The sequence below is a fragment of the Pedobacter sp. 05T44 genome (genome assembly GCF_056395985.1).
On the sequence record NZ_JBFTKO010000017.1, the window covers coordinates 1 to 57,671 of the forward strand.

The 57,671-nt window shown below is 37.5% G+C and carries 59 protein-coding genes (1 of these 59 running past the window's edge); 33 read left to right on the forward strand and 26 right to left on the reverse strand.

Going from position 1 to position 57,671, the window contains the following annotated elements:
* Window positions 1-327 precede the first annotated feature (327 nt).
* A complete protein-coding gene (locus AC1DDK_RS21170; RefSeq protein WP_337714818.1) occupies window positions 328-1,455 on the forward strand; it encodes a S1/P1 nuclease in 1,128 nt (375 codons plus the stop codon).
* A gap of 43 nt (window positions 1,456-1,498) precedes the next feature.
* Here the strand turns inward: AC1DDK_RS21170 and AC1DDK_RS21175 are convergent, their stop codons facing one another.
* A complete protein-coding gene (locus tag AC1DDK_RS21175; protein ID WP_172663134.1) occupies window positions 1,499-1,813 on the reverse strand; it encodes a hypothetical protein in 315 nt (104 codons plus the stop codon).
* Between the two features lie 377 nt (window positions 1,814-2,190).
* Between AC1DDK_RS21175 and chrA (AC1DDK_RS21180) the strand changes: the two genes are divergently transcribed.
* Window positions 2,191-3,531 (forward strand): chromate efflux transporter, encoded by a 1,341-nt coding sequence (gene chrA, locus AC1DDK_RS21180; protein WP_246269716.1) that lies wholly within the window; start codon window positions 2,191-2,193, stop codon window positions 3,529-3,531.
* 32 nt (window positions 3,532-3,563) lie between these two features.
* Window positions 3,564-4,052 carry a DinB family protein gene (locus tag AC1DDK_RS21185; RefSeq protein ID WP_172663135.1) on the forward strand — a complete coding sequence of 163 codons (489 nt, stop codon included), beginning with the start codon at window positions 3,564-3,566 and terminating at the stop codon, window positions 4,050-4,052.
* Here AC1DDK_RS21185 and AC1DDK_RS21190 read toward each other — a convergent pair.
* A complete protein-coding gene (locus AC1DDK_RS21190) occupies window positions 4,049-4,699 on the reverse strand; it encodes a family 16 glycoside hydrolase (protein ID WP_288879485.1) in 651 nt (216 codons plus the stop codon). The genes AC1DDK_RS21185 and AC1DDK_RS21190 overlap by 4 nt on opposite strands.
* A 200-nt stretch (window positions 4,700-4,899) precedes the next feature.
* Between AC1DDK_RS21190 and AC1DDK_RS21195 the strand changes: the two genes are divergently transcribed.
* From AC1DDK_RS21195 to AC1DDK_RS21205, 3 genes are all read left to right on the forward strand, one after another.
* Window positions 4,900-5,514: a Crp/Fnr family transcriptional regulator gene (locus AC1DDK_RS21195; RefSeq protein WP_172663137.1), complete on the forward strand. Its 615-nt coding sequence runs from the start codon at window positions 4,900-4,902 to the stop codon at window positions 5,512-5,514.
* Between the two features lie 90 nt (window positions 5,515-5,604).
* Complete coding sequence (locus AC1DDK_RS21200; RefSeq protein ID WP_477634032.1) at window positions 5,605-6,540, forward strand: NAD-dependent epimerase/dehydratase family protein; 936 nt, start codon at window positions 5,605-5,607, stop codon at window positions 6,538-6,540.
* 120 nt (window positions 6,541-6,660) lie between these two features.
* On the forward strand, window positions 6,661-8,271 hold the full coding sequence (locus AC1DDK_RS21205) for a coiled-coil domain-containing protein (RefSeq protein WP_288879489.1): 1,611 nt from the start codon (window positions 6,661-6,663) through the stop codon (window positions 8,269-8,271).
* Between the two features lie 76 nt (window positions 8,272-8,347).
* Here the strand turns inward: AC1DDK_RS21205 and AC1DDK_RS21210 are convergent, their stop codons facing one another.
* Window positions 8,348-9,190, reverse strand: a complete 843-nt coding sequence (locus tag AC1DDK_RS21210) for a VOC family protein (RefSeq protein ID WP_288879490.1) — start codon at window positions 9,188-9,190, stop codon at window positions 8,348-8,350.
* An 88-nt stretch (window positions 9,191-9,278) separates the two neighbouring features.
* The gene (locus AC1DDK_RS21215) at window positions 9,279-10,214 is read right to left on the reverse strand and encodes a D-2-hydroxyacid dehydrogenase family protein (RefSeq protein WP_288879491.1); all 936 of its coding nucleotides are present in this window, start codon (window positions 10,212-10,214) and stop codon (window positions 9,279-9,281) included.
* Window positions 10,215-10,490: 276 nt separating this feature from the next.
* On the opposite strand from AC1DDK_RS21215, the gene AC1DDK_RS21220 reads away from it, so the two are divergent.
* Window positions 10,491-13,664, forward strand: a complete 3,174-nt coding sequence (locus tag AC1DDK_RS21220; RefSeq protein WP_288879492.1) for a PVC-type heme-binding CxxCH protein — start codon at window positions 10,491-10,493, stop codon at window positions 13,662-13,664.
* Between the two features lie 131 nt (window positions 13,665-13,795).
* On the opposite strand, the gene AC1DDK_RS21225 is transcribed toward AC1DDK_RS21220, so the two are convergent.
* From AC1DDK_RS21225 to AC1DDK_RS21245, 5 genes are read right to left on the reverse strand one after another with little or no spacing between them, the layout of a single operon-like run.
* The gene (locus AC1DDK_RS21225; RefSeq protein ID WP_288879494.1) at window positions 13,796-14,755 is read right to left on the reverse strand and encodes a 2-hydroxyacid dehydrogenase; all 960 of its coding nucleotides are present in this window, start codon (window positions 14,753-14,755) and stop codon (window positions 13,796-13,798) included.
* A 3-nt stretch (window positions 14,756-14,758) separates the two neighbouring features.
* Window positions 14,759-15,244, reverse strand: a complete 486-nt coding sequence (locus tag AC1DDK_RS21230) for a VOC family protein (RefSeq protein ID WP_477634033.1) — start codon at window positions 15,242-15,244, stop codon at window positions 14,759-14,761.
* A gap of 35 nt (window positions 15,245-15,279) precedes the next feature.
* Window positions 15,280-16,446 (reverse strand): mandelate racemase/muconate lactonizing enzyme family protein, encoded by a 1,167-nt coding sequence (locus AC1DDK_RS21235; RefSeq protein ID WP_288879497.1) that lies wholly within the window; start codon window positions 16,444-16,446, stop codon window positions 15,280-15,282.
* A 6-nt stretch (window positions 16,447-16,452) separates the two neighbouring features.
* Entirely contained in the window at window positions 16,453-17,349 is an 897-nt protein-coding gene (locus AC1DDK_RS21240; RefSeq protein ID WP_288879498.1) for a sugar phosphate isomerase/epimerase family protein, read from the reverse strand.
* Between the two features lie 52 nt (window positions 17,350-17,401).
* Entirely contained in the window at window positions 17,402-18,271 is an 870-nt protein-coding gene (locus AC1DDK_RS21245) for a ThuA domain-containing protein (protein ID WP_337714820.1), read from the reverse strand.
* A gap of 253 nt (window positions 18,272-18,524) precedes the next feature.
* On the opposite strand from AC1DDK_RS21245, the gene AC1DDK_RS21250 reads away from it, so the two are divergent.
* Window positions 18,525-19,409, forward strand: coding sequence for a hypothetical protein (locus AC1DDK_RS21250; protein ID WP_288879501.1), 885 nt, complete (start codon window positions 18,525-18,527; stop codon window positions 19,407-19,409).
* Window positions 19,410-19,462: 53 nt separating this feature from the next.
* On the opposite strand, the gene AC1DDK_RS21255 is transcribed toward AC1DDK_RS21250, so the two are convergent.
* The 4 genes from AC1DDK_RS21255 to folE all read right to left on the reverse strand — a co-directional run bounded on the left by AC1DDK_RS21255 (window position 19,463) and on the right by folE (window position 22,425).
* Window positions 19,463-19,849, reverse strand: a complete 387-nt coding sequence (locus AC1DDK_RS21255) for a group III truncated hemoglobin (RefSeq protein WP_288879503.1) — start codon at window positions 19,847-19,849, stop codon at window positions 19,463-19,465.
* 60 nt (window positions 19,850-19,909) lie between these two features.
* Window positions 19,910-21,121: an NO-inducible flavohemoprotein gene (gene hmpA / locus AC1DDK_RS21260; RefSeq protein WP_288879504.1), complete on the reverse strand. Its 1,212-nt coding sequence runs from the start codon at window positions 21,119-21,121 to the stop codon at window positions 19,910-19,912.
* Between the two features lie 46 nt (window positions 21,122-21,167).
* Window positions 21,168-21,605, reverse strand: coding sequence for an RrF2 family transcriptional regulator (locus AC1DDK_RS21265; RefSeq protein ID WP_477634034.1), 438 nt, complete (start codon window positions 21,603-21,605; stop codon window positions 21,168-21,170).
* A 118-nt stretch (window positions 21,606-21,723) separates the two neighbouring features.
* Window positions 21,724-22,425 (reverse strand): GTP cyclohydrolase I FolE, encoded by a 702-nt coding sequence (gene folE, locus AC1DDK_RS21270; protein ID WP_337714822.1) that lies wholly within the window; start codon window positions 22,423-22,425, stop codon window positions 21,724-21,726.
* 189 nt (window positions 22,426-22,614) lie between these two features.
* Here folE and AC1DDK_RS21275 point away from each other — a divergent pair, with 189 nt between their 5' ends.
* Genes AC1DDK_RS21275 through AC1DDK_RS21285 form a run of 3 tightly spaced genes read left to right on the forward strand, consistent with a single transcriptional unit; the run spans window position 22,615 to window position 24,725 of the window.
* Window positions 22,615-23,220, forward strand: a complete 606-nt coding sequence (locus tag AC1DDK_RS21275; protein ID WP_288879508.1) for a GrpB family protein — start codon at window positions 22,615-22,617, stop codon at window positions 23,218-23,220.
* On the forward strand, window positions 23,220-24,080 hold the full coding sequence (locus tag AC1DDK_RS21280) for a helix-turn-helix domain-containing protein (RefSeq protein ID WP_288879510.1): 861 nt from the start codon (window positions 23,220-23,222) through the stop codon (window positions 24,078-24,080). The genes AC1DDK_RS21275 and AC1DDK_RS21280 overlap by 1 nt, the downstream gene beginning before the upstream one ends.
* A gap of 60 nt (window positions 24,081-24,140) precedes the next feature.
* Entirely contained in the window at window positions 24,141-24,725 is a 585-nt protein-coding gene (locus AC1DDK_RS21285; RefSeq protein ID WP_172663153.1) for a DUF417 family protein, read from the forward strand.
* Here the strand turns inward: AC1DDK_RS21285 and AC1DDK_RS21290 are convergent.
* Complete coding sequence (locus tag AC1DDK_RS21290) at window positions 24,709-25,263, reverse strand: phosphatase PAP2 family protein (RefSeq protein WP_172663154.1); 555 nt, start codon at window positions 25,261-25,263, stop codon at window positions 24,709-24,711. The two genes, AC1DDK_RS21285 and AC1DDK_RS21290, sit on opposite strands and share 17 nt — an antisense overlap.
* 154 nt (window positions 25,264-25,417) lie before the next feature.
* The gene (locus tag AC1DDK_RS21295) at window positions 25,418-26,350 is read right to left on the reverse strand and encodes a LysR family transcriptional regulator (RefSeq protein ID WP_477634035.1); all 933 of its coding nucleotides are present in this window, start codon (window positions 26,348-26,350) and stop codon (window positions 25,418-25,420) included.
* A 111-nt stretch (window positions 26,351-26,461) separates the two neighbouring features.
* On the opposite strand from AC1DDK_RS21295, the gene AC1DDK_RS21300 reads away from it, so the two are divergent.
* The 3 genes from AC1DDK_RS21300 to AC1DDK_RS21310 are packed head-to-tail and all read left to right on the forward strand — an operon-like array spanning window position 26,462 to window position 28,384.
* Entirely contained in the window at window positions 26,462-27,115 is a 654-nt protein-coding gene (locus AC1DDK_RS21300) for an NAD(P)H-dependent oxidoreductase (RefSeq protein WP_288879512.1), read from the forward strand.
* On the forward strand, window positions 27,066-27,356 hold the full coding sequence (locus tag AC1DDK_RS21305) for a putative quinol monooxygenase (RefSeq protein ID WP_172663157.1): 291 nt from the start codon (window positions 27,066-27,068) through the stop codon (window positions 27,354-27,356). The genes AC1DDK_RS21300 and AC1DDK_RS21305 overlap by 50 nt, the downstream gene beginning before the upstream one ends.
* A gap of 44 nt (window positions 27,357-27,400) precedes the next feature.
* Window positions 27,401-28,384 (forward strand): aldo/keto reductase, encoded by a 984-nt coding sequence (locus AC1DDK_RS21310; RefSeq protein WP_172663158.1) that lies wholly within the window; start codon window positions 27,401-27,403, stop codon window positions 28,382-28,384.
* 39 nt (window positions 28,385-28,423) lie between these two features.
* Here AC1DDK_RS21310 and AC1DDK_RS21315 read toward each other — a convergent pair whose 3' ends face one another.
* On the reverse strand, window positions 28,424-28,879 hold the full coding sequence (locus tag AC1DDK_RS21315) for a low affinity iron permease family protein (RefSeq protein ID WP_172663159.1): 456 nt from the start codon (window positions 28,877-28,879) through the stop codon (window positions 28,424-28,426).
* A 181-nt stretch (window positions 28,880-29,060) separates the two neighbouring features.
* Here AC1DDK_RS21315 and AC1DDK_RS21320 point away from each other — a divergent pair, with 181 nt between their 5' ends.
* Window positions 29,061-31,424: a GAF domain-containing protein gene (locus AC1DDK_RS21320; RefSeq protein WP_477634036.1), complete on the forward strand. Its 2,364-nt coding sequence runs from the start codon at window positions 29,061-29,063 to the stop codon at window positions 31,422-31,424.
* A gap of 87 nt (window positions 31,425-31,511) precedes the next feature.
* Window positions 31,512-31,691: a hypothetical protein gene (locus tag AC1DDK_RS21325; protein ID WP_172663161.1), complete on the forward strand. Its 180-nt coding sequence runs from the start codon at window positions 31,512-31,514 to the stop codon at window positions 31,689-31,691.
* Between the two features lie 14 nt (window positions 31,692-31,705).
* On the opposite strand, the gene AC1DDK_RS21330 is transcribed toward AC1DDK_RS21325, so the two are convergent.
* The 3 genes from AC1DDK_RS21330 to AC1DDK_RS21340 all read right to left on the reverse strand — a co-directional run bounded on the left by AC1DDK_RS21330 (window position 31,706) and on the right by AC1DDK_RS21340 (window position 33,599).
* Window positions 31,706-32,359, reverse strand: a complete 654-nt coding sequence (locus AC1DDK_RS21330; protein ID WP_172663162.1) for a YceH family protein — start codon at window positions 32,357-32,359, stop codon at window positions 31,706-31,708.
* Between the two features lie 6 nt (window positions 32,360-32,365).
* Entirely contained in the window at window positions 32,366-33,361 is a 996-nt protein-coding gene (gene mgrA / locus AC1DDK_RS21335; protein ID WP_288883337.1) for an L-glyceraldehyde 3-phosphate reductase, read from the reverse strand.
* A gap of 61 nt (window positions 33,362-33,422) precedes the next feature.
* Window positions 33,423-33,599, reverse strand: coding sequence for a hypothetical protein (locus AC1DDK_RS21340; protein ID WP_048905246.1), 177 nt, complete (start codon window positions 33,597-33,599; stop codon window positions 33,423-33,425).
* A gap of 161 nt (window positions 33,600-33,760) precedes the next feature.
* Here AC1DDK_RS21340 and AC1DDK_RS21345 point away from each other — a divergent pair, with 161 nt between their 5' ends.
* The 4 genes from AC1DDK_RS21345 (at window position 33,761) to AC1DDK_RS21360 (ending at window position 36,062) form a co-directional block, all read left to right on the forward strand.
* Complete coding sequence (locus AC1DDK_RS21345) at window positions 33,761-34,168, forward strand: response regulator transcription factor (protein WP_337714824.1); 408 nt, start codon at window positions 33,761-33,763, stop codon at window positions 34,166-34,168.
* A gap of 42 nt (window positions 34,169-34,210) precedes the next feature.
* Window positions 34,211-34,675, forward strand: coding sequence for a type II RES/Xre toxin-antitoxin system antitoxin (gene parS, locus AC1DDK_RS21350; RefSeq protein WP_172663165.1), 465 nt, complete (start codon window positions 34,211-34,213; stop codon window positions 34,673-34,675).
* 2 nt (window positions 34,676-34,677) lie between these two features.
* The gene (locus AC1DDK_RS21355) at window positions 34,678-35,127 is read left to right on the forward strand and encodes an RES family NAD+ phosphorylase (RefSeq protein ID WP_172663166.1); all 450 of its coding nucleotides are present in this window, start codon (window positions 34,678-34,680) and stop codon (window positions 35,125-35,127) included.
* Between the two features lie 557 nt (window positions 35,128-35,684).
* On the forward strand, window positions 35,685-36,062 hold the full coding sequence (locus tag AC1DDK_RS21360; protein ID WP_172663167.1) for a GreA/GreB family elongation factor: 378 nt from the start codon (window positions 35,685-35,687) through the stop codon (window positions 36,060-36,062).
* Between the two features lie 5 nt (window positions 36,063-36,067).
* On the opposite strand, the gene AC1DDK_RS21365 is transcribed toward AC1DDK_RS21360, so the two are convergent.
* Window positions 36,068-36,838, reverse strand: coding sequence for a queuosine precursor transporter (locus AC1DDK_RS21365; RefSeq protein WP_172663168.1), 771 nt, complete (start codon window positions 36,836-36,838; stop codon window positions 36,068-36,070).
* 67 nt (window positions 36,839-36,905) lie between these two features.
* Between AC1DDK_RS21365 and AC1DDK_RS21370 the strand changes: the two genes are divergently transcribed.
* The 6 genes from AC1DDK_RS21370 to AC1DDK_RS21395 all read left to right on the forward strand — a co-directional run bounded on the left by AC1DDK_RS21370 (window position 36,906) and on the right by AC1DDK_RS21395 (window position 43,501).
* Entirely contained in the window at window positions 36,906-38,051 is a 1,146-nt protein-coding gene (locus AC1DDK_RS21370; protein WP_288883333.1) for a methionine aminotransferase, read from the forward strand.
* 24 nt (window positions 38,052-38,075) lie between these two features.
* Window positions 38,076-38,879, forward strand: coding sequence for a nitrilase family protein (locus AC1DDK_RS21375; protein WP_172663170.1), 804 nt, complete (start codon window positions 38,076-38,078; stop codon window positions 38,877-38,879).
* Between the two features lie 16 nt (window positions 38,880-38,895).
* Window positions 38,896-39,930: a glycosylasparaginase gene (locus AC1DDK_RS21380; protein WP_172663171.1), complete on the forward strand. Its 1,035-nt coding sequence runs from the start codon at window positions 38,896-38,898 to the stop codon at window positions 39,928-39,930.
* An 11-nt stretch (window positions 39,931-39,941) separates the two neighbouring features.
* Complete coding sequence (locus tag AC1DDK_RS21385; protein ID WP_172663172.1) at window positions 39,942-40,682, forward strand: copper homeostasis protein CutC; 741 nt, start codon at window positions 39,942-39,944, stop codon at window positions 40,680-40,682.
* Window positions 40,683-40,715: 33 nt separating this feature from the next.
* Window positions 40,716-42,503, forward strand: a complete 1,788-nt coding sequence (gene lepA, locus AC1DDK_RS21390; RefSeq protein WP_048905142.1) for a translation elongation factor 4 — start codon at window positions 40,716-40,718, stop codon at window positions 42,501-42,503.
* A 116-nt stretch (window positions 42,504-42,619) separates the two neighbouring features.
* Window positions 42,620-43,501 (forward strand): bifunctional 5,10-methylenetetrahydrofolate dehydrogenase/5,10-methenyltetrahydrofolate cyclohydrolase, encoded by an 882-nt coding sequence (locus AC1DDK_RS21395; protein WP_288883330.1) that lies wholly within the window; start codon window positions 42,620-42,622, stop codon window positions 43,499-43,501.
* Between the two features lie 113 nt (window positions 43,502-43,614).
* Here the strand turns inward: AC1DDK_RS21395 and AC1DDK_RS21400 are convergent, their stop codons facing one another.
* Entirely contained in the window at window positions 43,615-43,947 is a 333-nt protein-coding gene (locus AC1DDK_RS21400; RefSeq protein ID WP_216854490.1) for a Rieske (2Fe-2S) protein, read from the reverse strand.
* Between the two features lie 116 nt (window positions 43,948-44,063).
* On the opposite strand from AC1DDK_RS21400, the gene AC1DDK_RS21405 reads away from it, so the two are divergent.
* Together AC1DDK_RS21405 and AC1DDK_RS21410 are read left to right on the forward strand one after the other, a co-directional pair.
* Window positions 44,064-44,687 carry a 7-carboxy-7-deazaguanine synthase QueE gene (locus tag AC1DDK_RS21405; RefSeq protein ID WP_172663174.1) on the forward strand — a complete coding sequence of 208 codons (624 nt, stop codon included), beginning with the start codon at window positions 44,064-44,066 and terminating at the stop codon, window positions 44,685-44,687.
* Window positions 44,688-44,737: 50 nt separating this feature from the next.
* Window positions 44,738-46,636 (forward strand): OmpA family protein, encoded by a 1,899-nt coding sequence (locus AC1DDK_RS21410; protein WP_337714826.1) that lies wholly within the window; start codon window positions 44,738-44,740, stop codon window positions 46,634-46,636.
* 13 nt (window positions 46,637-46,649) lie between these two features.
* Here AC1DDK_RS21410 and kdsA read toward each other — a convergent pair whose 3' ends face one another.
* Complete coding sequence (gene kdsA, locus AC1DDK_RS21415) at window positions 46,650-47,465, reverse strand: 3-deoxy-8-phosphooctulonate synthase (protein WP_288883327.1); 816 nt, start codon at window positions 47,463-47,465, stop codon at window positions 46,650-46,652.
* A gap of 15 nt (window positions 47,466-47,480) precedes the next feature.
* On the reverse strand, window positions 47,481-49,670 hold the full coding sequence (gene recQ, locus AC1DDK_RS21420; protein WP_172663177.1) for a DNA helicase RecQ: 2,190 nt from the start codon (window positions 49,668-49,670) through the stop codon (window positions 47,481-47,483).
* Window positions 49,671-49,759: 89 nt separating this feature from the next.
* Between recQ and AC1DDK_RS21425 the strand changes: the two genes are divergently transcribed.
* From AC1DDK_RS21425 to AC1DDK_RS21435, 3 genes are all read left to right on the forward strand, one after another.
* Entirely contained in the window at window positions 49,760-50,725 is a 966-nt protein-coding gene (locus tag AC1DDK_RS21425) for a KpsF/GutQ family sugar-phosphate isomerase (RefSeq protein ID WP_172663178.1), read from the forward strand.
* A 19-nt stretch (window positions 50,726-50,744) separates the two neighbouring features.
* A complete protein-coding gene (locus AC1DDK_RS21430) occupies window positions 50,745-51,836 on the forward strand; it encodes a mannose-1-phosphate guanylyltransferase (protein ID WP_172663179.1) in 1,092 nt (363 codons plus the stop codon).
* An 89-nt stretch (window positions 51,837-51,925) separates the two neighbouring features.
* On the forward strand, window positions 51,926-53,194 hold the full coding sequence (locus AC1DDK_RS21435; protein ID WP_477634037.1) for an Hsp70 family protein: 1,269 nt from the start codon (window positions 51,926-51,928) through the stop codon (window positions 53,192-53,194).
* Window positions 53,195-53,219: 25 nt separating this feature from the next.
* On the opposite strand, the gene rlmB is transcribed toward AC1DDK_RS21435, so the two are convergent.
* Complete coding sequence (gene rlmB, locus AC1DDK_RS21440; RefSeq protein ID WP_172663181.1) at window positions 53,220-53,984, reverse strand: 23S rRNA (guanosine(2251)-2'-O)-methyltransferase RlmB; 765 nt, start codon at window positions 53,982-53,984, stop codon at window positions 53,220-53,222.
* Between the two features lie 206 nt (window positions 53,985-54,190).
* Here rlmB and dnaB point away from each other — a divergent pair, with 206 nt between their 5' ends.
* On the forward strand, window positions 54,191-55,765 hold the full coding sequence (gene dnaB / locus AC1DDK_RS21445; protein ID WP_172663182.1) for a replicative DNA helicase: 1,575 nt from the start codon (window positions 54,191-54,193) through the stop codon (window positions 55,763-55,765).
* Window positions 55,766-55,778: 13 nt separating this feature from the next.
* On the opposite strand, the gene chrA (AC1DDK_RS21450) is transcribed toward dnaB, so the two are convergent.
* Window positions 55,779-56,942, reverse strand: coding sequence for a chromate efflux transporter (chrA, locus tag AC1DDK_RS21450; protein WP_477634048.1), 1,164 nt, complete (start codon window positions 56,940-56,942; stop codon window positions 55,779-55,781).
* 50 nt (window positions 56,943-56,992) lie between these two features.
* Window positions 56,993-57,328 carry a tetratricopeptide repeat protein gene (locus AC1DDK_RS21455; RefSeq protein ID WP_172663183.1) on the reverse strand — a complete coding sequence of 112 codons (336 nt, stop codon included), beginning with the start codon at window positions 57,326-57,328 and terminating at the stop codon, window positions 56,993-56,995.
* Window positions 57,329-57,414: 86 nt separating this feature from the next.
* Between AC1DDK_RS21455 and AC1DDK_RS21460 the strand changes: the two genes are divergently transcribed.
* Window positions 57,415-57,671 carry the 5' end (the start) of an electron transfer flavoprotein subunit beta/FixA family protein gene (locus AC1DDK_RS21460; RefSeq protein ID WP_477634038.1) on the forward strand. Its footprint extends 481 nt past the window's final position, so 257 of the gene's 738 nt are visible here — the first part of the coding sequence; the start codon lies at window positions 57,415-57,417; the stop codon falls past the right edge of the window.

A 57,671-nucleotide genomic window follows, 5' to 3' on the forward strand; every position in this document is an offset into this window, starting at 1 on the left:
AGCCCTAATTTCTATTTGAGTTCCTGATGAAAGGGATGCAGAAGTCTAAATCGAGATATGAGTCTAAACTCTGAGGAACGAATAGTTTACTTCTGCTTCCTTCTCATTCTAAATTATCAAAAACAAATCTAAAGGACGATAGGAGAGATCTCTTGTTTATGCTAATTTGCTGTGTAGCTACTTCATGGTCAAGAGATCTCTCCTATCGTCGAGATGGCGAGAAAGAAATATGTTGTGACGAATACCTAACACAAAAGATACAAGTAAGAAAACAAAATGTTGGCAACTAAAATTCCGAATTCTTTTGCGCCTGATTAACTTTGGGCCATGAGACAATATACCCTAAGCGCATCCCTAATTATATTGACCATAGCCCTGGTATCCTGGGGCCAGAAAGGTCATAAAGCCATTGCCACTATTGCAGAAAAACACTTAGCTCCAAACACAAAAACCATAGTAAGCACCTATCTGAAAGGTGAAACCATGAGCGAGGCAAGTACTTGGGCTGATGAGATTAGTGATGATCCTCAATATAAAAAAACTGCATCCTGGCATTACATCAACCTTCCAATGGGATTAACCAAAGAGCAGTTTACAGATTACGTTATTAAACAAGACAAAGACAATGTTTATACTGCAATTTTAAAAGCAGAGGCAAACCTTAAAGATAAAACACTTAGTTTGGCACAAAAAAATCAGGCATTAAAATTCCTGATTCATCTTGTTGGTGATGCACACCAACCCATGCATGTTAGCCGTGCCGAAGATAAGGGCGGCAATGATGTACAGGTAAGATTTAATGGAAATGGAACTAATTTGCATGCCTTATGGGATGGAAAACTTATAGACCATGAAGGATTCAATTATGCTGAAATGGCAAAAAAATACGATTGGGCCAACCCGGAACAAGTGAAGAAATGGCAGGCCGATAGCCCTATGCAATGGCTATGGGAAAGTTACCAGGTAAGCACTCAGATCTACGACGACACTCAGCCAGGTAGTAACATTGATGAAGCTAGCTACAAAAGATCAATCGCAATTGTCCACCTGCGCATTGCTCAAGCTGGTATACGATTGGCTGGAGAATTAAACAAACTATTTAACGAACAACAACAGACTCGCCCTATAGAAAAACCGATAGTACCTATCGCTGTAGTTCCGTCCAAACCTTTGGCTAAAGCAATCACGGTAAAATTAACTGACCTAAAGAGCTCTGTTGGCAAGAATGTAATAGTAACAGGCAAGGTATTTAGCCTGAAAGACATTAAAAGTATGGTATTAGTTAATGTTGGAGCAGCGCATCCCAATCAACTCCTTACCCTAGCGCTAAAAGGGAAAGCGAAAGTATTGGCAGATAAGATTAACGGAAAAACCATCACTATTCAAGGCACAGTGAGCTTATTTAAAAATAAACCAGAGATGGTAGTGACTGACCCTAGCCTGATCAAGTTTTAAGTACCAATAATGAGATGAATGACTACAGCATTTCTAGCTGTAGTCATTCTCTTGATTTGAAATTATAGATCTCGCTACCCTTCCATATAATAAACCCAAGTTTAGCACATTGCCTGGCAACTTCAGATTCAACGGCAGAAGGAACGTCATTTACAATCTTCCACCGAACAGCATACTTGCTATTATAGTTGATGTAAATAACCAGATCTTCGCAGTTCCGGTTTTCGATAAGTTCTTTTGTTAATGAATCCTGCAGCTCAGCTGCAAAGCGGGAGAGTCTTTCATGCATCACCTTTGACAATGGAGGTGCGGGTTTAAGGTCTGGTTCAATTATAGCAAGTACAGTAACGGTAGTCATAAGTAATCCTCAAGTGCCGCTAATATTACCAAAAAGATGCAGAGCCACAAATTATGCAACTGAATTTAACATAATTTAAAGTTTAGTACCTGATTAACAAGAGAAAAAAAATCTTTCATCTGCGTTTAAACAGCCCTTAAAGAAAAGCAACATAATTCAAAATCGATTTCTCATTTTAAAGCTCTCTTACATCTTAATACCCCACACACAACAAAGGGATTATACAAGCACAATAAAATCAATCCTGAAGCCCAAAAATAACCTTAATTAATCACAAAAAACACTCAACCATATCTTTGCTTAAGGACGTTAATTTGCTTATTTTTGCATAGTTCCTGATTTTTCCTTTTACCATTATAGAAACCTAATTGACTACGTTGAAAAATAGAGATAGAAATGTTATGCCCCAAGGTAAGCCCTCATTTAAAGAAGCTTTAAAATTTTGGTTTAAATTGGGTTGGATAAGTTTTGGAGGCACGGCAGGCCATATCAATATTATGCATGAGGAATTGGTAGGTCAAAAAAAATGGATTAGCAACAGCAGATTTTTCCACGCATTAAGCCTTTGCATGCTTTTGCCCGGTCCAGAAGCCCAGCAATTAGCCATTTATATTGGCTGGCAGCTACATGGTAAAAAGGGCGGACTAATAGCCGGCATTTTATTTGTACTTCCCTCCATGTTTATTTTGCTATTACTAAGCATACTGTACGTTTCTTATGGAAATCAGCCATGGATGTTTGCTATGTTCAATGGATTTAAGCCTGCTGTTATCTCCATCATAATAGTAGCGCTGTTAGGTATAGGCAAAAAAGCACTCCATACCAGGCTTCATATTTTAATGTGCGCTTTAGCCTTTATCTGTATTTTCTTCTTTAACATCTCGATGTTCCTGATCATAATAGGAACGATTTTACTCGCTGTTCTAATCCAACGATTGTGGCCTGCGCTATCTGCTAATAGAATTTCGGAGAATAACCTAACCTCTTCTAATGAAGAAACTTTCTATTTTAATAAAAACTCTGTGGCACGTGGCACAAACACACCCAATAGCAAGTCTTTACGGCAAACGGCTATTTTTGCGCTGATCTGGCTAATTCCTTTACTTTTGTTGTACTTTCTTTCTGTTGATTTTCAATTTTGGAAAGACCTAAGCCTCTTCTTTACCCAAACTGCATTATTTACAATAGGAGGATCTTATACTGTTTTACCATATGTTGCACAGTTTAGTGTTTCGAAGCTGAACTGGCTAAGTAAGATGCAAATGATTGATGGTTTTGCCCTTGCTGAAACAACTCCCGGCCCATTAATTATTGTGGTGTGTTACGTAGGATTTATGGCAGCCTTTAATCATTTTTCAGGTTCTATCCTTATGGGCACAATTGGGCTTTTAATTACAACCTTCAATACCTTTTTACCTTCATTCTTATTCATATTTGTTGGCGGACCGATTATTGAAAAAACACATGGAAATAAAACAATTGGCAATGTTCTGGGATTTGTAACAGCTGCAGTTGTGGGAGTGATTTTAAACCTCACCTTATTTCTGGGAAAGGATATTATTTTCCCCGGTGGAGTATCTTTTAAATATATTGATTTTTACTCATTGGCCTGGATTATTATCACCCTGGTGTTAATGAAAAAATTTAAAGTTAACGTCCTCTATATTATTGGACTGAGCTTATTTTTCGGCCTCGCCCATTTTTATATTTTCAGATAAAATTATAATTTAACTGTTTAATATTAAATAGCATGAATTTACCAGCGCAATTAGCAAAGCACTTAAAAGATGTTCATTTTGGCGGGAACTGGACATCATCAAACCTTAAAGACAATTTGACGGATGTAAACTGGCAACAAGCAACAATGCAGGTTCATTCTTTTAATACCATCGCTACCTTAGTTTATCATGTGAATTACTACATAAGTGCAGTGCTAAAGGTATTACAAGGAGAACCACTTGAGGCTAGCGACAAATATAGTTTTGACCTTCCTCCAATCGAGTCACAAAGAGACTGGGATAATTTGCTGGACAAAACCTTTGCCGATGCAGAAACCTTCACTTTACTGATTGAGCAGTTGCCAGAGCATAAACTTTGGGAAAACTTTACAGATGAGAAATACGGAACCTACTACAGAAATATCCAAGGGATTATTGAACACACTCATTACCATTTAGGACAGATTGCGCTGATAAAAAAAATACTCTTACAAGCAGCTGAAAACCAAAGCAAAGGTTAGTTTTCTGTGATTTTTAAGTTTCTGAAATCTCCTGCAGATTCGCTGCCGGTCCAGAAAGCTATCTTCCCGGAATTTAGATTGCTTAAAGGAACCACTTCCAAGCATGGCTTAGGGTTTTCATTTACATAGACACTGATCATTTTTGCTTCCACTTTAATCCGAACCTTAAACCATTCTGCCGGATTAACATCCTCTCCGATCGGTTGCTCATACTTTAATGGAGAAGCTTCTCTAAGCTTTGGCCAGTCATTACCGGGAAGAGAAATATATTGGACAGCATGTTTTTTACGCAGCTCGTTATCAGATCTAAAATTAAATGGCCTAAAATAGATTGCCTCATAAGTAGAATCGTTTTGTATGTGGAAAGCAAATCCAACAAAGCTTTTCTGGAAAATATCTTCACCCTTCACCTCAAACGTTATCTCACCGTTTTTAAAATCGCGGTGTTTTATTACAGCAAAGCCTGCATCATACTTTGAATTTATATGTAAAGTGGGCTTTTGAGATGAACCACTCATATTTATGGTTCGATTTACGGTATGTGTAACCTTTGTAATGTCTACAGTTACTGTTTTCTGAGCCGATACTTTTACACTAACCGAAAAAATGAGTGTCAAAAGTATAAGTAAGGATTTTGGACTTTTCATATTGTTAATTTTCCTTTACAGTTCAAGAGCTATGCCAATGAATTTACCTACCTTAATAAGGCTTTTGACTACCCATGCTGTTCAAAATTGAACATCTACCGTTCGGATAAGAACAGTATCCATCCTTGAAATGATTAGTAAAAAGAAATAAAACCTTATTTTTACTTTTAGAATCGTCTATATCATATAATTCATTCCTTATGATCAGTTCCAACATTTCAAATGAAGCTTTAGATATATTTCGTAAAGGATTAGCGCATTTCATCACTTTTGATGACACTGAATGGACTGAATTCATATCGCACCTTAACTATAAGGTTATTAAAAAGAGGGATCATTTTTCAGTTAAGGATAAAGTTTGTAATGATATTGGATTTATTGTAAATGGTTCAGTTCGCTATTACCATGTTAAGGATGGCATAGAAATAACTGGGTATTTCAGTTTTGAAAATGAATTTGTAAGCTCTTACAAAAGCTTTCTTACGCAGCACCCCTGCACTGGATACATACAAGCGCTTGAACAAACGGGACTGATACTTATTTCCCGTAAAAACATGGACCTGATGCTTAATCATCCATTATTGGGCTACAAGATGGAACGTTTCGGCCGATTGGTTGCAGAACATTACATCTGCTGTTACGAAGACAGGATCACATCTTTTATTACTGAAACTCCTGAAGAACGTTATCTTAAAATGCTCGAAACAACGCCTGAAATTATGCAACGTGTACCACAACATTATGTTGCCAATTTTTTGGGCATTACACCTGTGTCACTTTCGCGGATAAGAAAAAGGACTTTAATATACGCCTAACTCCAGGCACCCATAATTAATTTCTTATCTTTTGTTAACGTTTTGGTTTACAGACCTCAGCTATATTTGTATCATACAAATCGAAAAGACATGCATACTATATTAGGTGCCGGCGGGCCAACAGCAAACGCGCTTACAAAAGAATTATTAAACCATAATCCTAATGAAACTATTCGCCTGGTAAGTCGCAGGCCACTTAAAGTTACAGGTACCAACGTTACMTGGCAAAAAGCTKATCTGTTAAACTATGCAGAGGTATTGGCTGCTGTAAAAGGTTCTGCTGTAGTTTACATGTGCGCAGGTCTGATTTATGATAAAACCATATGGCAGCAACAATGGCCAGTAATTATGCAGAACCTGATTAACGCATCAAAAGAAACGCAGGCGAGGTTAATATTTTTCGACAATGTGTATATGTACGGGCTGGTTAAAGGTCCCATGCTTGAGACAACACCATACAACCCAATTAGTGTGAAAGGTGAAGTTAGGGCGCGTATAGCTACACAACTGATGGAGGAGGTTAAAGCAGGAAACATACAAGCTACAATTGCCCGGGCTGCAGATTTTTATGGTACAGATTCTATGAATAGTTTTCTGGATATGATGGTATTAGATAAGTATGCAAAAAAAACATCTGCACAATGGATTGGCGACCCGAAAGTGTTACACAATTTCACTTACATACCTGATACTGGCAAAGCAATGTATCTTTTAGGGCAAACACCAGATTCTGATAATCAGATATGGCATTTGCCTACTGCTGCACCAATAACAGGAAAGGAATTTATAACATTGGCTGCCGAAATTTATGGGGTAAAGCCTGCTCACACTACTATTAATAAATTTATGCTTCAGCTGGTTGGTTTATTTAAAAAAATTGTAGCCGGAACTGTAGAGATGTATTATCAATATGATCATGACTACAATTTCAATTCTTCAAAATTTGAAAATACATTTAAGATAAAACCCACCAGTTATAAAGAAGGAATAAAGCACATGTCAGAGACTTTATACCGGGCAAAATAAAAATCCACATTGTTAATATTCTCACAAATACATTAAGGAACGATAGTTTAAGTCGATTAAAATATTTTCATTATTAAGCTATTTTATTGAATAAATATATATTTTTACGGAAAAAAACATATGCTCTCAAAATCTTATAAAATTATTGCCTTTTTATTTCTTGCAACAAGCTTATCGCTATTAATTTCGTGCAAAAAAAATGATGAAGATCTTAAAAGGCAGATCGCTGAATTAGAGTCTAGAGTTTCTGGTATCGAAAATCAAATTGGCAATATCAATTCTAATCTTACCATTTTGCAACAACAAGGTAAACTAAACTCCGATGAGATTAATTCCTTAAAAGCTCTAACATCTGACCTATCGACCCTTACTAATGAAATAAAAAATGGCGGAGTTACCAATTCTGTTGACATAGCTAACTTAAAAACATCGCTTCAACAAGCAGCTACTATTATACAACTAGAGTCTTTAAAAACTACAATCACTCAATTAGGTGAAACGATAAATAAAATTGATACCGAACAAAAAGCCACTGCGACAGCTACAAGTGAATTACAATCGGCAATAACAAAGATGGCCGCCGATTTAGAAGAATTGAAAAATGGAGAGAGCACACAAGAAATAAATGGAAAAATTGAAAAGGGCGGATTCTTAAAAGGTTCAATTTTATATCTATTCGAGATGGACTCAACATTAACTCAAACAGGCAGAAGTTTTAATAGTACAATTACCGATAATTATGGATCATTTAGTCTGAGGGTTAAAAATCTTAAGGGCAAAAATGTTAGAGTTGTTTCTTCTGGCTTCTATTTCAACGAAGTATCAGGTAAGAACTCCTCCTCTCAAATATCATTATCCGGTCTTGTAAAGATCAATACGTCTGAAGCAGTCAATGTCAACATTCTTACTGCTCTGGAAGAACCAAGGGTAAAATACTTAATTGATCAGGGAAAGTCCTTTAATGATGCAAAAATTCAATCAGTAAATGAAGTTTTGAGTGTTTTTGGTATTCAAAACCCTGGGATTAAAAGAGCAGAAAAGGTAAATCTAATTGGATCCTCAAGTAGAAGTAATATTTTGCTCTCGTTATCCACAATGCTAGTTGGGTTTAGATCAGACGGTGAGCTGACTGAAATTCTAAACGATATTGCAGAAGATTTAAAAACTGATGGTCTGCTGAACGATGTTTCTTTGGGTAATAGTATCATGACTCACCTATATTATTTAGATACGACCAAGGTAATCAATCAGGTAAAAGCTAAATACACTGCACTATATCCGGATTCTATACTTAATAAAATAAATCTTAGCTATTTGGATCAATTTAAAAAATCAACTTCTTACATCAAATCCTTTGATTTAATCGAATATCCAGCACTGGGTTCAACGATATACAAAGGTAAAAACATCCTGAATTCGACTACTACTACGCTTAACAATAATATATTTGAAATATCCGCTAATTTAGTTGAGAGCGCTCTAAAATTCAGAGTGGAAGTAACAGCTGATGCTGGTGAGTTATCAGAGCTATTAGGTACAAATAAAAATTGGGCTATATCTTATCCGACAAAAAACAAGGCAATTTTAGAGACCTCTACGGTTGGATTAAATACAATTACTTTTACTACTGGAACTCTTCCTTCAAAGACGGCAACTTTAACCGTCAAATTTTATGAAAACGGTCTATCAGTTCCCACTATAACTAAAACAATACCTGTAAACTTAAATTAATAAATTGAACTGAATCTGGTTAAAAAAATAATCGTAGAAGAAAACCTCTGATTTTCTTCTACGATTATATATATTGTTACGCATTTTCTAAATCTGCAATTATCAGTTTTTTCATTTTCATTAATGCCCCCATTACCCTCTGGCCACGAACAGGATCGCTAACCAATTTACTTAATGCTTTAGGTATAATTTGCCAGCTTATCCCAAACGGGTCAGTTAACCAGCCACAGGCCACTTCTTTACCTCCATTGGCCGTTAACTGACCCCAGTATTTATCAATTTCTTCCTGATTTTCACATTCCACAACCAAAGATATTACATCAGTAAAACCAAAACCATGATTGGCTGAACTATCCATCGCCATAGCTACAAAATCCTTGATCTTAAATTGGGCATGCTTTACAAATTCTTCATTATCATCATCTTCCTTACTATATTTTAGCACGCCCTGGATATTGGATTGAGGAAACAGGTCCGTGTAAAAATGAACTGCTTTTTCTGCTTTACCAGCGTTATCACCTGTAAACATTAATGTAGGACAAAACTTTTGAGGAGTCTGACTTTTATCTCCGGTGTACACCTGCCAAGATACACCATATTTATCTTGTACCCAGCCATATTTAGGGCTCCAATCGTAGCTATCAAGCGCCATTAAGGCACTGCCACCTTCCATCAATTTATTCCAGTATCTTTCTGTTTCTTCTTCGCTTTCGCAGATGACCATGAATGAAATGGATGGGTTAGGTGATGAAGTTGGCCCATCATTAAGCAACATAAACTTTTGTCCGCTTAATTCAATTTGTATCACGAATGGAGAGGTTTGACTGATTTTTCCTTCTCCAAAAGTCTGGATATAAAAATCTGATGCTTCTGCAATCTTACCTCTGATGGTTAAACAAGGATAAATTAAATTTTTCATAGTCTAAAGGTTTAAATATTTACTTATACTAAGATACTATACTTAAACAGATTCTATGATGGGCATAACCGACAATAAAAGGGGTAAATTATGACAACCATTCTTCTAGTCTACTAATGGTATCCTCATAAAAGATCTTGTAAGTATCCTTTGTTACATAACCAATATGAGGTGTAGCCAACACATTATCTAGCCTACGAAAAGGATGCTCAGCTGGCAGTGGTTCAGTATCGTAAACATCTAAAGCCGCTCCTGCAATTTTATTGTTTACCAATACATTAATCAAGTCAGCCTCATTTACAAGGGGGCCTCTCGATGTATTGATAAGGTAAGCAGTTGATTTCATTAAATTAAGTTCTGATGAAGTTACAATGTTTCTGGAGCGCGAGCTTAATACTAAATGTAGGGTCACAAAGTCGGCCGTTTTAAATAGTTCTTCTTTACTAACCAGTCTTACGCCATGTTCATTTGCCTTCTCTAAAGTAAGGTTTTCACTCCAGGCAATCACCTCCATCTCAAAAGCCTTTGCATAACGAGCTATTGTACTTCCAATATTGCCTAAACCAATAACCCCAATAATTTTCCCTTTTAAATCCACCCCCACTTCTCTTTGCCAGTTACCCTCTCTTAAAGCTGTCGATTCTGCAACAACATTTCTTGCCATTGCCAGCAATAGTGCCCAGGTTATTTCCGGCGCGCCACTAGCATGATATCCGGTAATTGAAATGGCAATCCCCAATTCTTCTGCAGCTTTTGCATCTATGGAGGCATTACGTCTGCCTGTTGAAACAATAAGCTTCAAATTAGGTAAACTAGATAAGATTTCTCTTGACAAAGGTGTCCTTTCGCGCATTACACAGATGGCCTGAAATGGCTGCAAGGTCCGTATAACTTCTTCTTGCGAAGCCATATGGTGATTGAATACGGTAATGTCGGCCTTTTTATGAACGTTGGTCCAATCGCCAAATGAAAAAGCTACATTTTGATAATCATCCAATATGGCGATTTGGGGAAGTGTTTTCATTGTTGTAATTTTTTATGAAGTGTAAGTCTGTGATTAAAATTAGGAATAAATAGTTCTACTGTCAGAGAGACATCACGAAGAAGTTACAAATGATTCAAATAAAACCGATAAGCAAGCAAATATGATCTTTTAGATCAAAGAACTAATTAGAATTTCAATTCAGACTGATAGTATTGATAGTTATAACAACTCAATTCTTGAATTTATTAAGACACTGTTAAATTGTATAGCATAAAAAGTTATATTTAGTACTTGTTAGGTACTATATAATATCAGATGATCAGATTCGCAAAAAAGAGAACCAAGGTTACTCTTACAATTTTGGCGGGTGTTGTAATTGCGCTCTTTACCCTGCAATTCACACCAACAAGCACTACTCCGCTCCAATTAAAGAAAGGGACTCACATTGTCCTTATAGGAAACAATTTGGGATCAAGAATGATGAACTATGGACATTTCGAAACAGAAATGCATTTGCGATATCCAGAGCTCAACTTGTATATAAGAAATATGTGTGATGGAGGGAATACTCCTGGTTTCCGGCCACATGCCAGCAGAGTGTCGCCATGGGCCTTTCCTGGAGCAGAAAAATTCCAAACAGAGCTTGCCAACAATTCAGATAGCGAGGGTCATTTTGAAACCGAAGATCAATGGCTTACCAGACTAAAAGCCGATGTAGTTATTGCGTTCTTTGGATACAATGAATCTTTTGAAGGGCCAAAGGGCCTTGAAAATTACAAGGCCGAACTTGATGCCTTTATTAAACATACTTTAAAACAGCAGTACAACGGTGTTTCTACTCCTCAATTGGCCATCGTTTCGCCAATTGCATTCGAGGATCTTTCTAAACAGTTTGATTTGCCCAATGGAAAACAGGAAAACATTAATCTTTCCTTGTATGCAGAGGCTATGAAAGAGATTGCGGCGAACAATAATGTACGCTTTGTTGATGTTTATTCGCCTACAAAAAAATGGTTTGAAACTACCGAAAAATACCTGACTATAGATGGATCACAACTTAGTGACACCGCCTATGCACGTTTCGCTCCTTTATTAGCTAATCAGATTTTTGGTGAAATGGCAGCAAAAGCTGAAGAAAACAGGGCCCTTGTTCATGCAGCTGTATTAGAGAAAAACTGGACATGGCACAATGATTTTAAAATTCCAAATGGCGTACATGCGTATGGGCGCAGATACGATCCTTTTGGGCCTGATAATTATCCTGCAGAGATTAAAAGACTCCGCGAAATGACAGCAATAAGGGATACAGCAATTTGGAAAGCCGTAAAGGGTGAAAAAATGGATCTGGTTGCTGCGGATAAGAATACAACCCCTCCTCCTGTAGTAAAAACAAATTATAATGCTGAAAGAAATGGGAGCTTGAAGTACTTATCTGGTGAGGAAGCGTTAGCAAAACTAAAAGTGGCTCCAGGTTTTAAAATAGAACTGTTTGCCTCAGAAAAAGAATTTCCGGATTTGGCTAAACCTTGCCAGATCACTTTTGATAATAAAGGCAGATTATGGGTGGCAACCATGCCTAGTTACCCGCATTACAAACCTGGGGATGCTAAGCCTAATGATAAGTTGATTATTTTAGAAGATACAAATAATGATGGAAAAGCCGATAAACAGACCGTTTTTGCGGATGGACTACATCTTCCGTTAGGTTTTGAAATCACTGCCGAAGGGGTTTACCTTTCGCAAGGAACAAACTTTGTGCTTTTAAAAGATACTGATGGCGACGGCAAAGCAGACAAAAAAGAAATTCTGTTGAGCGGTTTTGATGATCATGATACCCATCACAATATACACGCCTTTACTACCGACCCTTCAGGAGCTATATATATGGGCGAGGGTGTGTTTTTGCACACAAACGTAGAAACATCTTACGGGCCTGTTAGAGCTACCAATGGTGGCTTCTATCGCTACAGTCCGCAATTGCATAAGTTAGAACGCACTGCCCAACCATATGTACCTAATCCCTGGGGTATTGCCTTTGATCAATGGGGACAGAATTTTTATGCAGAAACATCGAGCCCAGACGTATGCTGGATGTTGCCAGTTTCGGTAAAACCAAGATATGGAGTGTTTACTGAGAAATCCAGAGATTTATTACAACCGGAACATCGTGTTCGTCCTACCTCTGGTTTGGAGTTTGTTTCAAGTCGGCACTTCCCTGATGAACTGCAAGGAGATTTTTTAATAAATAATACGATCGGTTTCTTAGGTACTAAAGAACATACTCTTGTTGACGATGGAACGGGATATAAAAGCAGACACAGACAGGATTTACTAATAGCAGAAGACAAAAATTTTAGGCCGGTAGATATGGAGTTTGCGCCTGATGGTTCTTTATACGTTGCCGATTGGCACAACATCTTAATCGGACACATGCAACACAATGCCCGGGATCCGTTAAGAGACCATGTACATGGTCGAATTTACAGAATCACCTACCCTTCTCGTCCGCTAGTAAAACCAGTAAAAATTGCAGATGCAAGCATTCCGGAGCTTTTGGAGAACCTGAAGTTACCAGAAGACAGAACACGATCACGTACACGATCTGAGTTGCGCGGACGTAAAGTTTCTGACGTGCTTATTGAGGTGAAAACATGGGTGGCTAAATTGGATAAAAATGATCCTAGATATGAGCACAACCTTTTGGAGGCACTTTGGGTAACCTGGGGGTTAAATAAAGTAGACGATCAGTTACTTAGACAGTTGCTAAAAGCAAAGGATTTCCATGCAAGGGCAGCTGCGGTAAGAGTGTTAAGATACACAGGACATCAGATAGCTGATCAGCCGGAATTGTTAATGCAGTCTGCGGCCGATGAAAACGGCAGGGTTCGACTTGAAGTGATTGCTGCCGCATCTTGGTTACCTAAAGATAAAGCATTACCTATAGAGCTGGAAGTTAGCAAAAAACCCCTTGATGATTGGATGAGAGCACCTTATGAAACTGCTATAGCTCACTTAAACGGAAGATCTGTAACAGAGAAAAAAGGAGAAAAGCTGACCACAGCTTTGAGTGGCGAAGAGCGCAAGCTCTTTGTAAAAGGACGAGCAATATTTGCTAAAGAAGGTTTTTGCATTACCTGCCATCAGGGAGATGGTAAAGGTTTGCCATCATCTGGATTTCCTCCAATTACAGGATCAAAATGGGTTACGGGAAATCAGGACCGCTTAATTAAGCTGGTACTAAAAGGCTTACAGGGACCAATTGAAATTAAAGGTAAAAAATATAGTGGACAAGTACCAATGACTCCTTTTGGAGGTATGCTAAAAGATGAAGAGGTAGCTGCGGTACTTACTTATGTGAGAAACTCATTCGGTAATCAGGCATCAGCTATTTCTCCTGCAAAAGTTAAGCAGGTGCGCAATGCAACGAAAGCTAAAACAGGTTTTTATTCTCCGGCTGAGCTGTTAAAACAACATCCATTGGAGAAATAGCCCCAGTAAATTAAACACTCGTTAATGCTCTCGTCATCTCGACGATAGGAGAGATCTCTCCTATCGTCGAGATGACGGTGTGCGATTTAAGTTTCAGAATGACGTAAACAGTAACAGAATGAAGATTACTTTCAAACGCGATCATTAAGCGCGCTAAAATTGAATATGCTTTTGGCATCTGCTTTTTCGCCTGTAAGTACTGCTACCACATTTTTCACGGTAAGCACACACATTTGCCTATATGTTGAAGCCGTAAGGCTTCCAGAATGTGGCGTAACAAGTGCACGGGAATGATGCAATATCGGGAAACCCGGAACAGGAGGTTCTTCAGGTAACACGTCAGCTGCAAACCCTGAAATCCTTTGCTTATTAAGTGCATTTAAAAGAGCTTCATGATCAATTAACGCGCCCCTGGCAGTGTTAATCAATAAAGAATCAGGTTTCATTAAAGCCAATTGTTCTGCTCCTATTATTGTACCTGTTTCCTTAGTAAATGGTAAATGAAGACTAAGTACATCCGATTGTGCTAACACCTCATCCATTGACAAATAGGTATATGGAAGATCCTGCTTTGATCTGCTCCAATACAGAACTTTCATTCCAAATGCCTCGCCAAGTTTAGCTACACGTTTGCCTATATTCCCCATTCCCAAAACACCAAGTGTTTTTCCATTTAACTCATCACCAGCGTATTGATTGCGCCAATTCCAGTTATCTTGTTTAACCTGAGCAACAGATTCGTACATGTTGCGCATCAGCATCAACATTAACGATAAAGTATGCTCGGCAATAGTTGCTGCATTTGAACCAGGTGCATTTATCACCATGATATTTCTGGCAGTAGCCTCCTGCACATCAACATTATCTAAACCAACCCCACACCTTGCAGCAACCTGCAAGGCTGGAATGGCTTCCATTAATGATTTATTTATTTGACCCTTACCACGGGTAATTACGGCATGAATCTCTTGATTTTTTAAAACAGCTGTTAAAGAAGCATCATCATATCCGGTAAATACGTTTACATGATCCTGAAGGATTTTTAATGCATCATCATCAATAGTTTCAAGCAATAAAACGCTCTTTTTCATTAGCTATTTATGATATAAGGTGGCATCATCAGATCTGAATCCTCTAAAATCATTTCTGTTTGAAACATACAAACCCTCTTCATAAAACTCATCCTTAAATATCAATGGATCTACTTCACCTCCCGGTGTCGAGGAAATTTCTACCAGGTTGCCTGCAGGATCGCGTACAAACATTTGCATGGCGCCATCAGGCAGTTGCCTAACCTTACCCCAAGGCTTAACGTCAATAACATTAAGTTCTTTCATGCKGAAGAAAATGCTGTTAAAGTCATCAACCTGTACGCAGATATGTCCACGGAAGGAAGTGGTATCTTCCCATTCGGAAAGATGTAATTGCTGTTCATCATTAAATTTAAAAAACATTACAGGGTAGTCGAACCTAAATGCTGCAAGTGGTTCTAAACCTAGTTCATTTTGATAGAATTCTCCTGCTTTCTCCAGGTTGTCTACAATTAGTGTAACGTGATTAATTTTTAGTGCACGTGCCATATGTAAAAATTTATAAATACAATTTAATTACCTCTTTAAACTTTCTGTTTGAATTCCTTTACGAAATCCCAGTTAGGTGTTAATCCTAAGCCAGGAGCTGTTGGAGCGCCAATTACGCCATCTTTAACTTCAATCTGTTCTTTTACCAACTCATACATCATTGGGTTTCCTCCTAAAGAAAACTCAATTATTGTTGCCGCCTGAGATGCGAATGCTACATTTAAGCCTGCCATAAAAGAAAAAGCCGATCCCCAGCAATGCGGAGCCAGTTCTAGCTGATTAACGCTTGCCAGATGCCCAACACGCATAGTTTCTGAAATACCGCCTATGATAGCAGCATCAGGCTGAATCACATCGAGCGCTCTTACTTCAAGCAGATCACGAATATCAAAGCTGGTGTATTCACTTTCTCCTGCTGCTATCGGAATAGCTGTCGAAGCTCTTACCTCTGCAGTTCCATGTCTGTTATCAGGACTAATAGGTTCTTCGAACCAGTACAGATTACAATCTTCTACTCCTCTGCAAAACTGTTTAGCCTCTGGCACACTAAAGGTTCCATGTGCATCAGCCATAAGTTTAATGTTTGGTCCTAAGGCTTTTCTGGCAGCTTTTACCCTATCGATACTATTCTGAACAGTTTGGTCCATAATACCAACACGCATTTTTACTGCATTAAATCCTTTAGCTACATAACCGTTTAATTGTGCGCCAATGTTTTCGGCATCTGCCCAGCCACCGCTTGCGTAAGCAGGCATCTGATCGCGACAAGCACCACCTAGTAAATCCATTACCGGAACACCGAGTGCCTTACCTTTCAAATCCCACAAAGCAGTATCTATACCACTCATTGCCGACACGGTAAGTCCTCTTCGTCCAAGAATTGGAAATCTGCGGCCTCTTGTAAGTGCATAATGATCACGTGTACCATTATACATTTCTTCCCAGATACGGTTTATATTTTTTGCGTCTTTCCCTATCAAAATAGGTTTAAGCTCATTTTCTATGCAACTTACAATTGAGGCGCATACGCCCGAGGATCCTACTGCTGCTTTAGCTTCTCCAAAACCCTGAAGGCCATCTTCTGTTGTTATCACAACAAGGGTCATATCAAAATTGGTTAGCAAGCCATAATCAGAAAAGTGTTGCTTTTCTTTCGGAATGGGACAGCGTAACCAAAACGCTTCTACATTTGTTATTTTCATTTAGGTTTATTTTGTGTGATTAATAAGGTTAGATAAGGTATCAAAAGATTTGCGTGTAAGCATGGTATAAAATTCTTCAGAAACTGAAGTACTGCCATGGTCTTCCAAAAATTTCTTTTGCTCTGGAGATAGATCTATTGGATTTTCATCAATAGAATTCGGATAAGGGTTGGCTGGAGTACGATCTAACGGAGCGCAAAATTCTACCGAAAGTACTTCATTATATCCTACCTCATGAAGTGTGTCAATTATTTTGCTCCAGTTCAAATTACCCATTCCGGGTGCCATTCTGTTGTTATCAGCAACGTGAAAGCCGATCAGTTTGCCTTTTGCTCTTCTGATGGTTTCGAACATATCAATCTCTTCAATATTCATATGAAAGGTATCCAGACAAACCCCACAGTTAGGCCCAACAGCTTGAGCCAATGCCAAGGCTTGATCTCCCCTGTTAATGAAATATGTTTCGAATCTGTTAATGGGTTCTATTCCAATTAATATACCCGATTGTTCTGTATACTCATAGACTTCTTTTAGAGAATCAACGGCCCATTGCCACTCTTCCTCTGGCCTGCCATCGGGAACTATTTTTCCGACAGTGCCAGGTACTACAGAAACCATATGTCCATCAAGCTCTTTTACCATTCGGACAACATCTTTTACATATTGCACCGACTTTGCCCTTTGGGCTTCATCTTTAGCAAGCAGATTACGATCCTCAAGCATTAAGGTAACAGACCCCCAGCAGGTTAAACCGTATTCTTTTAATAATTTACGTACCTGATTGGTATCATAATGTTCAGGACTCCCTGCAATTTCAAGTTTGTTGTAGCCTAGACTAGATGCTCTGCGAATGGTTGTTTCTATCGTTTCGGATCGCATCCAGTTATGTATCGAAAGTTCCATAAAGTATTAGGTAATGTAATGTTTGGTTAAAAAGTAGATTAAAATCGTGTTATTATTCTCTGTATGGCACATTCATTTCGATTTTTCCCGCCCATTTTTTTGGAACAGGTTTATCTAATGTCCAGTGAACAGCATTTATGACAAGTCTTTGGAAACCTTCTTCATTAAAATCTGCAGGATGGCCAAGTGTGGTCATAAAAGTGTTACCTCCTGCAGCTGTTTTCCAGGTCCAGGCAACAGGGTTGTCTACTGCCGCTTTGTCCGGATTTACAGATTTACCCATTAATAACCATGTTGATCCTTTTACCGGATAATGCGGCAAAACATGGTATAGCCACGAGGCAACATGGAAATTATTTGGCACACCCGTTAAAATAGGGTGTTTTGCCTGTGCAGGAATAACCGAAACATCCGTGGTAGATTTGTGTCCGTAATGTGTATGTCCGCCTTTACCCCATCCCGGAGGCGCACCCAATGCAAATTCGCCAAAAGCATTCCACTTCTCAAGAGGGTGCCCTGCCGGATAATTGAATGCATGTGTGGTTGTTCTGAAGCCCATTACTGGCTTGCCCGATTTTAAATAATCGTCAATGTATTTTACCTGATCTTCAGGCAACCGTCTCCATCGTAGATAGAACACGGCCAGATCAGCGTCTTTTAATGCTTCCAGGCCGGGAATGTTTTCTTCTGATTTATAATCAGGTGAGGATTTAAGAACGATCGTACGCATTCCGTAATTCTTTTCCAGTTCTGCCGCTATAAGTGGCATAGTGGCTTCACTACTGTATTCATGATCACCGGTTACAAATACAACCAAAGGCTTTTTTGATTTCTGTTTTTTGGTTTGACCAAAAGAATGGAGTGAATTGAATAGCAATATGCTTGTCGCAATTAAACATATAATGCCCCTAAGATTTTTCATTGTGGTTCTACTTTTATTTGGTCAGCTAGATGAATTAAAAAAATAAAGCTCCGAAGAGCAATTTATTTAAGAGTTAATCAAAAATATGATTATTAAAATAAAAACCAAGTTAAAAGGCACGAATAGTCTGTCACAACTTCGTGCCCAATCAGTCTATTTACGTCGGCTTTTTTAAATAAGAGATAAAAATATCAGAATTATTTTATTTTCATATTTTTACGAAAAATTAATAGCCCTTAAAATTATTATCTACATGCGCAAAACGACCTTATTATTTATTCCACTATTACTTATTTTATCTTGTAAAAAAACACAAACACCAGAAAAGCCAGAAATTGAAGTTGAAGTTGATATGTCAAATCCACTTGAAAACGTGATTCAGTTGGAATATCAAAAGTCAAGTAATGCCCTTATGTATGACCAACCAGACATTGCATTTTTAGGCTTCTTAACAGATACAATGAGTGTAAGAGATAAACAGTTTAATCCACTTAATAACGTCGGCCTGGTTAATAGTGAATATTCGTTAACTGATGTAAATGCTAAAACTGTAGAAAGGTATAAGTTAGATAACGCTGTATTAAGTAGCTATAGAGAATCTTATAGTGAAATGCTAAAAAGCAGTAATTATATGTTCACTCCTAAAATTAGCTATCAGATACATGCCACAAAAGAATTGGCTGATCTAAATAAAACTGAGATTACCTTAGTTGTCAAAGCAGTTTATTATTATCTGGTCTTAAATGAGCCAAAGCAAGAGAATTTTAAAATTTATTCAGATTTAAAAATAGATGAGATAAAACAATCCGGAGCTTATTTATCAAGAATCGGTTTTGGGATGCAGTCTAAATTTCAAATAACTACTTATCAAGATCCTAATAAACTTATTTCTTATTTAAAGGCGTATTTAAACGCTGTTTTAAATAACAACGAAAAAAATGCGGCTGAATTAAGAGAAAAATTTGAAATACCTGTAACGGAATTTGGATATTTAGGAGGTCCTCTTTCTGATTGGCTTCAATATCAGTCTTTAAGTAATACAGAAAAAATTGAGAAGTATGTTAAAGGGCTTTTTGTAGCTAAGCCTACAAATTCGGCATTTAAAAACATTGAATTTGATTTTAAAGCATTAAAATAAGCTTTCTTCGTAATAAGGTGATTGCAACTTTTACATTTGCAATCACCCTTTTATTATACAATTACCCTATCCGAACCATCTTTCATATGGGAGAGTTTGCTTAAAAACATCTCGGCCATCATTCCCGCTTTTTTCTTGGTTTCATCAGCCAATTCACCCGAAAAATGTTCATCTATGGTTTGTTCGAATAGCAGTAACCATCGTTCAAAATGATTTTTTTGAAGTGGCAGAGGCGCATGCCTGGCAAAAGGGTTTCCTTTAAATCCAGCAACTCCAAAAAGTACTGCATTCCAGAAGTCATACATTTTTGCCAAATGCGGATTCCAATCTGTAATCACCGCGTCGAAAATAGGCCCAATCAATTCATCTTGATTAACTTTGCTGTAGAAACCATCTACAAATAGTACGATATCTTCGAAATTACTAATGTCTGCTTTCATATAAAAAGTTTTACTTGTGATAAGACAACCGAACAATAAGCCATAATTTGCTAAATGAAGCTAATTTAACTGAAGTAAAGCAGGACCAAATTCTTCGAACAAGATCGACTCTTTTTTAATTCCGCAGGAAATCAAATCCTGATATTGTTTACGAATAAATGGAGCTGGCCCACAAACATAATACATAGTACCAGGATATTGGGGTAACGATGCTATTTTATTTATATCAAGAAATCCTTCCATCACTCCCTCCTGTTTATCCCGCGCTGTTGGCACATCATAAAAAACATGTTGCTCAATAGAATCATTTGCATTAACAATTTGATCAAGCTGATCTTTGAAGGCATGTACTGAACGGTTCCTACAGCCATGCAACCAGGTAATAGGATAAGTGAATTTTTGTTCCACAAGATTCTGCAACATACTGATCATTGGCGTTAGCCCAACGCCGCCGCTAATTAACACTACAGGGGCAGCTAAATCCTTTGCAAGTTTAAAGTCGCCGGCAGGTGCAGTAACATCTACAATATTTCCTTCTTTGATAACGTCATGAAAATAGTTACTGATAAGACCATTTGTATCCAAGCCCGCTCCTTTTTCGGCCTTTACCGAAATTCGGTAATAATCTTGTGCTGGAGTGCTTGAAATACTGTACTGGCGTGCCTGATATARTTTCATTTCTGGTAAAAACACTTTAACACTGATATACTGACCAGGTACATGGGCGGCCACTTTTCCACCATCGGACGGAAAAAGGTAAAATGAAGTAATTTCTGTTGATTCTACGTTTATTTTACCCACCGTAAACGGACGCCATCCTGTCCATCCATACTGCTGAGCAGTTTTTTGCTCATATAGTTTTGCCTCATGACCAGACATTAGGTTTGCCAATTGTTGGTAAGCCACTGTCCATGCATCTACTATTTCGGGTGTTGCTACATTTCCTAAAACCTCTTGAATTGATGCAATTAAATGACGACCTACAATTTGATATTGCTCTGGTCTGATGTCTAAACTAACATGCTTGTGCCCTATCCTGTCCACCACTGGCATTAATACTCCAGGGTTGGCTATATTGTCTGCATAAGCCAAAACCGCCATTGCCAAAGCAGTCTGCTGTTTACCACTTTGCTGATTCCCCATATTAAACAGGTTCTTGAGTTCAGGATTATGGGTAAACATCCTGTTATAAAAATGTTTTGTTAATAATACACCGTTCTCTTTTAGTACAGGAACTGTTGCGCTAATCCATTGTTTTTGTTCACTAGTCATATAAAAATATATTAATACCTTTTTATCCTTTATTTAGTTAAATTTTTTATTTTTTTAATTTAGTAATCCCAAGATTCAAATCGTCATTAAAATMAGCTATTGATGTGTCTTGCAGCATTTGTTGTATTTTGTTCCGAATGGCCTTAAACTCATGATGTAAAGGACAAGGATTGCTTTCAGAACAATATTCTAATCCTAAACCACATCCGGTGAACAGGCTATTTCCATCAATAGCCTCAACAACGTCAGATAGAGGCCTTTTAAGTGTAGATGCATCCATATAAAAACCTCCATTTGGCCCCTTAACAGATTGCACAATTCCTTTTCTGCTAAGATCTTGTAAAATCTTAGCCAGAAAATGCTCAGGAGATTCAATACCTGATGCTATTTCCTTTATCCCTACCCTGCTGCCTGAAGCTGTCCGGTGCGCAATAAAGAAAACTGAACGCATTGCATATTCACATGTTTTTGAAAAAATTCCCATCTGCACTACAAATGTAAAACATAAGATTCAATAATAAAAGATATATTTATCTTTTATTATTGAAGTCAAAACTTAAGGTTGGGTAATTCTTCACCTCTAATCATATAGAATTAACACATTACATAGGACGGATGTATTGCAAAAATTCTTCTTTTGTTACCTTATCTAGAAATGCACCTGAATATTCAGCGGTTACGGTGCTGCTGTTTACATCCTTTATGCCTCTTGACGATACACATAAATGAGCTGCATCAATAACTACCCCAACATCATCAGTTTCCAGAATTGTTTTTAATTCATTAGCTATTTGGATAGTTAAACGTTCCTGTACCTGCGGCCTTTGGGAATAATATTGAACAATCCTGTTTAACTTCGATAATCCAATAACCTTTCCTGAAGAGATATAAGCGATATGTGCTTTACCAATAATGGGCACAAAATGATGCTCACAATTAGAATAAAGGGTTATATTTTTCTCAACCAGCATTTGGTTATACTGATACTTATTATCAAATAATTTAATCTGCGGTTTATTTGCCGGATTAAGCCCGCTAAATATTTCTTTTACAAACATTTTTGCTACGCGTCCTGGTGTTCCGTTAAGACTGTCGTCTGTAAGATCAAGTCCAAGCGTTTCCATAATTTCCCGAAAATGCCCTGTAATAATCTTAATTTTTTCATGGTCCGCCAGCTCAAAAGCGTCTGCTCTTAACGGAGTATCATAAGAAGTACCAATATGTTGTTCGCCTAATAAATCTTCCAGCTCGGTTAAAGAAAGGTTATTATCCGTTGTATTTAAGGCAGTTCCATTCTGTTTCATAAATTATTGCGACTAATTTTATCTTTATCGATTTTTAGTAATAGCAGGGCGTAAATATAAAAAAGATAATTTTTAAGTTTTATCTTATTAATATCATACTTCTTAGAGATTGCCTTGACGATGTTCCTTTTGCAAGAGCGTTATCAGTTGTTCGATACAGAAAATATTAATAATTTTAGAGACGATATCATGACAAGTAAAGAAGTTATAGTTGTACCCTACTCCAACAACTGGGCATCAGTTTTTCAGGAACTGAGCACTATATTTAATAAGTACCTAAAGGATTACATTATTGGAATTGAACATGTTGGTAGTACCTCTGTACCCGGACTTGCAGCGAAACCAATTATTGATTTAGATCTCGTCATTAAAGATAAAAGCAATTTTAAAGAGATTATCCGGATATTAAAAGAACTTGGATATAACTACCTGGGAGAAATGGGTATTGTTGGAAGAGATGCTTTTGAAAGAATGTCGGATTTAAGCCCTGCTGACGGTTCAGGAAAACAGTGGCTTAGACACCACTTATACGTTTGCACGCAGGATAGCATGGGTTTAAAAAACCATATCCGCTTTAGGGACTATCTTCGTTCACATCCAGAAATAGTAATAGAATACGGGACATTAAAAACGGAGCTGGCCAAAAAGTATCCTTTTGATATTGATAGTTATATTGATGGAAAAACTGACTTTATCATTTCCATACTAGCAAAAAATGGTTTCGACGATGAAATACTTCAAAATATAAAACAGCAAAATATTGCCTCAAAAAACGCTTTAATAAAACCTCATTAATGCAAGAGCTAATTTCACCATTAGGAGAACAGCTGTTAAGCTTAAAAGAAGCCACTTACAAAGACCTCCGCACACCTGCTCAGTCAACCATGTATACTGTGTTGTTTATTAAAGAAGGAAAAGGCCTGTATCATGCCGATTTTGGTGTTTTCCCTTTTGCTGCTCCTGCTTTACTGTTTTCTACACCATTACAGGTTATCTACTTGGAAAATTCCGAATCTGTGAAATGCACAGAACTGCAGTTTCATGGCGACTTCTATTGCATTGAATTTCATCGTACTGAAGTGCGTTGCAATGGCTTATTGTTCAACAACATCTACATCGATCCAATTGTAATACTAACAGAAAAAGAAGCAAAGGTATTTGATAAATTACTGGATGATTTAAAAGAAGAATTAAACAACGAAACCCTGTCGGATATAGTACCACGCGCGTATCTGCAACTCTTTTTAGCCAAATCGAGCAGCATTAAGATGAATGCGGTTTCTAATAAAAATAACGATAGCGAAAGAGATGAACTTATGGAGCAGTTTAGCCAGTTGTTGGATGAGCATTTTCTTAATCTCCGTAAACCAGCTGACTATGCCGAATTATTATCCATGTCTAGAGACAATTTTACCAGGCGCTGTACCCGTTATTTCAGAAAGTCACCCTCGCAATTAATTCAGGAAAAATTAATGCTTGAGGCAAAAAAACAACTTCATTTAACCAGGCAAAGCATTAAAGAAATTGCCTATAATTTACAGTTTCAGGACGAGTTTTATTTTAGTCGCGTGTTTAAAAAATTCACAAAAGTTTCGCCACAAGTATTCAGAGATAAAACCGGTATCTCCATTGTGGCGGATATGTCCAAGGATTAACCCCYTTTGTCCATGTACTACTTACCCGGGTTGCTATAGATTTGTATAAAAATCAATAGCATGAAAAATTCAATCATAAATACAATAGCCAATCTTGATCAATTAGGTAAAAATGCAATCCGTTTTGGAATCGTTATCGTCTTTCTTTGGATAGGTGGTTTAAAGTTTTTTACATATGAGGCTGATGGCGTTGTTCCTTTTGTGGCCAACAGCCCATTTATGTCTTTCTTTTACAACCATCCTGATGAGTATAAAAGCCACATGAATAAAGAAGGCGACTTGATTCCAGCGAACCATCAATGGCATATAGCAAATAACACGTATGGCTTTTCGGCGGGCTTAGGGGTATTCTTAATTACGCTTGCTATTTTGGTTTCCCTACATAAAGTAGCTCCTTTAGCTAGTATGATCGGCAGTGCACTTATATTCTTAATGTCGGTTGGCACATTGTCTTTCCTGGTTACTACTCCCGAAAGCTGGGTACCGCATTTAACAGATGAACAATGGGGATTCCCCTATTTATCTGGTCGTGGGCGATTAGTTATTAAAGACATTGTGATACTTGGTGGCGCCATTATTACAATGAGTGAATCTGCAAGGCTTTATCTTAAAGAGAAAAGCAGTAAGACTAATTTGGTCTCATAAATCTAAACGAAAGTGCAGTTCCAGTACCTAATACAGCACCCGCTGCCACATCTGTTGGGTAATGAACGCCTAAGTATAAACGCGAAAAGCTAACAGACCCAGCCCATAAATATGCAGGCGCAATTACGTACCATTTAGGGTACGCCTGAGATAAAGCAGTAGCAGTTGTAAACGATGTAGAGGTATGCCCGGATGGAAACGAATAATGCGAAGGCTGATAAACAGCATTAATTTTAACATTGGCAAGAAATGGTCTTGGACGTTTAACGGCTTTTTTAATTAACATAGTAACCAGCGCATTAACAGCCGAACTACTCACAACATATAAAGCATTTTGCCGCATTTCTTTGTCCTTGCCAATTACACCAGCGGCAAACAAGCCTACTGGAACACCTACGTTAACTAAATCATTGTTTTTAGATAAGAACATAAAGAAGCCTGTTTTCTCAGGTGTTCTGGTTTTTGAAAGATCAATAAGTATCTGATCGTCCAAACGTTGCAATCCGTTTTGAGCAAAACCATGCAACGGTAAAGACATTAAACCAATTTGGATTACCAGTAAATATTTAAAGTATTGTATTTTCAATGTTTAGTCCTCCTTTGCTTAATAAATTTGTACGTACCGTATTACGATTCTAAAAACAGATCAAAATAACAGTTAGTTTCTGAATATACCATCATAAGTATATCACTTAATTAAAAATTACTGTTTGTTTATCATGGTGCTCATTAACCATTTCTTTCAAAAAGATTTCCTGAATTTGCATGACCTCTTCCAGATACATTGTTTTCTTTCTTGTGCCAAAATACAATGTATTCTCTATTACATTATAGCCATCCCATATTTGTTTAACGTTACCCGAATCAAGTTCTTTTTTAGAAAGAAAATCGGGAATAACAGCAATTCCCTCACCCCCACTTAAACAACGGATAATTGAGCTCATGTTAGGTACAATGTAATTAGGTTTAAAATCAGGTCGTTTACCAAAATTTATATGCCAAAACCTGCGTAAATGCTCCATATCTCCGGCTGTTCCGTACCATGTTTGGCGTTTTAACCAATCCTGTATACCGTTCAGATCTCTGCTTTTTAGCAAAGGATCAAGCTCTTCTGTTGATGTTTTTGCCCCGCCAATTACCACTATTCTTTCTTTAAAAAATGGTGTATAAATCAATCCCTTGTAATCTCCTTTTTGCGGCGTAATAATCAAATCCAGAATACCGTTATCCAGGTCACTAAGCATTTGAGGATAGTCTCCAAACTTAATAATTACATTAAAATCCAAACTCGGTAAATAAGACTCAAGTGTGAACTGGAAGGTTTMAAAGCACATACCAATACTTATAGTAGGCTTTTCCTTTTCCGTACTTTTATGGAAGTGGCGCTCTGCTTCTTCGAGTTTACACAATGATTCCTGTATATAATTGTAAAGTATCTTTCCGCGTTCGGTAGACACCATTTTTCTCGACGTCCGATCAAAAAGCTTGTACCCAACATACGATTCCAATGAGCTTAAATGTAAACTCACACCAGGTTGCGAAACATACAACGACTCGGCCGCACCTGTGAGTGTACCTGTTTCATAAATAGCCTTAAAGGTTCTGAACCATTCTAAATTAACCATAACAACATATCATAATTATGATACAAAGGTATGATTTATATTATTTTAATAGTAACATATCTAGCCGTAATTTTGTCATCACAATTAAGAAGTAAAATCAATTCTATTAAAATGGAAACAAAAAAAATATTTGTAATTAACGGAGGACAGGTCTTTGGGCATTCTGGAGGCCGTTTTAATAAAACAATTTTTGATACCACACGTCAGTTTTTTAATGACAAAGAAGGATTTGAAATCAGATCTACCGATATCAATGATGATTATGATCCAAAACAGGAAGTAGAGAATTATGTATGGGCTGATATTGTTATTTACCATACTCCTATCTGGTGGTTTCAGGTACCTAACGGATTAAAAAAATATATTGACGTGGTTTTTACAGAAGGTCACCAAACCGGAATTTATCATAGCGATGGACGTTCATCTCAAAACCCAACTATTAATTATGGTACAGGCGGTATGCTGCATGGCAAAAAATATATGGTCACCTCATCATGGAATGCTCCGAAAGAAGCTTTTACCCTACCGGGAGAATTCTTTAATGAAACCAGTGTTGATGATGGAGCATTATTCGGTTTTCACCGTATGAATGCCTTTACAGGGATGAAACCATTGCCTGGCCTGCACTTTCACGATGTAGAAAAGAATGCTAATATTGTAGCCGATCTTGAAAGATACACAACACATTTAAACAACATTTTTATAAATAAAGAACATGAGCATTTATCTAACAGCAATTTCCAGAGCGAAGCCACAACACATTGAGCAGTTTAAAGCACTTTTATTAGCACTGGTTGTAGAATCGAGAAAAGAAGAAGCCTGTATTCAATACGATCTTCATCAATCAAGTGACGATCCTGCTTTGTTTATTTTTCATGAAGAATGGGCAAGCAAAGAAGCCCTGGAATTGCATAACCAAACAGCTCATATCAATAAATTTATTAAGGATTCTGTTGACATTATTGATGGCACTGTCGTTATACATGAAACTGATAAACTTGCCTAATATTAAATAGCTATCTCTGATAGCACAATAAAAAGAATAAAAAAATGGAATATAGAAAATTAGGAAAAACAGATTTAAACTTATCTGCTATTACTTACGGCGCCTTTGCAATAGGTGGCAATATGTGGGGAGGAAATGAGAAACAAGATTCTATTGATGCTGTTCATGCATCTTTAGATCATGGTGTTACAAGTTTAGACACTGCTCCTTTTTATGGCTTTGGCTTAAGCGAAGAACTTATTGGCCAGGCAATTAAAGGTAAAGACAGAAGTAAAATTCAGCTATTAAGCAAATTCGGTTTAGTTTGGGATGGTAGCAATAACGGAAAAGGTGAGTTCTTTTTTGATGCTAACGACAATGGAAAAACCATACCCGTTTATAAATATGCAGCAAAAGAAAACATCATTAAAGAAGTTGAGGAAAGCTTAAAACGTTTGGGTACAGACTACCTAGATTTACTACAGTTACACTGGCCAGATGCTACAACACCTATAAGTGAAACTATGGAAGCATTGGAAAGCCTTATCCAACAAGGAAAAATCAGAGCTGCCGGGGTAAGTAATTATAGCCTGGAGCAGTTAAAAGAAGCAGAAGAGTCAATCCAACTGGCTTCTAATCAGCTTTCTTACAGTATGCTTAACAGGACAATTGAAAAAGATGTAATTCCATACACCATAGCAAACAACGTTGGAATTATTGCCTATAGCCCTTTAGAAAGAGGTTTGCTTACCGGTAAATACTTCAAAAACGCTACCTTAAAATCGGATGATCATAGAAATGGTTACTTTGGCCAATTCGATCCTGAAAAGGTAAAGTCATTTCTAAATGCCATAGAGCCTTTAGCGATCAGCAAAAATGCCTCTTTATCACAATTGGTTTTAAGGTGGACAACGTTACAACCTGGTATAACCATAGTACTGGCAGGTGCCAGAAATACAAATCAGGCAGTAGATAATGCGAAAGCAATTAACATCTCTCTTAGTGAAGATGAATTGGCTTTTATTAATAAAGAGCTAGAAAAACTTTAATTCAGATTTTATAGCTAAGCTACAAAAAGAGCCTTCCACTTATTCAAGTGCTCTTTTTTCTTTTTTAACCCTATGCAAAGTTACCGCTGCATCAATAGAGTGAGAGGTATGAATATCATTATCGGCCTCAGATATATCAGAAAGTTTTTGATAGTATTTATGAAGAACATCCAGCTCTGATTCCGTTAAATCCTCAATATCAACCATCCTGTTGCTGGCATGTCTGCTTGCAGCTATCAATTCGTTTAACTTAAGCTGAATGGCTTTGGAATCTTTATTTTGAGATTTTTGGATAAGGAAAACCATTAAAAAAGTAATTATTGTGGTCCCTGTATTGATAACAAGTTGCCAGGTATCTGAATAATTAAAAATGGGCCCTGAAAGTATCCATACAATCACAATTAGAAATGCTACACCGAAAGCTACCGGACTCCCTGTCCAGTTTGTAATTTTTGTAGATGCCTTTTCAAAGAAATTTCCTGAAGTGTTTTTCATAATGAGTAATGATTTTTAATAGTTAAAACCTTAATTAAATCTAATCAAATAAAGCCTGTTTACTTAAATATCTTCTGCTGAAAATGAATATTTTTAAATAAATTTGAATCAGAATGTTACATATTGACTTTTAAGACATCTAAAGTCAGTACCTTCATCCTAATGAAGTAAAATATCCGAAATGAAAAAAGTTATCCTAGACGTTTCTGGAAATAAAGCACATTCACTTGAAGTTGATTCGGCAATCTCTTTCAGTCCCTTTATTAAGTACCTGAGAGGAAGAGTAAAAGGCGAGAAAACTGTTAAAGGTGCATTATATAGATCAGCTCTTAAAGAGTTTAAAAAATATAATATTGAAGAAGCGGAAATCCCACTTGAAAGCATACATGATTATGAAAGCTTGCTCGAAAACATGTACGCGTGCCTTACCCCAGCACTTGCAACTGAGGATAAATTGGCCTGGGGACTTTGCTTCCCATTACAGCCTATAACATTTTATGGTACAGACCTTATGTACGAGTTGCTGGAAAATAAGAAAAATGACCAGGATTCGTATGTGGTTTCTAAAACCCCTGCCGACTACCATAAAGAGCGCCTGCAGTTGGTTTATTCGTTTATTTTAAAGGAACTTTACAATTTTCATGTACCTGTAAAAACACATCAGTATCATGCAGGTATCAAAACTGACACAGGGCTTTTAGGTTATTTTCATGTAAATCTTAATACAGATTTTATAGAAGTTACGCCGAAAGGTGAATTACCACCACTCAATTTCAGAGAACTTCAACAATACATAGGAGAAGGCTCAAGTTATGAAATATTGGAAAAAATATTGCCACTCGATCTTTTCCGTTTTAGAGGTATCTCTGTAATMACTGTATCTGATGTAACCGCTATCCAGGCTGTAGAAAACATAAAAAACATTCGGCTTAACCGTACCCCTGGCGATCAGGCGGCCACATATAGTGGTGTTATTCAATCTTTAAAAACAATAGTACAAAATAACAAAATCGAGTTCGACCTGTTTCCTTTTGTAAGGGTTAACAACAAACCGGTTTATGGCAATGTAAAGGGGGGCACGGGAATATTATTTTCTGTATGGGGTGAAGATAATTTAGACCCCGAAACATTTCAGCAATATGCCGAGGGTTATACCGCCAACCCGAACTCATTCTTTTCTCCTGATATTTTGGCCGAAGATCCCGTTGTGTTTCATTGGCTTCATCATTTTGTGAAACTGGGAGTTAAGTCTCTTGCCCTCACTCCCGTTTTTTACGACCATGTAATTGTTGGTGTTTTAGCGGTACATACCTGGGAAGGTGAAACTTTTGACGAGAAAATACTTGCACTGCTGGAGCCTGCAATTGCCCCCATATCTCAGTTATTACAGATCTATATCGATGAATTTAACCTGGAGCTGGAAAATGTTATAAAAGAGAAATTTACCTCTATACAACCTTCAGTTCAATGGAAATTTAACGAGGTAGCATGGCATCATATGCATGATAAAAATAAGCATTTGCCAATTAGAAATGAAGACATCAGTTTTAAAGATGTATATCCGTTTTACGGAGCTATTGACATCAGAAACTCTACAATTGAAAGAAATACGGCCAGTAAAGCTGATTTGAGTCACCATTTAAGCCTACTTTATAAAGTGCTTGATCAGTTAAAAGATCATCACTACTCCTCTTTAATGGAAGAGATGATTTTCAATTCAAGAAAATGGCAGCAGTTGCTTTTACAAGAAACCCTAAACACTCAGGACGAGAACAATCTAAACAGTTTTTTGAAAGAAGAATCTAGTGACTATTTATTCCATTTATCTCAGCAGGAACCTAAACTCAAAAAAATAATTGATGATTATTTACTCGTTACCGGAGCTGCGGATGGTGATGTTCACAAAAACAGATATGCCTTGGAAGTTTCCATGCAAATGATAAATACTGCAATTAACAATTTTTTTGAAGCCGAAAAAGAGAAATTACAGCAATCGTATCCTTGCTACTTCGAGAAATTCAGAACTGATGGTGTTGAATACGATATTTACATTGGTCAGTCCATCTCTCCGGATAAAATCTTTAATCATTTTCACCTCAAAAATCTTAGGCTATGGCAACTTTMATCTATGGCTAATGTAGTTAGAATGACTCATGCTTTATTGCCAGCTATGCCAACCAAGCTTTATACTACTCAGTTGTTATTTGTCCATAACCATACAATCGACATTAGTTTTAGAGCTGATGAGCGAAAATTTGATGTAGAAGGCGCATACAATATCAGGTATCAGATGATAAAAAAACGAATCGACAAAGTTCACATCAGAGGTAGCAGTGAGCGTTTAACACAGCCTGATAAGATAGCGTTGATCTATTTTAATAAGAGAGATATTGATGATTATCTTCCTTTTATTACTTATTTACAGGAAACTGGAGTGCTGGATCAAGACCTGGAAGAACTTGATTTAGAGGACCTACAAGGGTTAAGCGGACTAAAAGCTTTAAGGATTGGCGTTATACATCCGAAAAAGACAAACGACATTTAGCCATAGATATGTCAAATACTTTCAAAAGTAATTACTTTTGAAAATTAGTATATACTTTTGACTAAATTAACTATTTAGTCAAAACTTATGAAAAGTATTCTACCTCTCTTTGGTCTTTTATTGCTGCTAAGTGCCTGCGGTGATACACAAAAAATGCAACTAAGGGCACCAGAGCCTCAGGTTGCTGAAGCAAAAACAGATAGCACTGCAGTTATAGCTACAGACACTACTAGAACGGATTCTGCCAAAACTCTTGCAAAGAAGTAGTATTGAGGTAAAATTTACCCCATCAATTCTTTCATAAGTTTATCAAAGTCAGCTTTCATTATTGCAAGCTCCTCTTCTACTTTTGCCAGCCGCTGTTCCAAATCACTTGCAGGTCTGCTGTAATTATCGTCTATCGAATCATCTTGTGTTAGATCGGGGGTTCCGCTCAACAAATGCACATAACGCATTTCCTTTTGCCCGGCACGCTTAGGTAACTGCAAAACATAAGGCATTTCCGGATCTGAGAGTCTTTCAAGTACAGCCTGCACATCGTCCAGCGATTCAAACTCATATAACCTGCCCGAATTCGTATTTAATTCACCAGGTGTTTGTGCACCTCTTAGCATTAACAAACAAATAATAGCTACTTCCTGAGGCGTTACAGGGAAAACAATAGCAAAATTATGTTTGTACTTAACGCTCCTGCTGGAACCACCTGTTGCAGTTGAAATTAAACTCTTTCTTTTTAAAGTATCAAGAGCCAATATTACCGTCTGCTCATCGTATTGTACAACCGGCTTACGCGAAGTTTTTTGATTACAAGCAGCCGTAATTGCATTGATGGTCATTGGATAATACTCAGGCGTAGTCTTGGATTTCTCCATTAATACACCTAAAACACGAAGTTCTTCGGCATTTAAAACCGGCAGGGTCTGTGGTGAATCCATTAATTCTTAAGAATTAGATAAAATAAGATAGATCCTGTTTAATTCATCTTTAGTAAAATTGGTATTCTCAAGGCACTTTAATGAATCAGCAAGCTGCTCAGGTTTACTTGCGCCTACCAATACAGAAGTAATTCTTTCGTCGCGTAAAATCCACGACAGCGCCATATGAGCCAATTTTTGTCCTCTTTCCTGAGCTATTGCATTCAGTTTATTAAGCTGAGCTAATTTTTCGTCAGTAATTTGATCGCGTTGTAAAAATCCGTGAGACTTTGCTGCTCTCGAATCCTCAGGAATACCCTTTAGATACTTATCGGTAAGCATCCCTTGGGCCAATGGAGAAAATGGGATACAGCCAACACCCTCATTACCTAAAAGGTCTAATAAACCGTCCTCTATCCAACGCTCATACATAGAGTATTTTGGCTGATGGATAATGCATGGGGTACCCAGTTCTTTTAAAATTTGGATGGCACGCGCGGCCTCTTCCGGCTTATAATTAGATATACCTACGTATAATGCCTTACCCTGACGAACGATCAGATCTAATGCTGTCATAGTTTCTTCAAGCGGAGTCTCGGGATCCGGACGATGGTGATAAAAAATATCAACATAATCTAGCTCCATTCTTTTTAAACTCTGATCTAAACTTGACACCAGGTACTTTTTAGAGCCCCAATCGCCATAAGGTCCATCCCACATAGTATAACCAGCTTTACTTGAAATGATCATTTCATCTCTGTAACCGGCAAAATCTCTCTTTAATAGCTTACCAAAATTCTCTTCGGCTGAACCTGGAGGCGGACCGTAGTTATTAGCAAGATCGAAGTGAGTAATACCACTATCAAAAGCGAGTTTTAATATGTTACTGCAATTTTCCAATTGATCTACATGACCAAAATTATGCCATAGGCCTAATGAAATTGCTGGAAGTTTTAACCCACTGTTACCGCAGCGGCGGTATTGCATTTGAGTATATCGGCTGGAACTGGGTGTATATGGCATATAATAGATAAAATATTCAGTAGCGGCAAAAACCGCTACTGATATTTAAATAAATTAATACTTATTTAGCGTTTTTTTTCTCTGTAACTTCAGCACGAATTTCTTGAGCAAGAACTTTTAAATCTTGCATAGCTTTACGTACTCTTGTTCCAGCTGCATTGTTGCCAGAATTGTAAAATTTCTCAGCATCAGCCTCAACAGAAGCTAACAATTCTTTAACTTTTGAAAATTTTTCCATGTTTTGATTTTTTAATTTATAAGCCAAATATATATTATTTTGGAAATAAACGCGCATAACTTCACTTCTATTGCACTTTTTGTACCCGAACTCTTTTTTTTTAAAACCTTTTATAAGTTCACAGGTTATTTTCTAAAGCGAACTAAACAAATGATTATGCCATGGTTGAACTTATACATGTTGTTGAGGATGACGAAGATATCCGTTTTATAGTTGAATACGTATTGGTAGAAGCCGGTTATGAGGTTGTGACTTCTGGGACTGCAAAAGATTTTTATGAAAAAGTAGCTGTCCAACATCCTGAATTGATACTTTTAGACGTAAAATTGCCCGATGGTAATGGTATAAATATTTGCAGAAACTTAAAAACCGATAAAAAAACGAGCCATATTGCAATTATAATTATGTCGGCACATGCTGCCGAAAGAGCGGTTTTAGAAGAAGCCTGCGCCAATGGATTTATCAGCAAACCCTTTGATTTGGATGACATGCTCAACTCCGTAAAGAGGGTATTAAATGGTCATGATGATTATCAACAAAAACAAACGAGAAAAAATTCCAATAATTAAGGAAAAAATTCCTATATTTGTTTTGCACTAGATAAAAGCATTATGGCAAACACTCCAAAACCATACAAAACAAAGTCAAAAGTATCTGTTGTTTCAGAAAGCGCAGTTATTGCGTCTTACCAATCGTTATATGGCAACCCAATAAGTGTTCTTACCAATTCTAAAAATGGGTTATCAGCAAAAGCCGCCATTGATTTTCTTAATCTTTCGGGTTTCACCAAAGAAGAATTTCAGGATACTTTTAAAACAAATGTAAAAACTATACAAAATTACGTTTCGAATTCATCAAAGCTAGATGCCGCTTTAAGTGAAAAGCTTTTAAAATCTTTTTCTCTTTTTGATAAAGGCATCGAAATTTTTGGATCTGCAAAACTTTTTCATCAGTGGCTAAACACTCCTTCATATGGTCTTGGCAACCAAACCCCTTTCGATCTTATGGATACCATTACCGGTATTACCCTAATTGAAGAAGAACTGATAAGGATTGAATATGGTGATTTAGCTTAATTATGCATGTATTTCGTATAGCATTAGCTAAATATGCCACCAAGTTGTTTGCTTCGGGCAGAGCCGCACGCTGGAATCCTAACGATGTAGAAGTAATATACAGCGCAGGCTCGCGCTCACTGGCTTGCCTGGAAAATGTTGTCCACAGAAATCAAATAGGATTAAACCAATCTTTTCAGGTAATGACTATAGAAATCCCCGACGACATAAGAATCGTCCCTGTAGATATTAAAAAATTACCAGGTAATTGGATTGAATACCACAATATACCATTAACTCAAAAAATTGGGGAAGACTGGATCAACGAGGGCAAATCTGCCATTTTAAAAGTCCCCTCTTCTATCATTATAGCAGAATACAATTACCTGATAAATCCCAACCATCCGGATTTTAAATCGATAAAATTATTAAAATCGGAACCTTTTGTTTTTGACAGAAGAATAAAAAGCTAATTACGTATCCATTGCTAGGGCATCACCAGAGCATTACTAGGGCCTTAAGTCCAGTCAACGCCCTAGTAATGCCCTAGTAAGGCCCTACCAAGGCCCTAGCAACCTATTCCTCGACGTAGCGCACTTTCATCATTACGCCAGGGCTTTCGGTAAGTAAACTCCAGATCATTTTTTATTGTAAAAACCGATTTTCTTTTGAAATGAGGAAAAAGGTGGCGACATTAGCAAGCAATGAATTACCAAAAGAACATACAAAAAGCTATTATTGGCGCCTACAACAGGCATCAGCTACATGCGTATGCGCTTTTCAAAAGGTTTTTTAGAGAAAACTATCCTTTCGGTTTTAGTTTTCAAACCACCAGCAAGGACTTTATTAATTAAGCCCCGTATCATTTCGATTTTCTTTTTTCGATGCGGGGGTTAAAAGCACCTGATAAAAATCTGCTTTTTCTCATTCTTCATTTCAATTTTAATGCCTTTTCAGCAAAAGCCTGAATCGCGTATTCAATTTTTTTAAAAAATATAATAAAATATTAATTCACAACATATTCACGATCATGGAAACTAAATCATTGTCATTATCAAAAAGCGACTTTAAATTATTAAAGGAACATCTGGAAAAATCAAATATGAGCGCTTATAACAAAGAAAAATTAAGCAACGAATTAAAAGAAGCCACCATATATTCGGAAGAGGAACTTCCTTCTGATGTGGTGTGTTTAAAATCTGAAGCCCGTATAGCGAATACCAAAACCGGTAAAGAATTTACCTTTAAACTTGTAATGCCCGAAGAAGCAAACATTAAGGTTCAAAAGGTATCTGTTTTCGCTCCCATCGGAATTGCACTATTTGGCTATAGAACAAACGACATTATTACCTGGGAAATGCCAGATGGTTTACAGGAATTCAAAATACTATCGGTAAACAGGATGTAACCCACTTACCTCCTGCCTGCCATTGTTATCATCCGATGAGATAGGTCTTTTCCAAGGTATCTGTCTATAATCCCATGAACAACGTACAATATGGGAGTCATTAAAATGGCTACCACGAACTTATAGGTGTAATTTACCAGGCCTATTGCGGCAACCATTTGCCAGCTCCAGTGGTATTGGGGGTTAAGATAAAAAGCAATAAAGATAACCACAAAACTATCAATGCATTGCGAAACTAATGTTGAACCGGTGGCACGTAACCATAAGGCCTTGTCGCCGGTAACTTTCTTAATTTTATGAAAAATAAGCACATCAGCAATCTGGCCTACAAGGAAAGCAACAATAGAGCCCACAATGATCCACATACCCTGCCCAAATATACCGGCAAACGCATTGTTCATATTTAGTGATTCGCCATTAATGGTTTGTGTAACCCAAAAATCGGAAGGCTTTAACTGCATAGCTCCACCTACAACAATAAAGGCATATGCTATTAAAATGGCCGTTAGAATAGATAAATAACGAACTTGTCGCACTCCAAAATACTCATTTATAATATCAGTCATGATAAATATAATGGGCCAGGTTAACACACCGGCCGACATATTATAGGAAAGATTGGGTACTCCCAGTAAATTAATATTGAACTTTTCGATACCAAGCGTACCTTCAACTGTAAATATCTTTACACCAATAAACTCCGAGAGTATGGCGTTCGCGACAAAGAAGCTCCCTAAAATAAGCAGTAACCTGCTCTCTTTTGTTTTAAAAGTCATAGCAGGTTGAAATTATTAAATAATTCTGATATAACAGGATAAATATTATTTCTATTTTCGCTTAAACATGATATCAATACACTCCAAATTACCCACAGTTGGCACCACTATTTTTACGGTGATGTCTAAACTTGCTGAAGAACATAATGCGATAAACCTATCACAAGGATTTCCAGATTATGACTGTGATCCTAAACTGGTAGATTTTGTAGCTGATGCAATGAAGAAGGGCTTTAATCAGTATGCTCCTATGCCCGGATTACAATCGCTTAGGGAACTTATTGCAGAAAAGGCAAATACGCTTTATGATGCTGATTATAACCCGGATACTGAAGTTACGGTTACCGCAGGTGGAACACAGGCTATTTTTACGGCACTATCTTCGTGCATTACTGCTGGTGACGAAGTAATTATTTTTGAGCCGGCTTACGACTCCTATGCCCCTGCAATTAAATTATTGGGCGGACTGGTAAAGCCTTACGAAATGGTGCCACCGGATTATGAGATCGACTGGGAAATGGTAAAGAAACTATTTACTGTGAATACCAAAATGATCATTTTAAATAGTCCCCATAACCCTACTGGCAGTATTTTAACGGAAAAGGACATCAAAGCGCTTATTAAACTCACTAAGAATACAGATATACTTATTCTTAGTGATGAGGTGTATGAGCATATCATATTTGATGGTATAAAACATCATAGCCTGGCTTTATATCCCGAATTAAGAGACAGAAGTTTTATTGCAGCATCATTTGGCAAATTACTACACACAACAGGATGGAAACTCGGCTACTGCCTTGCTCCTGCCAACTTAATGAAGGAATTTCGTAAAGTACACCAGTTCAACGTTTTTAGTGTAAACACGCCAATGCAGGTAGGTGTAGCTAATTACCTTAAAGACCCTGAAACATATAACGGATTACCCGAATTTTTCCAGGAAAAGCGGGATTTCTTCCGTTCATTACTTGGCGAAACTAAATTTAAATTATTACCTTGTCATGGTTCTTATTTTCAATGTGTTAGCTATGCTCACTTGAATGACGAGAAAGATACGGATATGGCCCAAAAGCTTGTCAGGGAAAATGGAGTAGCGAGCATACCTGTTTCGGCCTTCTACATTAGAAAAACAGATCATAAAGTATTACGCTTTTGTTTTGCTAAAAAGCACGAAACATTAGAAAAAGCCGTTGAAGGACTAATGAAGTTATAATTTACATCCCTTTAAATTAGAATAATGGATCAACCAAATAACCTGAATATTAGCAATCTCAAAATTACAATTTATCAGGCCTATCTGTTTTGGGAAAACATAGATAAAAACTTACAGAACCTTGCCCTTAGATTATCAATGGGGATAAAAGAGAAAACAGATCTGATCATACTTCCAGAGATGTTCAACACAGGTTTTAGCATGAATGCTGCTTCACTTGCCGAAGAAATGAACGGAAAAACAATGCAGTGGATGGCCCAGACAGCCGATAAATACGATTGCGTTGTTACCGGAAGTTTAATTATAAAAGAAAACGATAAATATTTTAACCGCTTAATATGGATGTTGCCGGATGGTAGTTTCAGCCATTATGATAAACGTCACCTCTTCGGTTTAGGTGATGAAGATAAAACTTACACGCCTGGCCACGACAAAGTGATTGTAGACTTAAAAGGCTGGAAAATACGTTTAGCCATCTGCTACGACCTTCGTTTCCCTGTATGGCTGCGCAATCAGAACGCAGAATATGATATACTATTATTAATTGCAAGCTGGCCTGATAAAAGATCGAGCCATTGGAATGCACTTATACCTGCCCGTGCCATCGAAAATCAAAGTTATGTGATTGCTGCAAACAGGGTTGGTCATGATGGAAAAGAAGTTTATCACAGTGGTCATTCTCAATGTATTGACCCAATGGGAAAAACTGTTTATTACAAACCTGAAGATGAAGATCTATACACCTTTAGCATAGGTTACGATGACTTGGTTAAAACCCGCCATAGTTTTCCTTTTCTAAGAGATGCTGATAATTTTAAAATTATTTAGTTACTTTAAACCTAAAATGTTTAATCGTAGAAAATTCATAAAAACAACTGCAATATCGGCTTCGCTTCTTGCTGTTAATAAAAGTAGTATAGCCGAAATAATTCCGGCTAAATCAACCTCAATTGATGTTAAACCTATCGTAATCTCTACCTGGGATTTTGGAATTGCTGCTAATCAGGCAGCATGGAAAGTACTGTCTTCGGGCGGCAGAGCGCTAGATGCAGTTGAACAAGGTGTTCACGTGCCAGAAGCTGACCCAAAGAACCAATCTGTAGGCTATGGTGGCTTGCCAGACAGAGACGGGCACGTTACACTTGATGCCTGTATTATGGACGAACAGGGTAATTGTGGTTCTGTAGCAGGCCTGGAACATATTATGCACCCAATTTCTGTTGCCAGATTGGTAATGGAAAAAACACCACATGTAATGCTTGTTGGCGATGGTGCACTTCAGTTTGCTTTAGAAAACGGTTTTAAAAAGGAAAATTTACTTACCAAAGAAAGTGAAAAGGCCTGGAAAGAATGGCTTAAAACCGCAAAATATGCCCCGGTAATGAATATTGAGAACAAGCTCTATCAAAAAGCTGCTCCTACTAAATTGCCAGGCAATCAATACAATCACGACACTATTGGCATGCTGGCCATTGATGCAAAAGGAAATATTTCCGGTGCATGTACAACCAGCGGAATGGCTTATAAACTACATGGCCGTGTAGGCGACAGCCCAATAATTGGCGCTGGCTTATATGTGGATAATGAAGTTGGTGGTGCTACCTCTACCGGTGTTGGCGAAGAAGTGATCCGTAACGTTGGAAGCTTTCTGGTAGTAGAACTAATGCGCCAGGGCTATTCGCCCGAAGACGCCTGCAAAGAGGCTGTAATGAGAATCATTAAAAAGAAACCTGAAATTGCAAAGGTGATACAGGTGGGCTTTCTTGCCATCAATAAAAAAGGAGAATATGGCGCTTATGCTATTCAGAAAGGCTTTAGTTACGCCGTTTGCACTGAACAGAAAGATGACCTTTTAATTCCCGGAAAAAGTTATTATTAATATTAAGTATCATGGTAAATATGGAGGTTTGCGCCAATTCTGTAAGATCTGCTCTTGCAGCTCAGGAAGGTGGTGCAATAAGAGTTGAGCTATGCGATAATTTACCTGAAGGCGGCACAACACCAAGTTATGCAACGATCGCTTTGGCGAAAAAAATGCTTTCTATAAAGGTATATCCTATTATACGGCCACGCGGAGGTGATTTTCTATACTCTGATTTGGAGTTTGATCTAATGAAAGAGGATATAAAAATCTGCAAATCGTTAAATTGTGATGGAGTAGTTATAGGTATCTTAAAAGCTGATGGCAGTGTAGACAAAGAAAGATGCGCAGCGCTTATTGCTGCAGCTAAACCTATGCCCGTAACGTTTCACAGAGCCTTTGACATGACTAATGACCTGGAAAAGGCTTTAGAGGATATTATTGAACTTGGCTGTGAGCGAATTCTTACTTCGGGAGGAGAATCTTCTGCGCTTAAAGGAGCAGGTGTAATTGCAAAGCTAATTAAACAGGCTCAGGGAAGGATCATCATTATGCCGGGTGCCGGTGTTTCTATAAGTAATATTACTGATATCATTAAATTAACAGGCGCCAAAGAGTTTCATGCCTCTGCAAGGCATGCCGTAAAGAGCAAAATGCAGTTCAGAAACCCAAGATTGAGTATGGGAAGCATAGCTGATGAATTTAGTTACGATCTTACTGATAGTGAGACTGTAAAAAATTTAATCGGGCTTGCCAACAAACCTGCATAATAATCCGCTCAAAATCTTATCTTTGCGCCACTGATGAAGCATATACGTAATTTTTGCATAATTGCACATATTGACCACGGGAAAAGCACCTTGGCTGACCGTTTATTAGAATACACTGAGACGATTACTCAACGCGAATCGCAGGCCCAGTTATTGGATAACATGGACCTTGAACGTGAGCGAGGCATAACTATTAAAAGTCATGCCATACAAATGAATTATAAGGTTGGTGAAATTGAATACAATTTTAACCTGATTGATACTCCCGGACACGTAGATTTTTCTTACGAAGTTTCACGTTCTATCGCAGCTTGCGAAGGCGCCTTACTTATTGTTGATGCATCTCAGGGGATTCAGGCACAAACCATTTCGAACTTATATTTGGCTTTAGAGCACGATCTTGAAATTATCCCGATCTTAAATAAAATGGATTTACCTGGGGCAATGCCTGAGGAAGTAAAAGATCAGATTATTGACCTGATTGGCTGTAAACGTGAAGAGATTATCCCTGCATCAGGCAAAACGGGCTTGGGAATTCCTGATATTATTCAGGCCATTGTAGACCGTGTTCCTGCTCCGGTTGGTGATCCTGACGCGCCTTTACAGGCATTGATTTTCGACTCTGTATTTAATCCTTTCAGGGGAATTATCGCTTACTATAAAGTAGTAAACGGCCAGATTAAAAAAGGTGATAAGGTAAAATTCATAAACACAGGCAAACAATACTTAGCAGACGAAGTTGGTATCCTGAAACTGGATATGTCGCCACGCAGTGTTGTTAAGACCGGTGATGTAGGTTATATTATTTCGGGGATCAAAGAAGCCCGTGAAGTAAAAGTTGGTGATACGATAACCACTGTTGACAGACCATCGTTAGAATCAATTCAAGGTTTTGAAGAGGTTAAGCCAATGGTTTTCGCCGGAATTTATCCGGTTGATACCGATGAGTTTGAAGAATTGCGTGAGGCAATGCACAAGTTGCAGCTTAACGATGCTTCTATTGTGTTTGAACCTGAAAGTTCTGCGGCTTTAGGCTTCGGTTTCCGTTGCGGTTTCTTAGGAATGCTGCACATGGAAATTATCCAGGAACGTTTAGAGCGTGAATTTGACATGACGGTTATAACAACCGTACCCAACGTATCATATATCGCGCACACTACTAAAGGCGAAGAAGTTACCGTAAACAATCCTTCTGATTTACCAGATCCAAGTAAATTGGATTCTGTAGAAGAACCTTATATCAAAGCAAATATTATTACCAAGGCCGAATTTGTGGGTCCGGTAATGTCACTTTGTATTCAGAAAAGAGGGATTATTGTAAATCAATCTTACCTGACATCAGATCGTGTGGAGCTTGTTTTTGAAATGCCTATGGGAGAGATCGTTTTTGACTTTTATGATAAACTGAAAACAATTTCTAAAGGTTATGCTTCGTTTGACTACCATCAAGTTGGTTACCGCAAGTCGGACCTGGTAAGACTAGACATGCTGCTAAATGATGAGCCTGTTGATGCTTTGTCTTCGTTGATTCACCGTAGCAATGCTTACGATTTTGGAAAGAAAATTTGTGAGAAACTGAGAGAATTAATCCCTCGTCAACAATTCGAGATTAAGATACAGGCGTCTATTGGTGCAAAAGTGATTGCCCGTGAAACGCTTAGCGCTTTACGTAAAGACGTTACCGCTAAATGTTATGGCGGTGATATTTCCCGTAAACGTAAGTTATTGGAAAAACAGAAACAAGGTAAGAAACGTATGCGTCAGGTAGGAAATGTGGAAATTCCACAAACTGCATTTATGGCGGTATTGAAATTAGATTAACTTTTAAATTAGTATTTAGTAGGTAGTATTTAGTACTTAGACTGGATTCAGCTTGAATAAACAACTAGTCTAAGTACTAAATACTACCTACTAAATACTAGAAACTAAACACCAGGATGAAATTACTTGACGGAAAATTTGTATCAGAGAAAATAAAACAGGAAATAGCAGTTGAAGCTGCAGATTTTTTAGCAGAGAGTGGCAGAAAGCCTCACCTGGTAGCCATACTTGTTGGTAATGATGGCGGAAGTGAGACTTATGTTGCCAGCAAAATGAAAAACTGCGAAAAAGTTGGCTTCCAGTCTTCACTGATCAGATATGATGCTACCGTTACCGAGGAAGAACTGTTGCAAAAAGTTAAAGAAATTAACGAGGACGCCGGTGTTGACGGTTTAATTGTTCAACTTCCACTTCCTAAACATATTGATCCTGAAAAGGTAACTGAGGCTATCGATCATCGTAAGGATGTAGATGGTTTTCATCCAATCAATTTAGGACGCATGATGCGTAATTTACCTTGCTTTATTCCTGCTACTCCTTACGGTATTATGCTGATGTTGCAATCTTATCAAATAGATACGGTTGGTAAACATTGCGTAGTTGTTGGTAGAAGTAACATTGTTGGTAGCCCAATGAGTATTCTTATGGCCCGCAATGCAAATCCTGGTAACTGTACAGTGAGCCTTACCCATAGCAGAACTGCTAACTTAAAAGAAATGTGTTTGCAGGGTGATATCATTATTGCTGCTATTGGCAAAAAGAACTTCATTACCGCTGACATGGTTAAGCCTGGTGCTATCGTTATTGATGTGGGTATGAACAGAGAAACTTCTACTACTACCAAATCGGGATACAAACTTTATGGAGATGTAGATTTTGAAAATGTTGCACCGAAAGCTTCATGGATAACGCCTGTTCCGGGTGGTGTTGGATTAATGACCATTGTTGGTTTATTAAAGAACACACTTGCATCAGCTAAAAAAGAAATTTACCGCTAAGTAAATTTCTATGCTCTAGTCTTCTGTAATCGTCATCTCGAACATAGTGAGAGATCTCTTGGTTAGGCCAATTCAAGAGATCTCTCACTATGTTCGAGATGACGATCCTACTCCTATTTTCCAAAAAGTTTTTTAATCCAGCTTTCTTTAAAGCCTACATAAACCCCGTCAGATCTTGTTTCTAGCGGGTAAATATCTATATAATCGCCCTGTCCCTCTGCTCCTCTTCCGTTTTCAAGGTTGTACTCCCAACGATGAATAGGACAAATGAGATGCCCGTTTTTACACCATCCGCCACTTAAAATACCGCCGGCATGTGGGCAGGTGTTTTGTACTACAAAAAGTTTTTGTTGATGCTTTACCAGACAGAGCTTTTTACCATCAACATTGATCTGCTTTACAAATTCCTCCTCCGGTATTTCTGTCTCTATTTTATGCCACTTCAAAATTGAACTCTAATTAAATTTCAAACAACTTCTTCACAGATAGGTCATTTATATTCGCTCAATATACATATAATCTAATTTCCCCCGGATATTTATTTAACTTTGCAACCTTATATATGGCACATCAAATACCAGCAGACGGCACGCTACTTCCATTGATGGAAGAGTTTTACACTATACAGGGAGAAGGATTTAATACAGGTAAAGCAGCTTATTTTATTCGTTTAGGCGGTTGTGATGTTGGTTGTCACTGGTGTGATGTAAAGGAAAGCTGGGATGCTGAACTACATCCGCTTACGTTATCTGATGATATTGTTGCTAAAGCCGATACTTTTCCGGGTAAAGCTGTTGTAATTACCGGTGGTGAGCCTTTGATATATAACCTCGATTACCTTACTCAAAAGCTTCGTGAGCGAAAAATATTAACCTTTATTGAAACCTCTGGTGCTTACCCGCTTTCTGGAGAATGGGATTGGATTTGCTTGTCGCCAAAGAAGTTTAAAGCCCCAAGGCCCGATATTACACCTTTTGCAAACGAATTAAAGGTTATTGTGTTCAATAAAAGTGATTTTGAATGGGCAGAGAAATATGCTGAAACAGTTTCCGAAAACTGTAAACTTTACCTACAGCCTGAGTGGTCAAGATCAAAGGAGATTACCCCATTGATTATTGATTATGTAATGGCTAATCCGAAATGGGAAATTTCTTTACAGACACATAAATTTTTAAATATTCCATAGGTTTTCTATCTATTTCGCTATATTTAATATTATCGTTAATATAAGCGTCAATGAAGAAAACGTTACTCCTGTTCTTCTTACTCTTTGTTGTTGTACATGCTGGTGCCCAAACTACCAATATAAAGAAGGCGCAGACCAATTTTGATAAAGCTCAGAATTATTTAAAGCAAGATAATTATGACCTTGCAGTTTCTGCTTTATTAGAAACTGTAAAAGAAGATCCGTCTTTTCAGTTTGCCTTTATACAACTTGGCGATATCAATCGCAGAACAAAGAACTTTGATGCAGCTAAAACAGCATATCTGAATGCTTTAAATCTTGGAGCCGATAAAGCTGATCCCCGTTTGTATTATGGTTTAGCTGAATCGGAGTTAAATACAGGCAACTATTTGAATGCTTTAAAACACATTGAACTCTTTATTAAAAACTACAAAGGCAACGATAAAGATTTCATTAATAAAGCCAATAAATACCTTAAAGATTGTGAGTTTGCCGTTTTAGCAATAAAATCCCCACAGAAATACGAGCCGGTTAACCTTGGAAAAGAGATAAATTCAAGCTATAGAGACTACTTTCCTTCCATTACTGCAGATGGAGAAAAACTAATTTTTAGCAGAAACATAGATGGAAACGAAGACTTCTTTATTTCTTCCAAAATTAATAAAGAATGGACAACCCCTACTCCACTGAGTGATAAAATTAACACTTCAAAATTTAATGAGGGCGCTCAATCCATCTCGCCTGACGGGCTTTATTTGTTTTTTACTGGATGCAACAGACCTGATGGCTTAGGCAGATGCGACATTTATGTTAGTCATAAAGAAGGGAATAACTGGGGCGAACCTTTTAATCTCGGTGCCCCTTTAAACTCGCCTTTTTGGGATTCGCAACCTGCAATTAGTCCTGATGGCACCACTTTGTATTTTGTAAGCAACCGACCAGGTGGTTTAGGTGGCTATGATATATGGAAAAGCACACTAAAAAGCGATGGGTATTGGGGCGTCCCTCAGAATCTTGGACCCGAAATAAACACGCCATATGATGAGCATACTCCATTTATACATCCAGACGGAAAAACGCTTTATTTTTCGTCTGACGGCTGGCCCGGATTAGGAAATAAGGACGTTTTTTTAAGCAGATTAGACGATGCCGGGCATTGGGGCAAACCAGAAAACCTAGGTTATCCTATTAATACATTTAATGAAGAAACCGGCTTAATAGTAACTCCTGATGGCACAGAAGGTTTGTTTTCTTCAAATTTAAAAAGAGGATTTGGCGACATGGATATTTACCAGTTCAAAATGCCAGAAAATAAAAAACCACTCCCCATTACTTATGTAAAAGGCATTGTAAAGGATAAAGAAACAGGTGCATTTGTAGAAGCAAAGGTTCAGGTAGTGAACCTAAAAAATGGAAAAACTGAATATAACGATTATACTTCTAAAGAAACCGGAGATTTCCTTGCCGTAATGCCAATTGGAGGAAACTATGCCTTTAACGCTAGCTCCGATGGTTATTTGTTTTATTCTGAAAACTATGAATTGAATAGTTCCTATACTAACAAACCCTTTCTGCTGAAGATTTTGCTGGAAAAACTAAAGGTAGGTACCAATGTAATATTGAAAAACATATTCTTTAACACCAACCAGTATAGTTTGCTACCCGCATCAGTTACCGAATTAACTACACTTGTAGATCTTTTAAATAACAATGCCAATATTAGCATTGAAATACAGGGACATACTGATGATGTTGGAAATGTAAAGGACAACGAAAAACTCTCTATGCAGCGTGCCAAAGCGGTTTATGATTACCTTTTAGAACATAAAATAGCGGCTGAGCGCTTAACTTACAAAGGGTACGGTGAATCGAAACCTATTACATCCAATAGCACTGAAGAAAATAGAAAGCTGAACAGGAGGACTTCTTTTGTTATCAGTAAGCTTTAACAGAAAAAAGCGATTAAATAATCGCTTTTCTTACTCTAATTAGTTTAACCAAAAGGTCTTCGAGCAAATCGAGATGCAGCATATTAGCACCATCTGATTTTGCATTTGCCGGATCAGGATGTGTTTCAATAAACAAACCATCAGCTCCCACCGCAATTGCAGCTTTAGCAATTGTTTCTATTAATGCCGGTTTACCTCCGGTTACACCACTGCTTTGATTTGGCTGCTGTAATGAATGCGTACAGTCCATAACAACAGGTACTCCAAAAGATTGCATTTCGGGCAAACCACGGTAATCTACAATAAGGTCCTGGTAGCCAAAAGTATTGCCTCTATCTGTAAGGATCACTTTATTATTTCCCGCCTCTACTATTTTTTCTACAGCAAATTTCATTGATCCGGCGGATAGAAACTGTCCTTTTTTAACGTTTACAACCTTATTTGTTTTGGCAGCTGCGATTAACAAGTCGGTTTGTCTGCATAAAAAAGCTGGAATCTGCAACACATCAACGTAAGCAGCAGCCATAGCTGCCTCATCATTTTCATGAATATCCGTTACCGTTGGTACACCAAAGGTTTTACTTACTTTCTCTAATATTTTAAGTGCTTTTTCATCACCAATTCCAGTAAAAGAATCACCTTTAGAGCGGTTAGCTTTGCGGTATGAACCCTTAAAAATATATGGTATTTGTAGTTTATCCGTTATTGCAACTATCTTTTCGGCTATACGCATGGCTATTTCTTCGCCTTCTATGGCACAAGGCCCTGCCATTAAAAAGAAATTACCTGATTCCTGATTTTTGAAATTATCTAAAGGGAAATTGATCATTGTTGTTTTTTATTGTTAGTTACCTAGTTCTGACATGAATTTAATACGCATCAGCTGTATTTCTTCACGAGAATAATCTGATTCTCCAAGTTCTCTTAATGCTTCATCAATTGAATCATTTTCTGCTGATTGGAAATAATCAAATACTTCATCCTGGCGGTCTTCATCTATCACTTCATCTACAAAGTAGCTAAGATTTAGCTTGGTGCCAGAGTTTACAATTGCTTCTACTTCTTTTAGAATATCATCGTATGTGATACCCTTCGATTTTGCAATATCTTCAAGGCCAATTTTTCTGTCTATATTCTGAATAATCGATACTTTAAGCTGTGATTTATTGGCCTGTGTTTTAATAATCAGATCAATAGGACGCTCGATATCATTATCCTCTACATATTTTTTGATAAGCTCAAGAAAAGATCCTCCAAATTTAAGCGCTTTTCCATGACCAACTCCCGAGATTTGCTTTAGCTCGTCCATCGAAATTGGGTAATGTGTGCACATCTCTTCAAGAGACGGATCTTGAAACACTACAAAAGGAGGTACATTCTTTTGTTTAGCTATTTTCTTTCTCAGATCTTTCAGCAACTGCAGTAACTGAGCATCTACCGCTCCGCTGCCATGCTTAACATCATCTTCGTCATCATCAGCTGCACTTTCAATTGGCTCATTTAGGACAAACTTAAGTGCATATGGATTTTCAATAAAGCTTAATCCGCCGTTGGTTAACCCAAGTAAACCGTAATTGTCTATGTCTTTAGATAAGAAATTATTTAATACCGCTTGCCTGATAAGTGATTTCCAATGATTCTCTCCCTCAACAACTCCTAAACCAAATTCAGGAAGCTTACTGTGTTCATAAGCAATTGTCTGAGCAGTTTCATTACCTAAAATAACGCTTAGGATGTGGGCATCATCAAACTTCTCTCCTATTTTTTTAATCAGCTTTAACAGAACCATCAAAGATTCTTCTGCTTCGAATAGTTTTTTCGGTTTCTTACAGTTATCACACATGCAATTACAACCGGTCTCATTAAAGTTCTCTCCAAAGTAATGAAGGATCTGCTTTCTTCGGCATACGCCGGATTCAGCATAATCAATAACCTCCTTTAATATCTGAGTACCTATTTCGCGTTCAGATACCGGTTTATCTTTCATAAACTTGGCCAGCTTGTCTACATCCTTTTGAGCGTAGAAAGCAATACAAATTCCCTCTCCTCCATCGCGTCCGGCCCTCCCAGTCTCCTGGTAATAACCTTCCATACTTTTAGGGATATCATGGTGAATTACAAAACGCACATCCGGTTTATCGATTCCCATACCAAAGGCGATAGTGGCTACAATAACCTCTACATCCTCCATAAGGAATCTATCCTGAGTATCGGCTCTAACCTTTGGTTCTAAGCCTGCATGATATGGTAGGGCTTTAATGCCGTTCAGATTTAGGGTTTCTGCAACCTCTTCAACCTTTTTACGGCTAAGGCAATAAATAATCCCCGATTTACCGGTATTGTATTTTATGTACCTGATGATTTCTTTAATGACATCCCTCTTGGGCCTGATCTCATAAAATAAGTTGGGCCTGTTAAATGATGATTTAAACAAGGTCGCATCAGACATTTGAAGATTCTTGATGATATCCTGCTGAACCTTAGGTGTTGCAGTTGCAGTTAAGGCTATAATTGGAATATCTTCGCCCAGACCTTGTATCACTTGCCTGATTTTCCTGTATTCAGGTCTAAAATCATGGCCCCACTCGGAAATACAGTGGGCTTCATCAACCGCCACAAAAGAAATCTTAATCAATTTTAAGAAATCTATATTGTCTTGCTTAGAAAGTGATTCGGGAGCAACATATAACAATTTTGTTTGTCCGCTTAATAAATCACTTTTAACTTGAGTAATTTCGGTTTTATTTAAAGAAGAATTTAAAAAGTGCGCTATACTATCACTTCCTCCAAATGCCCTTAGTTGATCTACCTGATTTTTCATCAGTGCAATTAATGGCGATATCACTATAGCAGTTCCTTCTTCCATCAAAGCTGGCAACTGGTAGCAAATGGACTTCCCCCCACCTGTAGGCATTATAACAAACGTATTTCTTTTTTCAAGAATATTGGTGATGATAGACTCCTGATCACCTTTAAAATTATCAAAACCAAAAAAGGTTTGTAAGTTGTCAAACAACGACTTTTTCACATCCATTTCGTGTATAAAATATTCAGTGCTATTTTTACTTCAAAATAACATAATTTTGCACAAATTCAAAGCATCAATATACTAAATAATTCTGTTTGAAAAGTAAAAAATCTATTATCGACGACGCTGTTAGCACTTTACAGTTAGAAGCTCAGGCTATTTTAGGCTTAATTGAAAACATAAATGACGATTTTGTTAAGATTATTGACCTAATTATTGAAAGTGAGGGTCGTGTAATTGTAACCGGAATTGGAAAAAGCGCCATTATTGCGCAAAAGATTGTAGCAACTTTTAATTCAACTGGTACTCCGGCCATATTTATGCATGCAGCAGATGCTGTGCATGGAGACCTCGGAATGATCCAAAAAAACGACATTGTAATCTGTATTTCCAAGAGTGGAAATACTCCTGAAATAAAGGTGTTGACACCATTACTTAAACAAGCCGGCAACATTATGATTGGTATGGTTGGTCAGTTAAATTCTGATTTGGCTTTGCAGGCCGATTTTATATTGAACACCTTTGTTGAAAAAGAAGCATGCCCGCATAACCTGGCCCCTACTACCAGTACCACTGCCCAGCTAGCTATGGGCGATGCTTTGGCTATTGCTTTGTTAAACGCACGCAATTTTAATGAAGGCGATTTTGCCCGCTTCCATCCAGGTGGAGCACTAGGTAAAAAACTTTATTTAAAAGCCGGAGATATTGCCCTGAAGAACGAGAAACCCACTATTCATCCTTCGGCATCAGTTAAAGATGTCATAATCGAAATTAGTCAAAACCGTTTGGGTGCTGTTGTTGTTATTGAAAGCAATGTTATTTTGGGGATAATTACTGATGGAGATATTCGTAGAATGCTGGAAAAACATTCTAATTTAGCCGATATTAAAGCGAGCGACTTAATGAACCCCAATCCAAAAAAAGTAGACAAAGAGGTTTTAGCAATGACTGCTTTGGATATGATAAAAGAAAACAACATTACGCAACTACTGGTTACCGACAATGGAACCTATTTTGGCATGATACATTTTCACGACCTTTTACAGGAAGGTATAATTTAAAGAGACTGTAATATCAGATATGAATAATAATAATTACGCCTTAATAATGGCTGGCGGCGTTGGAAGCCGTTTTTGGCCAGTGAGCAGAACAGAATATCCTAAACAGTTTATTGATTTTTTTGGTGTTGGAAAAACACTTATACAGAGTACTTACGATCGTTTTTTAAAGATTTGTCCTCCAGAAAATATATTTGTAGTAACTAACGAGATATATACTCATATCATAAAAGAGCAGCTACCTGATTTGAATGAGAATCAAATTCTGGCAGAACCTATAATGAGAAATACAGCTCCTTGTGTTTCTTATGGATCGATGAAAATTGCTCAGATTAACCCAGATGCAACTATCGTAGTAGCACCTTCTGACCATACCATTACCAATCAGGATGCTTTTATCGCGGCAATTGAGCAATCCTTAAAAGCGGCATCTGAAAATGATTGTCTGATCACTTTAGGCATAAAACCCAGCAGACCTGATACAGGCTATGGTTATATACAATACACCGAGAGTTCATTAAAAACTGATGAGCAAATCCACAAAGTAAAAATCTTTACTGAAAAGCCTAATTTAGATTTGGCCAAATCTTTTGTACAAAGCGGCGACTTCTTATGGAATGCCGGGATTTTTATATGGTCTGCAAAATCAATTAACAATGCTTTCTCTAAGCATTTACCTGATATGTACGAGATATTTCATCAGGGAAATGATTTATATAATACAGCTAGCGAAGTCGAATTTATTGGAAATGCATATTTACAGTGTACTAATATTTCTATTGACTTCGGGATTATGGAAAAGGCAGATAATGTTTATGTATTACCTGCTGATTTTGGCTGGTCGGATCTTGGAACCTGGGCCTCTATCTATGATATTGCTGAGCATGATTATGTTGGCAATGCAGTAATTCCTTCAGAAAAGGTAATGATGTTTAACTCATCRAACTGCATGGTAAATGTACCAAAGAACAAATTGGTGATTTTGCAGGATTTACATGATTACATCGTTGTAGAATCAAACAATACACTATTAATTTGCCCTAGATCATCTGAACAAAGCATAAAACAAATTGTTGCTGATGTAAAATCGAAATTCGGCACAAAATATATTTAACCCCATTTAATTATCTTTTAACACATCCGGATCGGGCCAGACCTTAATCCGGATGTGTCGTTTTATTTACGTCCAATTTTACTGTTGCAATGTCTAAATTTTTATATGGAATTGATTTCGGCACAACCAATTCAGCCCTATCAATTTTTGATGAAGAGAAAAAGGAAATCATAAAAACAATTATTGTTCCTTCAATACTCTATTTCCAAAGCGAGCAAAGTACTACAGAGCCCTTAAAATATGTGGTGGGCGACCAGGCTATAGCTCAATACATAAAGGATGGAATGAAAGGGAGATTCATGAAATCTATAAAACGTATTCTTCCAAGAAGCAGTTTTATAGAAACCAGAATTCATAACAAAAAATTTAACGCCTCAGACCTTGTTACCCTGATATTAAAGGAATTAAAGGACAAAGCCGATGAGGTTATTGGTTATGATTGTAAAAAGGCCATTATCGGTCGCCCTGTCTTTTTTGACGATGACAATACCACAAAAGATGCACTTGCACAAAAAAGACTTAACAAAGCAGCAGAAAACGCCGGTTTTGAAGAAGTAAGATTCCAGTTTGAACCCATAGGTGCTGCTTTTGCATATGAAAAGACAATATCTAAAAAGGAAAAAGTACTTGTAGCGGATTTAGGTGGTGGAACAACTGATTTTACCTATCTGGAGCTTGACCCGGCGAAGGTTGGTAGTAAAGATAGAAGAAAGGATATAATTGCAACTGGGGGTATTTATATTGGGGGCGACAGCTTTGATTCTGCATTTATGTGGGACAAAGGAACACCTCATTTTGGAAAACACACGCTATACGAAGCTGCACCAGGAAAAATGCTTACAGTCCCGGTTTCTTTATTTGCGAATATATGCTCCTGGGAACAAATGAACTTTTTTAATGGAATTAAGATTAAAAATGATCTTCAAAACTATTATCATTACTCTAAGCAGGATAKAAAATTCAAAAATCTGATTACACTTACCGACAATAATCTAGGATATTCTCTTTTTCAATCAGTTGAAAAAACAAAAGTGGAATTATCGTCACTTCCTGTTTCGCAGTTTCAGTATTCAAAAATGGATATTGAAATTAACGATGAAGTATCCATTGATCAGTATAATGGCATTATTCAAAAAGATGTTAAAAAGATAAGTGCTTACTTAGATGATTTTCTATTAAATCATCAGATCGCTGTAAATGATATCGATAGCCTTTTCCTTACTGGAGGTACATCTATGGTTGCTGCAATCAAGGACCTCTTTAAAACAAAATTCCCAAATACACCAGTGCATTCGGGAGATAATTTTATTAGTGTAGCTAAAGGACTTGCCTATAGCGGATATTTATTTGAGGAATGATAAGTTAAACTTATCATTCCAACTATTACGAACGTTGTCTTATCGCTTCGTACAGGATAATACCTGCAGAAACAGATACGTTTAATGAACTGATTTCGCCAAGCATTGGGATTTTAGCCAGGTGGTTGGCCATTCTCATAATTTCGTTCGAAATACCTTCATCCTCTGCTCCCATAACGATGGCTGTTGGGGCTGTATAATCCGGAGCGTATATTAAATCATTGGTCTTTTCAGTACAAGCAACAATCTGTAAACCGCATTCCTGTAAAAACAATGCCGTTTTTTGAAGATTTGGATGTCTGCATACCGGTATACTAAACAAAGCTCCTGCCGAAGTCTTAATGGCATCAGCGTTGATCTGTGCAGAATTTTTAGTAGGCACAATTATAGCATGTACTCCTGCACAGGCAGCAGTTCTGGCTATTGCACCCATATTTCTTACATCCGTAATTCCATCAAGAATCAAAACTAAAGGTGTTTCTCCCTTTTCGTAAACTAATGGGATGATATCTTCAATTTTTTGAAAGGTAATGGATGAAATTACAGCAATTACTCCCTGATGATTCTTTTGGGTCATCCGGTTCAATTTCTCTACCGGAACATTATGCACCGGCGCATCAACCTCCTTTAACAGCTGTTTTAACTCCAAGATAATTTCGCCAGTTAAACTACGTTGTATGTAAATACTCTCTATATCTTTACCAGCCTTAATAGCCTCTATTACTGCACGTATACCAAATACGAACTCATTATTTTCTTTAGGTCTGGCAGACCTTCTTGAGTTTTCCATTTCCTTTAAATTGAAGCGCAAAAATAGCTCAAAAATTGCGATTAATTTAACCTAATTTTTAAGTGCGAGTGTTTTGCTTATCAACATCTTGCTGTTAGGAAATTGTTCGAATTCACGAAAGTCATGTTAAGACGAATGAATTTAAGTTGTGGGAATGTTCATAAAGATTTTAAGAAGAGACCTAATTTTTGTCTATTTTTGTATTCATGAGCAGCGATAACGGAACACAAGGACAAGACAAGGCAAACTTTACAGCGCGGAAAAATAGATTAAGTAATTCTATGACCACGATGGGAAAGATCCCGCCTCAGGCAATTGACCTTGAAGAAGCTGTCCTTGGTGCATTAATGCTCGAAAAAGATGCCCTATCTACCGTAATTGACATTCTAAAACCCGAAGTATTTTATCATGAAGGGCATAAAAAAATCTTTGAAGCAATTCAGGGGCTTTTTCAGAAATCCAAACCAGTAGATATTTTAACCGTTACCTCTGAATTGAGAACGCTCGGACAATTAGAAATGATTGGGGGCGCTTATTATATCACTAACCTGACAAATAGAGTAGCTTCAGCAGCGAACATAGAATTCCATGCCCGTATCATTTCCCAAAAATATATTCAGCGGGAATTGATCAGGATCTCTTCAGAGATTATTCAGAATGCGTACGAGGACACCACAGATATATTCGATTTGCTGGATCATGCAGAAAAGAACTTATTTGATATTGCTCAGAACAATTTAAGAAGAGATACACAAAAGATGGATGAGATTGTAAAACAATCTTTAGCCACCTTAGAAGCGCTTCGTGGTAAAAGCGATGGGTTAACAGGTGTTCCATCCGGCTTTACTGATCTTGATCGTATTACAGGTGGATGGCAACCTTCAGATTTAGTAATCATTGCAGCTCGTCCGGCGATGGGTAAAACAGCATTCGTTCTAACCTGTGCACGTAATGCAGCTGTAGAATTTAAAAGACCCGTTGTAGTGTTCTCATTAGAGATGTCGTCTGTTCAATTGGTAAATCGTTTGATTTCAGGAGAAACCGAGATTGAGCAGGAAAAAATCAGAAAAGGAAATCTGGCAGAATGGGAATGGCAACAGCTACATAGTAAAATAGGAACCTTAACAGAGGCTCCACTATTAATAGACGATACCCCTGCCCTTAACATCTTTGAATTCAGAGCAAAATGCAGAAGGCTTAAATCTCAATATGACCTGCAATTAATCATCATCGATTATTTGCAGTTGATGCATGGTAAGGGAGAAGGACAAAGCGGCGGTGGTAACAGGGAGCAGGAAATTGGTAGTATATCAAGAGCGCTTAAATCTGTTGCCAAAGAACTAAATGTACCTGTACTTGCACTATCGCAGTTAAGTCGTGCCGTAGAGAGCAGACCTGGTGTTAACGGAAAACGACCAATGCTATCGGATTTACGTGAATCTGGATCTATCGAGCAGGATGCGGATATGGTACTATTCTTATACAGACCAGAATATTATGGTATTACCGAAGATGAGCAGGGACGCTCCCAAGCTGGTATTGGTGAGGTAATTATTGCAAAACACCGTAACGGTGAAACCGGAATTGTACCGCTACGCTTTATTGGTAAGTATGTGAAATTTGCGGATTTGGAAGAAAGCTTCTCTGCACCTACTTCATTCTCTATGGACAGTCCTGGTGCAGGTATGCATCCTTCGCAAGATTTTGACAGACCCACCGGAAATGTAATCATTAAACCATCGCGCATGGATGACATGCATGATGAAGATGCTCCGTTCTAATCAGCCAATGGAGCTATAAAAAGTAGCCTAACAATATACCACCCAAAACAATAAAAGGCGGGCTTATTTTAGTGAAATTCAGAATAAGAAATGTTACTATTAAAACCGTTATTGCTGTAAAGTCCATACCAATTGGCTTTACAAGGAGAATAAATGCAGCAATAATAAAACCCACGCTTACAGCATTTATCCCGGATAACGAATATTTAATACGTGCTATCTTTTTAAGATCTTCCCAAAAGGGAACAATAAATAACACCAAAATCAATCCAGGCAAATTGATACCTAAAACGGCTACTATCCCTCCCGTTATCTGGCCAGTTACTCCATAACCAAAGTTTCTCATACTTAGTGCGCCAACATAGCTTGTAAATGAGAATGTAGGACCCGGTAAGGCTTGTTGCAATGCAAAGCCAGATAGAAACCCTGAAKAATGAAGGTAATGCTTCATTTGCACAAATTCAGTAAACATAAGTGGGACCAGCACTTGTCCACCACCAAAAATAAAGATACCATTGCGGTAAAAGTTCTCGAACAACCTGATAGGCAAGCTAAAAGGCGAAGTACGGTTAATAATGGCCCCTAATAAGGCCAGAAATAATAATACCCCTACAAAATAGATCAGTTTTTTGGGATTTATATTTGAGAATAGCTTTACTCGAATCTCACTTTCCTCTTTTGGAGCATCTAAAGCAGATGAAATCATACCTCCTATTAAAATTGCAATAGGAAATACATAGGCATTCCTCAATACAAGGGTAGAAATTATAGCTGAAATAGCCAGAAATACAGACAACTGCGAAACCAGCACCCTTCTTGAAAGATTATATGCCCCAAAAGCAACAATACCCAAAGCTATCGGTTGTATATATTCCAATATCTCTACAAACTTTTCTTTGTGATCAACCTTTGCATAGCTAATGGCTGCAAAAGTCATAACAGCAGCAGAGGGAAAAATCCAGATTAAAAATGTTATTAAAGAAAGTTTTAACCCTCCTACTTTATATGCAATGCCAACAAGCGTTTGAGTTGATGCGGGTCCTGGCAATACCTGCGCCAAGGCATTCAGCTCCAGCAATTCTTCTTCTGTGATGTATTTGGCATCCTTTACAAAATACTTAAGCAATAAAGCCAGATGCGCTTGCGCACCCCCAAAAGCAGTAAACGTGAACAGCATCACATTTCTGATAAACAAAAGTTGCTTCTTACTGCTCAATCTGTTAGTAATTAATCATCTTCATAATCTAAACCTGCTGCAGAATTATACGCGCCTTGTAACTCAGAAAAAGCATGCATATCCCTTTTATTTTTGGCTGCAAGCATACCTTTTTGATATATTTTTATTCCCTCTTCAGTTTTCCCCGTTTTTTCATACAACTTTCCAAGATGATAATAAGTCCCAACATAATCAGGATGCTCAGCAACTAGTTTCAGATAGTATTCAAATGCTTTTTCAAAGTCATTTGCTGAATTATATTCTGTTGCAAGGGCATACAAAACGAAAGGATCATTAGGTTCGCTCTCTAAAAAGTTTAATAGTTTGGTTAATCGGGTACTTTGCATTTTTAATCCCTGCTTTTTTAATTAGATTTGCAAAAAGACAATTTAAGCTAAAACAGCTTCATTACCTTTAAAACAAATTTATACATATGAAAATATTAGTTTGTATCAGTAATGTGCCCGACACAACAACAAAAATAACTTTTACTAACGATAATACACAATTCAATACCGCAGGTGTACAATTTATTGTTAACCCTTATGATGAGATTGCCTTATCAAGAGCTATTGAACTTTGTGAGGGTGGTAAAGGAACGGTAACCGTAATAAATGTTGGAGAAAGCCAGACAGAACCGACCATAAGAAAAGCACTTGCTATTGGCGCTGATGACGCAGTCAGAATTAA

Excerpts from the sequence above, each read along its gene's own strand:
- AC1DDK_RS21210 (WP_288879490.1), bottom strand. The coding sequence starts at position 9,190 with ATGAAAAATTTAATTTATCCTTGTTTAACCATCAGAGGTAAGATTGCA.
- AC1DDK_RS21325 (WP_172663161.1), top strand. The coding sequence starts at position 31,512 with ATGAAAAGTATTCTACCTCTCTTTGGTCTTTTATTGCTGCTAAGTGCC.
- AC1DDK_RS21385 (WP_172663172.1), top strand. The coding sequence starts at position 39,942 with ATGGTAAATATGGAGGTTTGCGCCAATTCTGTAAGATCTGCTCTTGCA.
- AC1DDK_RS21375 (WP_172663170.1), top strand. The coding sequence starts at position 38,076 with ATGGATCAACCAAATAACCTGAATATTAGCAATCTCAAAATTACAATT.
- AC1DDK_RS21355 (WP_172663166.1), top strand. The coding sequence starts at position 34,678 with ATGCATGTATTTCGTATAGCATTAGCTAAATATGCCACCAAGTTGTTT.
- mgrA (WP_288883337.1), bottom strand. The coding sequence starts at position 33,361 with ATGCCATATACACCCAGTTCCAGCCGATATACTCAAATGCAATACCGC.
- AC1DDK_RS21380 (WP_172663171.1), top strand. The coding sequence starts at position 38,896 with ATGTTTAATCGTAGAAAATTCATAAAAACAACTGCAATATCGGCTTCG.
- AC1DDK_RS21300 (WP_288879512.1), top strand. The coding sequence starts at position 26,462 with ATGGAAACAAAAAAAATATTTGTAATTAACGGAGGACAGGTCTTTGGG.
- AC1DDK_RS21305 (WP_172663157.1), top strand. The coding sequence starts at position 27,066 with ATGAGCATTTATCTAACAGCAATTTCCAGAGCGAAGCCACAACACATT.
- AC1DDK_RS21240 (WP_288879498.1), bottom strand. The coding sequence starts at position 17,349 with ATGGAACTTTCGATACATAACTGGATGCGATCCGAAACGATAGAAACA.
- AC1DDK_RS21370 (WP_288883333.1), top strand. The coding sequence starts at position 36,906 with ATGATATCAATACACTCCAAATTACCCACAGTTGGCACCACTATTTTT.
- AC1DDK_RS21250 (WP_288879501.1), top strand. The coding sequence starts at position 18,525 with ATGCGCAAAACGACCTTATTATTTATTCCACTATTACTTATTTTATCT.
- rlmB (WP_172663181.1), bottom strand. The coding sequence starts at position 53,984 with ATGGAAAACTCAAGAAGGTCTGCCAGACCTAAAGAAAATAATGAGTTC.
- AC1DDK_RS21220 (WP_288879492.1), top strand. The coding sequence starts at position 10,491 with ATGATCAGATTCGCAAAAAAGAGAACCAAGGTTACTCTTACAATTTTG.
- AC1DDK_RS21215 (WP_288879491.1), bottom strand. The coding sequence starts at position 10,214 with ATGAAAACACTTCCCCAAATCGCCATATTGGATGATTATCAAAATGTA.
- lepA (WP_048905142.1), top strand. The coding sequence starts at position 40,716 with ATGAAGCATATACGTAATTTTTGCATAATTGCACATATTGACCACGGG.
- AC1DDK_RS21195 (WP_172663137.1), top strand. The coding sequence starts at position 4,900 with ATGATCAGTTCCAACATTTCAAATGAAGCTTTAGATATATTTCGTAAA.
- AC1DDK_RS21185 (WP_172663135.1), top strand. The coding sequence starts at position 3,564 with ATGAATTTACCAGCGCAATTAGCAAAGCACTTAAAAGATGTTCATTTT.
- parS (WP_172663165.1), top strand. The coding sequence starts at position 34,211 with ATGGCAAACACTCCAAAACCATACAAAACAAAGTCAAAAGTATCTGTT.
- AC1DDK_RS21205 (WP_288879489.1), top strand. The coding sequence starts at position 6,661 with ATGCTCTCAAAATCTTATAAAATTATTGCCTTTTTATTTCTTGCAACA.
- AC1DDK_RS21280 (WP_288879510.1), top strand. The coding sequence starts at position 23,220 with ATGCAAGAGCTAATTTCACCATTAGGAGAACAGCTGTTAAGCTTAAAA.
- AC1DDK_RS21345 (WP_337714824.1), top strand. The coding sequence starts at position 33,761 with ATGGTTGAACTTATACATGTTGTTGAGGATGACGAAGATATCCGTTTT.
- AC1DDK_RS21275 (WP_288879508.1), top strand. The coding sequence starts at position 22,615 with ATGACAAGTAAAGAAGTTATAGTTGTACCCTACTCCAACAACTGGGCA.
- AC1DDK_RS21170 (WP_337714818.1), top strand. The coding sequence starts at position 328 with ATGAGACAATATACCCTAAGCGCATCCCTAATTATATTGACCATAGCC.
- AC1DDK_RS21225 (WP_288879494.1), bottom strand. The coding sequence starts at position 14,755 with ATGAAAAAGAGCGTTTTATTGCTTGAAACTATTGATGATGATGCATTA.
- AC1DDK_RS21245 (WP_337714820.1), bottom strand. The coding sequence starts at position 18,271 with ATGAAAAATCTTAGGGGCATTATATGTTTAATTGCGACAAGCATATTG.
- AC1DDK_RS21455 (WP_172663183.1), bottom strand. The coding sequence starts at position 57,328 with ATGCAAAGTACCCGATTAACCAAACTATTAAACTTTTTAGAGAGCGAA.
- AC1DDK_RS21190 (WP_288879485.1), bottom strand. The coding sequence starts at position 4,699 with ATGAAAAGTCCAAAATCCTTACTTATACTTTTGACACTCATTTTTTCG.
- folE (WP_337714822.1), bottom strand. The coding sequence starts at position 22,425 with ATGAAACAGAATGGAACTGCCTTAAATACAACGGATAATAACCTTTCT.
- AC1DDK_RS21255 (WP_288879503.1), bottom strand. The coding sequence starts at position 19,849 with ATGAAAGCAGACATTAGTAATTTCGAAGATATCGTACTATTTGTAGAT.
- AC1DDK_RS21235 (WP_288879497.1), bottom strand. The coding sequence starts at position 16,446 with ATGAAAATAACAAATGTAGAAGCGTTTTGGTTACGCTGTCCCATTCCG.
- AC1DDK_RS21365 (WP_172663168.1), bottom strand. The coding sequence starts at position 36,838 with ATGACTTTTAAAACAAAAGAGAGCAGGTTACTGCTTATTTTAGGGAGC.
- dnaB (WP_172663182.1), top strand. The coding sequence starts at position 54,191 with ATGAGCAGCGATAACGGAACACAAGGACAAGACAAGGCAAACTTTACA.
- AC1DDK_RS21175 (WP_172663134.1), bottom strand. The coding sequence starts at position 1,813 with ATGACTACCGTTACTGTACTTGCTATAATTGAACCAGACCTTAAACCC.
- recQ (WP_172663177.1), bottom strand. The coding sequence starts at position 49,670 with ATGGATGTGAAAAAGTCGTTGTTTGACAACTTACAAACCTTTTTTGGT.
- AC1DDK_RS21405 (WP_172663174.1), top strand. The coding sequence starts at position 44,064 with ATGGCACATCAAATACCAGCAGACGGCACGCTACTTCCATTGATGGAA.
- AC1DDK_RS21410 (WP_337714826.1), top strand. The coding sequence starts at position 44,738 with ATGAAGAAAACGTTACTCCTGTTCTTCTTACTCTTTGTTGTTGTACAT.
- AC1DDK_RS21315 (WP_172663159.1), bottom strand. The coding sequence starts at position 28,879 with ATGAAAAACACTTCAGGAAATTTCTTTGAAAAGGCATCTACAAAAATT.
- AC1DDK_RS21360 (WP_172663167.1), top strand. The coding sequence starts at position 35,685 with ATGGAAACTAAATCATTGTCATTATCAAAAAGCGACTTTAAATTATTA.
- AC1DDK_RS21285 (WP_172663153.1), top strand. The coding sequence starts at position 24,141 with ATGAAAAATTCAATCATAAATACAATAGCCAATCTTGATCAATTAGGT.
- AC1DDK_RS21290 (WP_172663154.1), bottom strand. The coding sequence starts at position 25,263 with ATGTCTTTACCGTTGCATGGTTTTGCTCAAAACGGATTGCAACGTTTG.
- kdsA (WP_288883327.1), bottom strand. The coding sequence starts at position 47,465 with ATGATCAATTTCCCTTTAGATAATTTCAAAAATCAGGAATCAGGTAAT.
- AC1DDK_RS21340 (WP_048905246.1), bottom strand. The coding sequence starts at position 33,599 with ATGGAAAAATTTTCAAAAGTTAAAGAATTGTTAGCTTCTGTTGAGGCT.
- AC1DDK_RS21395 (WP_288883330.1), top strand. The coding sequence starts at position 42,620 with ATGAAATTACTTGACGGAAAATTTGTATCAGAGAAAATAAAACAGGAA.
- AC1DDK_RS21310 (WP_172663158.1), top strand. The coding sequence starts at position 27,401 with ATGGAATATAGAAAATTAGGAAAAACAGATTTAAACTTATCTGCTATT.
- AC1DDK_RS21330 (WP_172663162.1), bottom strand. The coding sequence starts at position 32,359 with ATGGATTCACCACAGACCCTGCCGGTTTTAAATGCCGAAGAACTTCGT.